The 55,374-nt window shown below is 69.6% G+C and carries 65 protein-coding genes (2 of these 65 running past the window's edge); 58 read left to right on the top strand and 7 right to left on the bottom strand.

What is annotated here, in order from left to right; all coding sequences use genetic code 11:
- From fusA to F9C11_RS03340, 37 genes are all read left to right on the top strand, one after another.
- Window positions 1-410, top strand: the final stretch of a protein-coding gene (gene fusA / locus F9C11_RS03520) for an elongation factor G (RefSeq protein ID WP_101436017.1). It extends 1,690 nt beyond the left edge of the window; the window shows 410 of its 2,100 coding nt (coding positions 1,691-2,100); the start codon falls outside the window, past its left edge; its stop codon occupies window positions 408-410.
- Window positions 411-536: 126 nt separating this feature from the next.
- The gene (gene tuf / locus F9C11_RS03515) at window positions 537-1,730 is read left to right on the top strand and encodes an elongation factor Tu (RefSeq protein ID WP_409183489.1); all 1,194 of its coding nucleotides are present in this window, start codon (window positions 537-539) and stop codon (window positions 1,728-1,730) included.
- A 387-nt stretch (window positions 1,731-2,117) separates the two neighbouring features.
- Entirely contained in the window at window positions 2,118-2,423 is a 306-nt protein-coding gene (gene rpsJ, locus F9C11_RS03510; protein WP_003102098.1) for a 30S ribosomal protein S10, read from the top strand.
- Window positions 2,424-2,453: 30 nt separating this feature from the next.
- Window positions 2,454-3,104: a 50S ribosomal protein L3 gene (gene rplC / locus F9C11_RS03505; RefSeq protein ID WP_409183488.1), complete on the top strand. Its 651-nt coding sequence runs from the start codon at window positions 2,454-2,456 to the stop codon at window positions 3,102-3,104.
- Window positions 3,105-3,106: 2 nt separating this feature from the next.
- Window positions 3,107-3,796, top strand: coding sequence for a 50S ribosomal protein L4 (gene rplD, locus F9C11_RS03500; RefSeq protein WP_409183487.1), 690 nt, complete (start codon window positions 3,107-3,109; stop codon window positions 3,794-3,796).
- Window positions 3,793-4,104 carry a 50S ribosomal protein L23 gene (gene rplW, locus F9C11_RS03495; protein ID WP_009072304.1) on the top strand — a complete coding sequence of 104 codons (312 nt, stop codon included), beginning with the start codon at window positions 3,793-3,795 and terminating at the stop codon, window positions 4,102-4,104. Before rplD ends, rplW begins: the two co-directional genes overlap by 4 nt.
- Window positions 4,105-4,119: 15 nt before the next feature.
- Complete coding sequence (gene rplB, locus F9C11_RS03490; protein WP_009072306.1) at window positions 4,120-4,953, top strand: 50S ribosomal protein L2; 834 nt, start codon at window positions 4,120-4,122, stop codon at window positions 4,951-4,953.
- 18 nt (window positions 4,954-4,971) lie between these two features.
- Window positions 4,972-5,253: a 30S ribosomal protein S19 gene (rpsS, locus tag F9C11_RS03485; protein ID WP_003102083.1), complete on the top strand. Its 282-nt coding sequence runs from the start codon at window positions 4,972-4,974 to the stop codon at window positions 5,251-5,253.
- A 28-nt stretch (window positions 5,254-5,281) separates the two neighbouring features.
- The gene (gene rplV, locus F9C11_RS03480; RefSeq protein ID WP_344270166.1) at window positions 5,282-5,695 is read left to right on the top strand and encodes a 50S ribosomal protein L22; all 414 of its coding nucleotides are present in this window, start codon (window positions 5,282-5,284) and stop codon (window positions 5,693-5,695) included.
- Window positions 5,695-6,543: a 30S ribosomal protein S3 gene (rpsC, locus tag F9C11_RS03475; RefSeq protein WP_409183486.1), complete on the top strand. Its 849-nt coding sequence runs from the start codon at window positions 5,695-5,697 to the stop codon at window positions 6,541-6,543. The genes rplV and rpsC overlap by 1 nt, the downstream gene beginning before the upstream one ends.
- A gap of 3 nt (window positions 6,544-6,546) precedes the next feature.
- Window positions 6,547-6,963 (top strand): 50S ribosomal protein L16, encoded by a 417-nt coding sequence (rplP, locus tag F9C11_RS03470; RefSeq protein WP_009072313.1) that lies wholly within the window; start codon window positions 6,547-6,549, stop codon window positions 6,961-6,963.
- Window positions 6,963-7,208, top strand: coding sequence for a 50S ribosomal protein L29 (rpmC, locus tag F9C11_RS03465; protein WP_009072314.1), 246 nt, complete (start codon window positions 6,963-6,965; stop codon window positions 7,206-7,208). The genes rplP and rpmC overlap by 1 nt, the downstream gene beginning before the upstream one ends.
- On the top strand, window positions 7,205-7,483 hold the full coding sequence (rpsQ, locus tag F9C11_RS03460; RefSeq protein ID WP_009072315.1) for a 30S ribosomal protein S17: 279 nt from the start codon (window positions 7,205-7,207) through the stop codon (window positions 7,481-7,483). Before rpmC ends, rpsQ begins: the two co-directional genes overlap by 4 nt.
- 75 nt (window positions 7,484-7,558) lie before the next feature.
- On the top strand, window positions 7,559-7,927 hold the full coding sequence (rplN, locus tag F9C11_RS03455) for a 50S ribosomal protein L14 (RefSeq protein ID WP_004558867.1): 369 nt from the start codon (window positions 7,559-7,561) through the stop codon (window positions 7,925-7,927).
- The gene (rplX, locus tag F9C11_RS03450) at window positions 7,927-8,241 is read left to right on the top strand and encodes a 50S ribosomal protein L24 (protein ID WP_009072317.1); all 315 of its coding nucleotides are present in this window, start codon (window positions 7,927-7,929) and stop codon (window positions 8,239-8,241) included. The genes rplN and rplX overlap by 1 nt, the downstream gene beginning before the upstream one ends.
- A 1-nt stretch (window position 8,242) precedes the next feature.
- Window positions 8,243-8,806: a 50S ribosomal protein L5 gene (rplE, locus tag F9C11_RS03445; RefSeq protein WP_409183485.1), complete on the top strand. Its 564-nt coding sequence runs from the start codon at window positions 8,243-8,245 to the stop codon at window positions 8,804-8,806.
- 1 nt (window position 8,807) lies between these two features.
- Complete coding sequence (locus F9C11_RS03440; protein WP_009072321.1) at window positions 8,808-8,993, top strand: type Z 30S ribosomal protein S14; 186 nt, start codon at window positions 8,808-8,810, stop codon at window positions 8,991-8,993.
- 106 nt (window positions 8,994-9,099) lie between these two features.
- Window positions 9,100-9,498, top strand: a complete 399-nt coding sequence (gene rpsH, locus F9C11_RS03435) for a 30S ribosomal protein S8 (RefSeq protein ID WP_009072322.1) — start codon at window positions 9,100-9,102, stop codon at window positions 9,496-9,498.
- 16 nt (window positions 9,499-9,514) lie between these two features.
- Window positions 9,515-10,054: a 50S ribosomal protein L6 gene (gene rplF / locus F9C11_RS03430; RefSeq protein ID WP_009072324.1), complete on the top strand. Its 540-nt coding sequence runs from the start codon at window positions 9,515-9,517 to the stop codon at window positions 10,052-10,054.
- The gene (gene rplR, locus F9C11_RS03425; protein WP_409183484.1) at window positions 10,054-10,455 is read left to right on the top strand and encodes a 50S ribosomal protein L18; all 402 of its coding nucleotides are present in this window, start codon (window positions 10,054-10,056) and stop codon (window positions 10,453-10,455) included. Before rplF ends, rplR begins: the two co-directional genes overlap by 1 nt.
- A 31-nt stretch (window positions 10,456-10,486) precedes the next feature.
- On the top strand, window positions 10,487-11,128 hold the full coding sequence (rpsE, locus tag F9C11_RS03420; protein ID WP_009072328.1) for a 30S ribosomal protein S5: 642 nt from the start codon (window positions 10,487-10,489) through the stop codon (window positions 11,126-11,128).
- 1 nt (window position 11,129) lies between these two features.
- Entirely contained in the window at window positions 11,130-11,315 is a 186-nt protein-coding gene (rpmD, locus tag F9C11_RS03415; protein ID WP_004558875.1) for a 50S ribosomal protein L30, read from the top strand.
- Window positions 11,312-11,758: a 50S ribosomal protein L15 gene (gene rplO / locus F9C11_RS03410; protein ID WP_009072329.1), complete on the top strand. Its 447-nt coding sequence runs from the start codon at window positions 11,312-11,314 to the stop codon at window positions 11,756-11,758. Before rpmD ends, rplO begins: the two co-directional genes overlap by 4 nt.
- Before the next feature lie 775 nt (window positions 11,759-12,533).
- Window positions 12,534-13,841, top strand: coding sequence for a preprotein translocase subunit SecY (gene secY, locus F9C11_RS03405; RefSeq protein WP_409183483.1), 1,308 nt, complete (start codon window positions 12,534-12,536; stop codon window positions 13,839-13,841).
- Window positions 13,838-14,392, top strand: a complete 555-nt coding sequence (locus F9C11_RS03400) for an adenylate kinase (protein WP_037712276.1) — start codon at window positions 13,838-13,840, stop codon at window positions 14,390-14,392. Before secY ends, F9C11_RS03400 begins: the two co-directional genes overlap by 4 nt.
- 44 nt (window positions 14,393-14,436) lie before the next feature.
- On the top strand, window positions 14,437-15,213 hold the full coding sequence (gene map, locus F9C11_RS03395) for a type I methionyl aminopeptidase (RefSeq protein WP_409186802.1): 777 nt from the start codon (window positions 14,437-14,439) through the stop codon (window positions 15,211-15,213).
- Between the two features lie 229 nt (window positions 15,214-15,442).
- Window positions 15,443-15,664: a translation initiation factor IF-1 gene (gene infA, locus F9C11_RS03390; RefSeq protein ID WP_004558881.1), complete on the top strand. Its 222-nt coding sequence runs from the start codon at window positions 15,443-15,445 to the stop codon at window positions 15,662-15,664.
- Between the two features lie 37 nt (window positions 15,665-15,701).
- A complete protein-coding gene (gene rpmJ / locus F9C11_RS03385; protein WP_004558882.1) occupies window positions 15,702-15,815 on the top strand; it encodes a 50S ribosomal protein L36 in 114 nt (37 codons plus the stop codon).
- A 198-nt stretch (window positions 15,816-16,013) separates the two neighbouring features.
- Complete coding sequence (gene rpsM, locus F9C11_RS03380; protein ID WP_009072337.1) at window positions 16,014-16,394, top strand: 30S ribosomal protein S13; 381 nt, start codon at window positions 16,014-16,016, stop codon at window positions 16,392-16,394.
- Complete coding sequence (locus F9C11_RS03375) at window positions 16,391-16,576, top strand: hypothetical protein (RefSeq protein ID WP_009072338.1); 186 nt, start codon at window positions 16,391-16,393, stop codon at window positions 16,574-16,576. Before rpsM ends, F9C11_RS03375 begins: the two co-directional genes overlap by 4 nt.
- Window positions 16,577-16,594: 18 nt before the next feature.
- Window positions 16,595-16,999 carry a 30S ribosomal protein S11 gene (gene rpsK / locus F9C11_RS03370; RefSeq protein ID WP_009072340.1) on the top strand — a complete coding sequence of 135 codons (405 nt, stop codon included), beginning with the start codon at window positions 16,595-16,597 and terminating at the stop codon, window positions 16,997-16,999.
- A 23-nt stretch (window positions 17,000-17,022) separates the two neighbouring features.
- Window positions 17,023-17,628, top strand: coding sequence for a 30S ribosomal protein S4 (gene rpsD / locus F9C11_RS03365; protein WP_037368514.1), 606 nt, complete (start codon window positions 17,023-17,025; stop codon window positions 17,626-17,628).
- Between the two features lie 102 nt (window positions 17,629-17,730).
- Entirely contained in the window at window positions 17,731-18,804 is a 1,074-nt protein-coding gene (locus F9C11_RS03360) for a DNA-directed RNA polymerase subunit alpha (RefSeq protein WP_037368516.1), read from the top strand.
- 42 nt (window positions 18,805-18,846) lie between these two features.
- Window positions 18,847-19,392, top strand: a complete 546-nt coding sequence (gene rplQ / locus F9C11_RS03355; protein WP_009072343.1) for a 50S ribosomal protein L17 — start codon at window positions 18,847-18,849, stop codon at window positions 19,390-19,392.
- A 72-nt stretch (window positions 19,393-19,464) separates the two neighbouring features.
- Window positions 19,465-20,301 (top strand): tRNA pseudouridine(38-40) synthase TruA, encoded by an 837-nt coding sequence (gene truA, locus F9C11_RS03350; RefSeq protein ID WP_409183482.1) that lies wholly within the window; start codon window positions 19,465-19,467, stop codon window positions 20,299-20,301.
- Window positions 20,302-20,333: 32 nt separating this feature from the next.
- On the top strand, window positions 20,334-20,531 hold the full coding sequence (locus F9C11_RS03345) for a CopG family transcriptional regulator (protein ID WP_409183481.1): 198 nt from the start codon (window positions 20,334-20,336) through the stop codon (window positions 20,529-20,531).
- Window positions 20,528-20,662: a hypothetical protein gene (locus tag F9C11_RS03340; RefSeq protein WP_409183480.1), complete on the top strand. Its 135-nt coding sequence runs from the start codon at window positions 20,528-20,530 to the stop codon at window positions 20,660-20,662. Before F9C11_RS03345 ends, F9C11_RS03340 begins: the two co-directional genes overlap by 4 nt.
- Window positions 20,663-20,820: 158 nt before the next feature.
- On the opposite strand, the gene F9C11_RS03335 is transcribed toward F9C11_RS03340, so the two are convergent.
- Both F9C11_RS03335 and eccE read right to left on the bottom strand, forming a co-directional pair.
- A complete protein-coding gene (locus tag F9C11_RS03335) occupies window positions 20,821-21,540 on the bottom strand; it encodes a hypothetical protein (RefSeq protein WP_009072347.1) in 720 nt (239 codons plus the stop codon).
- A gap of 82 nt (window positions 21,541-21,622) precedes the next feature.
- Window positions 21,623-22,855, bottom strand: coding sequence for a type VII secretion protein EccE (gene eccE, locus F9C11_RS03330; protein ID WP_409183479.1), 1,233 nt, complete (start codon window positions 22,853-22,855; stop codon window positions 21,623-21,625).
- 795 nt (window positions 22,856-23,650) lie between these two features.
- Here eccE and eccB point away from each other — a divergent pair.
- The 3 genes from eccB (at window position 23,651) to F9C11_RS03315 (ending at window position 26,676) form a co-directional block, all read left to right on the top strand.
- Window positions 23,651-25,282 carry a type VII secretion protein EccB gene (gene eccB / locus F9C11_RS03325; RefSeq protein ID WP_409183478.1) on the top strand — a complete coding sequence of 544 codons (1,632 nt, stop codon included), beginning with the start codon at window positions 23,651-23,653 and terminating at the stop codon, window positions 25,280-25,282.
- 90 nt (window positions 25,283-25,372) lie between these two features.
- Complete coding sequence (locus F9C11_RS03320; RefSeq protein WP_409183477.1) at window positions 25,373-25,675, top strand: hypothetical protein; 303 nt, start codon at window positions 25,373-25,375, stop codon at window positions 25,673-25,675.
- Window positions 25,672-26,676, top strand: a complete 1,005-nt coding sequence (locus F9C11_RS03315) for a WXG100 family type VII secretion target (RefSeq protein WP_409183476.1) — start codon at window positions 25,672-25,674, stop codon at window positions 26,674-26,676. The genes F9C11_RS03320 and F9C11_RS03315 overlap by 4 nt, the downstream gene beginning before the upstream one ends.
- A gap of 316 nt (window positions 26,677-26,992) precedes the next feature.
- Here the strand turns inward: F9C11_RS03315 and F9C11_RS03310 are convergent, their stop codons facing one another.
- Both F9C11_RS03310 and eccD read right to left on the bottom strand, forming a co-directional pair.
- Entirely contained in the window at window positions 26,993-28,651 is a 1,659-nt protein-coding gene (locus tag F9C11_RS03310; RefSeq protein WP_409183475.1) for a S8 family serine peptidase, read from the bottom strand.
- An 8-nt stretch (window positions 28,652-28,659) separates the two neighbouring features.
- Window positions 28,660-30,060, bottom strand: a complete 1,401-nt coding sequence (gene eccD, locus F9C11_RS03305) for a type VII secretion integral membrane protein EccD (RefSeq protein ID WP_409183474.1) — start codon at window positions 30,058-30,060, stop codon at window positions 28,660-28,662.
- Window positions 30,061-30,387: 327 nt separating this feature from the next.
- Here eccD and eccCa point away from each other — a divergent pair, with 327 nt between their 5' ends.
- From eccCa to F9C11_RS03280, 5 genes are all read left to right on the top strand, one after another.
- Window positions 30,388-34,401 (top strand): type VII secretion protein EccCa, encoded by a 4,014-nt coding sequence (gene eccCa / locus F9C11_RS03300; RefSeq protein WP_409183473.1) that lies wholly within the window; start codon window positions 30,388-30,390, stop codon window positions 34,399-34,401.
- A 40-nt stretch (window positions 34,402-34,441) separates the two neighbouring features.
- On the top strand, window positions 34,442-36,457 hold the full coding sequence (locus F9C11_RS03295; RefSeq protein ID WP_409183472.1) for a type VII secretion-associated protein: 2,016 nt from the start codon (window positions 34,442-34,444) through the stop codon (window positions 36,455-36,457).
- 14 nt (window positions 36,458-36,471) lie between these two features.
- A complete protein-coding gene (locus F9C11_RS03290) occupies window positions 36,472-36,831 on the top strand; it encodes a hypothetical protein (protein WP_409183471.1) in 360 nt (119 codons plus the stop codon).
- A gap of 241 nt (window positions 36,832-37,072) precedes the next feature.
- A complete protein-coding gene (locus F9C11_RS03285; RefSeq protein WP_037368543.1) occupies window positions 37,073-37,396 on the top strand; it encodes a WXG100 family type VII secretion target in 324 nt (107 codons plus the stop codon).
- 63 nt (window positions 37,397-37,459) lie between these two features.
- Window positions 37,460-37,750, top strand: coding sequence for a WXG100 family type VII secretion target (locus tag F9C11_RS03280; protein WP_409183470.1), 291 nt, complete (start codon window positions 37,460-37,462; stop codon window positions 37,748-37,750).
- A 148-nt stretch (window positions 37,751-37,898) separates the two neighbouring features.
- On the opposite strand, the gene F9C11_RS03275 is transcribed toward F9C11_RS03280, so the two are convergent.
- Together F9C11_RS03275 and F9C11_RS03270 are read right to left on the bottom strand one after the other, a co-directional pair.
- Entirely contained in the window at window positions 37,899-38,579 is a 681-nt protein-coding gene (locus F9C11_RS03275; protein WP_409183469.1) for a DUF4333 domain-containing protein, read from the bottom strand.
- Between the two features lie 52 nt (window positions 38,580-38,631).
- Window positions 38,632-39,537: a hypothetical protein gene (locus tag F9C11_RS03270; RefSeq protein WP_409183468.1), complete on the bottom strand. Its 906-nt coding sequence runs from the start codon at window positions 39,535-39,537 to the stop codon at window positions 38,632-38,634.
- Window positions 39,538-39,789: 252 nt separating this feature from the next.
- Here F9C11_RS03270 and rplM point away from each other — a divergent pair, with 252 nt between their 5' ends.
- From rplM to F9C11_RS03240, 6 genes are all read left to right on the top strand, one after another.
- Window positions 39,790-40,242 carry a 50S ribosomal protein L13 gene (rplM, locus tag F9C11_RS03265; protein WP_009072361.1) on the top strand — a complete coding sequence of 151 codons (453 nt, stop codon included), beginning with the start codon at window positions 39,790-39,792 and terminating at the stop codon, window positions 40,240-40,242.
- Window positions 40,243-40,253: 11 nt separating this feature from the next.
- Complete coding sequence (rpsI, locus tag F9C11_RS03260) at window positions 40,254-40,742, top strand: 30S ribosomal protein S9 (protein ID WP_009072362.1); 489 nt, start codon at window positions 40,254-40,256, stop codon at window positions 40,740-40,742.
- Between the two features lie 249 nt (window positions 40,743-40,991).
- A complete protein-coding gene (glmM, locus tag F9C11_RS03255; protein WP_409183467.1) occupies window positions 40,992-42,329 on the top strand; it encodes a phosphoglucosamine mutase in 1,338 nt (445 codons plus the stop codon).
- 79 nt (window positions 42,330-42,408) lie between these two features.
- Window positions 42,409-42,855, top strand: a complete 447-nt coding sequence (locus F9C11_RS03250) for a hypothetical protein (RefSeq protein ID WP_409183466.1) — start codon at window positions 42,409-42,411, stop codon at window positions 42,853-42,855.
- A gap of 27 nt (window positions 42,856-42,882) precedes the next feature.
- Entirely contained in the window at window positions 42,883-43,200 is a 318-nt protein-coding gene (locus F9C11_RS03245; protein ID WP_409183465.1) for a hypothetical protein, read from the top strand.
- 2 nt (window positions 43,201-43,202) lie between these two features.
- Window positions 43,203-45,590: a hypothetical protein gene (locus tag F9C11_RS03240; RefSeq protein ID WP_409183464.1), complete on the top strand. Its 2,388-nt coding sequence runs from the start codon at window positions 43,203-43,205 to the stop codon at window positions 45,588-45,590.
- On the opposite strand, the gene F9C11_RS03235 is transcribed toward F9C11_RS03240, so the two are convergent.
- Window positions 45,591-46,427 (bottom strand): chlorophyllase/cutinase-like alpha/beta fold protein, encoded by an 837-nt coding sequence (locus tag F9C11_RS03235; protein ID WP_409183463.1) that lies wholly within the window; start codon window positions 46,425-46,427, stop codon window positions 45,591-45,593.
- Between the two features lie 194 nt (window positions 46,428-46,621).
- Between F9C11_RS03235 and glmS the strand changes: the two genes are divergently transcribed.
- The 7 genes in view from glmS to F9C11_RS03200 are tightly spaced (at most 50 nt apart) and all read left to right on the top strand, a layout consistent with a single transcriptional unit that may run on beyond the window.
- Window positions 46,622-48,484 carry a glutamine--fructose-6-phosphate transaminase (isomerizing) gene (gene glmS / locus F9C11_RS03230; RefSeq protein ID WP_409183462.1) on the top strand — a complete coding sequence of 621 codons (1,863 nt, stop codon included), beginning with the start codon at window positions 46,622-46,624 and terminating at the stop codon, window positions 48,482-48,484.
- A 17-nt stretch (window positions 48,485-48,501) separates the two neighbouring features.
- The gene (locus F9C11_RS03225) at window positions 48,502-49,944 is read left to right on the top strand and encodes an NAD(P)H-hydrate dehydratase (protein WP_409183461.1); all 1,443 of its coding nucleotides are present in this window, start codon (window positions 48,502-48,504) and stop codon (window positions 49,942-49,944) included.
- A gap of 50 nt (window positions 49,945-49,994) precedes the next feature.
- Window positions 49,995-50,819 carry a DeoR/GlpR family DNA-binding transcription regulator gene (locus F9C11_RS03220; protein ID WP_409183460.1) on the top strand — a complete coding sequence of 275 codons (825 nt, stop codon included), beginning with the start codon at window positions 49,995-49,997 and terminating at the stop codon, window positions 50,817-50,819.
- Window positions 50,809-52,242 carry a xylulokinase gene (xylB, locus tag F9C11_RS03215; RefSeq protein ID WP_409183459.1) on the top strand — a complete coding sequence of 478 codons (1,434 nt, stop codon included), beginning with the start codon at window positions 50,809-50,811 and terminating at the stop codon, window positions 52,240-52,242. The genes F9C11_RS03220 and xylB overlap by 11 nt, the downstream gene beginning before the upstream one ends.
- Before the next feature lie 3 nt (window positions 52,243-52,245).
- Window positions 52,246-53,346, top strand: a complete 1,101-nt coding sequence (locus F9C11_RS03210) for an ABC transporter ATP-binding protein (RefSeq protein WP_409183458.1) — start codon at window positions 52,246-52,248, stop codon at window positions 53,344-53,346.
- A 29-nt stretch (window positions 53,347-53,375) separates the two neighbouring features.
- On the top strand, window positions 53,376-54,497 hold the full coding sequence (alr, locus tag F9C11_RS03205) for an alanine racemase (RefSeq protein WP_409183457.1): 1,122 nt from the start codon (window positions 53,376-53,378) through the stop codon (window positions 54,495-54,497).
- Window positions 54,494-55,374: the 5' portion of an alpha/beta fold hydrolase gene (locus tag F9C11_RS03200; RefSeq protein ID WP_409183456.1), read on the top strand. 208 nt of this gene lie beyond the right edge of the window; only the first 881 of its 1,089 coding nucleotides appear in the window; it begins with the start codon at window positions 54,494-54,496; its stop codon lies off the right edge, out of view. The genes alr and F9C11_RS03200 overlap by 4 nt, the downstream gene beginning before the upstream one ends.

Below are 55,374 nucleotides of genomic sequence, written 5' to 3'. Positions count from 1 at the left end.
CGCTCGTCGGGTTGAAGTTCACCTTGTTGGATGGCGCGTACCACGAGGTCGACTCTTCCGAAATGGCGTTCAAGATCGCCGGTTCCATGGCGATGAAGGAAGCCGCGAAGAAGGCCGGCCCGGTCATCCTCGAGCCGATGATGGCCGTCGAGGTCACGACTCCCGAGGACTACATGGGTGACGTGATCGGCGACCTCAACTCCCGCCGTGGCCAGATCCAGGCCATGGAGGAGCGCGCCGGTACCCGTGTCGTGAAGGCACTGGTTCCGCTGTCGGAGATGTTCGGCTACGTCGGCGACCTGCGGTCCCGTACCCAGGGCCGGGCGAACTACTCCATGGTGTTCGACTCCTACGCCGAGGTTCCCGCGAACGTCGCGAAGGAAATCATCGCGAAGGCGACGGGGGAGTAATCCCCTCCGCTCGCGGGCATTAAGGGACTCTCCTGAACGTCCGCAGCAACGACGAAGGAACATTCGCGGGGTGGCAGCCACGCTGCCCCGCGAGCACAAGCAAATCCAGTCCAGGAGGACATTCCAGTGGCGAAGGCGAAGTTCGAGCGGAGCAAGCCGCACGTCAACATCGGCACCATCGGTCACGTCGACCACGGCAAGACCACGCTGACCGCGGCGATCACCAAGGTTCTGCACGACGCGTACCCGGAGCTGAACGAGGCCCGTGCGTTCGACCAGATCGACAACGCGCCGGAAGAGAAGCAGCGCGGTATCACGATCAACATCTCGCACGTCGAGTACCAGACCGAGAAGCGGCACTACGCGCACGTGGACGCCCCCGGTCACGCTGACTACATCAAGAACATGATCACCGGCGCCGCGCAGATGGACGGCGCGATCCTGGTGGTCGCGGCGACCGACGGCCCGATGCCGCAGACCCGCGAGCACGTGCTGCTGGCCCGCCAGGTCGGCGTGCCCTACATCGTGGTGGCGCTGAACAAGGCCGACATGGTCGACGACGAGGAGATCCTCGAGCTCGTCGAGCTGGAGGTCCGCGAGCTGCTGTCCTCGCAGGAGTTCCCGGGCGACGACGCGCCGGTCGTGCGCGTGTCCGGCCTCAAGGCCCTCGAGGGCGACGAGAAGTGGGGCCAGGCGGTCCTCGACCTCATGCACGCCGTCGACGACAACGTCCCGGACCCGGTGCGTGACCTCGAGAAGCCGTTCCTGATGCCGATCGAGGACGTCTTCACCATCACCGGTCGCGGCACCGTCGTGACCGGTCGCGTGGAGCGCGGCCAGGTCAACGTGAACGAAGAGGTCGAGATCGTGGGTATCCGCGAGAAGTCGACCAAGACCACCGTCACCGGTGTCGAGATGTTCCGCAAGCTGCTCGACTCGGGCCAGGCGGGCGACAACGTCGGCCTCCTGCTCCGCGGCATCAAGCGTGAGGACGTCGAGCGCGGCCAGGTCGTCGTGAAGCCGGGCACCACCACCCCGCACACCGAGTTCGAGGGCCGGGTCTACATCCTGTCCAAGGACGAGGGCGGCCGGCACACCCCGTTCTTCAACAACTACCGCCCGCAGTTCTACTTCCGCACCACGGACGTGACCGGCGTCGTGACCCTCCCCGAGGGCACCGAGATGGTCATGCCGGGCGACAACACGGACATCAGCGTCGTGCTGATCCAGCCGGTCGCCATGGACGAGGGTCTGCGCTTCGCCATCCGCGAGGGTGGCCGGACCGTCGGCGCGGGCCAGGTTACCAAGATCATCAAGTGACGTCGGCGCCCTGAATTCGGGTCAATACACCCCCGAGTTCAGGGCGTCAACTCACGTGTGCGACACTATTCAGGTTGCTCGTCCTGGGGCGGCCGAATCCTTACGGGTTCCGGCCGCCCTGGCACGAGCGGCCACGGTCCGTGGAGCTCTTCCTTCGGGTGAGGCTAGCGGGCAAAGGCCAGTAGGGACGACCTTCGCGTCGGCCCGCGGCCTCCTCACGTAGAGGAAGACCAGGCAAGACGACGATCCTTAGGGATCCGTCTGTGCGGCGGGCGCGACACGCCCGACCGCGTGGACCGGGGACAGGGCCGTTGAACTGCTGAAACCCGGGTTCCGGCCCAGGTTGACGAGACAAAGCGGCACGAGACGACAAGGAACGCAGCCACCATGGCGGGACAGAAGATCCGCATCCGGCTCAAGGCCTACGACCACGAGGCGATCGACACCTCGGCGCGCAAGATCGTGGAAACGGTCACGCGCACCGGCGCCCGTGTTGTCGGGCCGGTGCCGCTGCCTACCGAGAAGAACGTTTACTGCGTCATCCGCTCGCCGCACAAGTACAAGGACTCGCGCGAGCACTTCGAGATGCGCACGCACAAGCGTCTGATCGACATCCTCGACCCGACGCCGAAGACGGTGGACGCGCTCATGCGCATCGACCTCCCGGCGAGCGTCGACGTCAACATCCAGTAAGCGTTGGGCGAGCGGCGGAGATAAGAACTCATGTCTGACAGGCAAATGAAGGGCATCCTGGGCACCAAGCTCGGCATGACCCAGGTCTTCGACGAGCAGAACCGGGTCGTCCCGGTCACTGTCGTCAAGGCCGGTCCGAACGTGGTGACCCAGGTCCGGACCACCGACAAAGACGGCTACGCGGCCGTGCAGCTGGCGTTCGGCGCGGTCGACCCGCGCAAGGTGAACAAGCCGCGCACCGGCCACTTCGAGAAGGCGGGCGTGACGCCGCGCCGGCACCTCGCCGAGCTGCGCACCACCGACGCCGAGACCTACGAGGTCGGCCAGGAGATCACCGCTGAGGTGTTCGAGGCAGGCACCACGGTCGACGTGACCGGTACCAGCAAGGGCAAGGGCTACGCCGGTGTCATGAAGCGCCACGGCTTCAAGGGCCAGGGCGCGAGCCACGGTGCGCAGGCCGTGCACCGCAAGCCGGGTTCCATCGGCGGCTGCGCCACGCCGGGCCGCGTGTTCAAGGGCCTGCGGATGGCGGGCCGGATGGGTAGCGACCGGGTCACCACGCAGGGCCTGACCGTGCACGCGGTGCGTGCCGAGGACGGCCTGCTGCTGATCAAGGGCGCGGTGCCCGGTCCCAAGGGCGGCCTGCTGTTCGTGCGCAGCGCCGCGAAGGGTGGTAACTGACGATGACGAGCGTCGAGCTGAAGACCCCGGCCGGTAAAGCCGACGGCACCGTCGAGCTCCCCGGGGAGATCTTCGACGTGCAGGCCAACGTCGCGCTGATGCACCAGGTCGTGGTGGCCCAGCTGGCCGCCGCGCGCCAGGGCACGCACGACACGAAGACCCGCGGTGAGGTCTCCGGTGGCGGCAAGAAGCCGTACCGGCAGAAGGGCACCGGTCGCGCCCGCCAGGGTTCGACCCGCGCGCCGCAGTTCGCCGGCGGTGGCGTCGTGCACGGCCCCACGCCGCGCGACTACACCCAGCGCACCCCGAAGAAGATGAAGGCCGCCGCCCTGCGTGGCGCCCTCTCCGACCGGGCTCGCGCCGGCCAGCTGCACGTCGTGACGGAACTGGTCACCGGCGAGAAGCCGTCGACCAAGTCCGCCAAGGCGGCGATCGCCGCCGCGACCCAGGCCAAGCGCGTTCTCGTGGTCCTGCACCGCGACGAGGAGCTCGCCTGGGTGTCCGCGCGGAACCTGCCGTACGTGCACCTGATCTGGGCTGACCAGCTCAACACCTACGACGTACTGGTCAACGACGACGTCGTGTTCACCAAGGCCGCCTACGACACGTTCGTGGCAGGTCCCGTCCGCGGGAAGGTCGTCAAGGCCCTCGCGCGTTCGAGCGAGGTTTCGGAAGGGAGTGACGAGAAGTGAGCTCGGTCGCCATCCCGGACCCCCGCGACATCCTGCTCGCGCCGGTGATCTCCGAGAAGTCCTACGGGCTGCTCGAGGACCACAAGTACACGTTCATCGTCCGTCCGGACGCCAACAAGACCCAGATCAAGATCGCGGTCGAGAAGGTGTTCGGCGTGAAGGTCGTCAGCGTCAACACGGCCAACCGCCAGGGCAAGCGGAAGCGGACTCGTACCGGCTTCGGCAAGCGCAAGGACACCAAGCGCGCCATCGTGACTCTTTCGCCGGAAAGCAAGGCGATCGAGATCTTCGGCGGACCCACCGCGTAAAGGACTGAGCTGAGTATGGGCATCCGCAAGTACAAGCCGACGACCCCGGGTCGTCGCGGTTCGAGCGTCTCGGACTTCGCCGAGATCACCCGGTCCACGCCGGAGAAGTCGCTGCTGCGTCCGCTGAGCAAGACCGGCGGCCGCAACGCTTCGGGCAAGATCACCACCCGGCACAAGGGCGGTGGCCACAAGCGCGCCTACCGCGTGATCGACTTCCGTCGCCACGACAAGGACGGCGTGCCGGCCAAGGTCGCGCACATCGAGTACGACCCCAACCGCACCGCGCGCATCGCGCTGCTGCACTACGCCGACGGCGAGAAGCGCTACATCATCGCGCCGGACAAGCTGAAGCAGGGCGACACGGTCGAGAACGGCCCGCGCGCCGACATCAAGCCGGGCAACAACCTGCCGCTGCGCAACATCCCGGTCGGCACCGTGATCCACGCGATCGAGCTCCGCCCCGGCGGCGGCGCGAAGATGGCCCGGTCCGCCGGCGCCCGCGTGCAGCTCGTCGCCAAGGACGGTCCTTACGCCCAGCTGCGTCTCCCCTCGGGCGAGATCCGCAACGTGGACGTGCGCAACCGCGCGACCGTCGGCGAGGTCGGCAACTCGGAGCACTCGAACATCAACTGGGGCAAGGCGGGCCGCAACCGCTGGCGCGGCAAGCGCCCGACTGTCCGCGGTGTCGTGATGAACCCGGTCGACCACCCGCACGGCGGTGGCGAGGGCAAGACCTCCGGTGGCCGTCACCCGGTGAACCCGAACGGCAAGCCCGAAGGCCGCACCCGCAAGAGCAAGCCGTCCGACAAACTGATCGTCCGCCGCCGGCGCACCGGCAAGAAGCGCTGAGCAGGGAGGTAGAAGCACATGCCACGCAGCCTTAAGAAGGGCCCGTTCGTGGACGACCACCTGCTCAAGAAGGTGGACGCTCTCAACGAATCGGGCAAGAAGACCGTGATCAAGACTTGGTCGCGGCGCTCCACGATCATCCCCGACTTCCTCGGGCACACGATCGCGGTGCACGACGGCCGCAAGCACGTCCCGGTGTTCGTCACCGAGGCGATGGTGGGTCACAAGCTGGGCGAGTTCGCCCCGACGCGGACCTTCAAGGGCCACATCAAGGACGACCGCAAGTCGCGCCGCCGCTGAGCGGGCCAGAGAAAGTTAAGGGAAGCAGATGAACGCCCAGTCAAACGCCACGGCCACGGCAGAAGAGCTGCCCACGGCCGTCGCGCGGGCTCGTTTCGTCCGGGACGCGCCGATGAAGGTGCGCCGGGTGATCGAGCTCGTCAAGGGTCGTAGCGTCAGCGAGGCCTTGGCCGTGCTCCGGTTCGCGCCGCAGGCTGCCAGCACGCAGCTCGCGAAGGTCATCGCCAGCGCGGCGGCCAACGCCGAGAACAACCTCCAGCTGGACCCGGAGACGCTCTGGATCAAGTCCGCGACCGCCGACGAGGGCCCGACCCTCAAGCGCATCCGTCCGCGGGCCCAGGGCCGTGCGTACCGGATCCGCAAGCGCACCAGCCACATCACCGTGGTGGTCGAGTCGCGGCCTGCGGAGAAGAAGAGCAACAAGAAGGCAGGTGGCCGGTAGTGGGCCAGAAGATCAACCCGCACGGCTTCCGCCTGGGTATCACCACTGACTGGAAGTCGCGCTGGTACGCCGACAAGCAGTACGCGGAGTACGTGGCCGAGGACGTCAAGATCCGCAAGCTGCTCTCCACCGGCATGGAGCGCGCCGGCATCTCCAAGGTCGAGATCGAGCGCACCCGTGACCGCGTCCGCGTCGACATCCACACCGCCCGGCCGGGCATCGTCATCGGCCGCCGCGGCGCGGAGGCCGACCGGATCCGCGGCGCGCTGGAGAAGCTGACCAAGAAGCAGGTCCAGCTGAACATCCTCGAGGTGAAGAACCCCGAGGCCGACGCGCAGCTGGTCGCCCAGGGCGTCGCGGAGCAGCTGAGCAACCGCGTGGCGTTCCGCCGCGCGATGCGCAAGGCGATCCAGACCTCCATGCGCTCGCCGCAGGTCAAGGGCATCCGCGTGCAGTGCGGCGGTCGTCTCGGCGGTGCCGAGATGTCCCGTTCCGAGCACTACCGCGACGGCCGGGTCCCGCTGCACACGCTGCGCGCTGACATCGACTACGGCTTCTTCGAGGCCAAGACGACGTTCGGCCGCATCGGCGTGAAGGTGTGGATCTACAAGGGCGAGCTCGTCGGCGGGCTGAAGGCGCGCGCCGAGCGCGACGCCGCCGCGTCGGCAGCGGACCGCGCGCCGCGCCGCGACCGCGGCGACCGGCCGTCCCGGCCGCGTCGTTCCGGTTCGTCGGGCACGACCCCGACCTCCACCGAGGCCGGCCGCGCCGCCGCGGCCGCGAAGAGCGACACCGCTACTGAGGCGGCGGCCCCGGCCACCGAGACCGCAGAAAAGACGGAGGGCTGAGACGTGCTCATCCCGCGCAGGGTCAAGCACCGCAAGCAGCACTCCCCGAAGCGCCACGGTGCCGCCAAGGGCGGTACCAAGGTCAACTTCGGCGAGTACGGCATCCAGGCGCTTGAGCACAGCTACGTGACGAACCGGCAGATCGAGTCCGCTCGTATCGCCATGACCCGTCACATCAAGCGTGGCGGCAAGGTGTGGACGACGATCTACCCGGACCGCCCGCTGACCAAGAAGCCGGCGGAAACCCGCATGGGTTCCGGCAAGGGTTCGCCCGAGTGGTGGATCGCCAACGTGAAGCCGGGCCGCGTGATGTTCGAGATCAGCTTCCCGAACGAGGAGACCGCCCGCGAGGCGCTCCGCCGCGCGATCCACAAGCTGCCCATGAAGTGCCGCATCGTGACCCGGGAAGGTGAGTTCTGATGGCTAACGGAGCCGCACAGGCATCCGAGCTGCGTGAGCTCACCGCCGAAGAGCTCGTGCTGCGTCTGAAGGAATACAAGGAGGAGCTCTTCAACCTCCGCTTCCAGATGGCGACCGGGCAGCTGGACAACAACCGTCGGCTGCGCACCGTCCGCACGGACATCGCGCGGATCTACACGGTCATGCGCGAGCGCGAGCTCGGCCTGTCCGTGGCTCCCGACGCCGAAAGTGAAGGTGCCGCATGAGCGAGGCTGCCACCGAGAAGACCGTCCGCAACTACCGCAAGGTCCGCGAGGGTTACGTCGTCTCGGACAAGATGGACAAGACGATCGTGGTCGAGCTCGAAGACCGCAAGAAGCACCCGCGCTACTCGAAGGTCGTCCGCACCACCTCCAAGGTGAAGGTGCACGACGAGAACAACGAGGCGGGCGTGGGCGACCGGGTCACCCTGATGGAGACCCGGCCGCTGTCGGCCACCAAGCGCTGGCGTCTGGTGCAGGTCGTGGAGAAGGCCAAGTAAGCAGGGCTCTTCGGAGTCCTTGGTTCCGCAAGGCTCGCCGACAGGCGAGAACCAGCGCGACATACAGGAGTTGACGTGATCCAGCAGGAGTCGCGGCTTCGGGTTGCCGACAACACCGGTGCTAAGGAAATCCTTTGCATCCGCGTGCTCGGCGGCTCCGGGCGGCGCTACGCCGGCATCGGCGACATCATCGTCGCCACCGTGAAGGACGCCATCCCGGCCGCCGGGGTGAAGAAGGGCGATGTCGTCAAGGCAGTCATCGTCCGCACGGTGAAGGAGCGCCGTCGTCCGGACGGTTCCTACATCCGGTTCGACGAGAACGCCGCCGTGCTCATCAAGAACGACAACGAGCCCCGGGGCACCCGCATCTTCGGCCCGGTGGGCCGCGAGCTGCGCGACCGAAAGTTCATGAAGATCATTTCGCTCGCGCCGGAGGTGCTGTGATGAAGGTGAAGAAGGGCGACACGGTCGTCGTTATCGCCGGCAAGGACAAGGGCGCCAAGGGCAAGGTCATCCAGGCCTACCCGGACCGCGAGCGCGTGCTGGTCGAGGGTGTCAACCGGATCAAGAAGCACACCCGGATCACCCAGACCCAGCGCGGCGCGCAGTCCGGCGGCATCGTGACCCAGGAAGCGCCCATCCACGTCTCGAACGTGATGGTCGTGGACTCGGACGGCAAGCCGACCCGGGTGGGCTACCGCATCGGCGAGGACGGCAAGAAGGTCCGGGTCTCGCGCCGGAACGGCAAGGACATCTGACATGACCACCGCAGAGAAGATCGTGCCGCGTCTCAAGACCCGGTACCGCGAAGAGATCAAGGGCGAGCTCCAGAAGGAGTTCTCCATCCCCAACGTGCACCAGATTCCCGGCGTCACCAAGATCGTCGTGAACATGGGTGTCGGGGACGCCGCCCGGGACAGCAAGCTGATCGACGGCGCGGTCCGCGACCTCGCCCTGATCACCGGGCAGAAGCCGGAGATCCGCAAGGCCCGCAAGTCCATCGCGCAGTTCAAGCTGCGCGAGGGCCAGCCGATCGGCGCGCGCGTCACGCTGCGCGGCGACCGGATGTGGGAGTTCCTCGACCGGCTGCTGACCATCGCGCTGCCCCGTATCCGCGACTTCCGCGGTCTTTCGGCCAAGCAGTTCGACGGCAACGGCAACTACACGTTCGGTCTCAACGAGCAGTCGATGTTCCACGAGATCAACCCGGACGACATCGACCGCCCCCGTGGCATGGACGTCACCGTCGTCACCACCGCCACCACCGACGACGAGGGCCGGGCGCTGCTGCGCAAGCTCGGTTTCCCGTTCAAGGAGAACTGAGATGGCCAAGAAAGCGCTGATCAGCAAGGCCTCGAAGAAGCCGAAGTTCGCGGTGCGCGCCTACACCCGTTGCAACCGGTGCGGGCGTCCGCACTCGGTCTACCGCAAGTTCGGCCTGTGCCGGATCTGCCTCCGGGAAATGGCGCACGCAGGTGAACTGCCCGGCGTTCACAAGTCCAGCTGGTAAGGCTCGAAACTCTATTCCCAGTTCGCCACAGGCCCCGCCGACCCGGCCGGACACCGTTCCGGCCGGGCGAGGCGGGGAACCAGGCGAGAAAGGTTGACAGGTCACCATGACGATGACCGACCCGATCGCAGACTTCTTGACCCGTCTGCGCAACGCGAACTCGGCGTACCACGACGAGGTCGTGCTTCCGCACTCGAAGATCAAGGCGAACATCGCCGAGATCCTCAAGCGCGAGGGCTACATCGCGAGCTACCGCGACGAGCCGGGCGAGAAGCACAAGAACCTGGTCGTCGAGCTGAAGTACGGCCCCAACCGCGAGCGGAGCATCGCCGGCCTTCGCCGCGTCTCCAAGCCGGGTCTGCGGGTCTACGCAAAATCGACCGAACTGCCGTCCGTGCTCGGCGGCCTCGGCGTCGCGATCATCTCGACGTCCGCGGGTCTGCAGACCGACCGGCAGGCCAAGCGCAACAACGTGGGCGGCGAAGTCCTCGCCTACGTCTGGTAAGGAAGGGGGCACAGACATGTCACGCATCGGAAAGCTGCCGGTCTCCGTCCCCTCCGGGGTCGAGGTGACCATCGACGGCCAGAACGTCAAGGTCAAGGGGCCGAAGGGCACCTTGGAGCACACTGTCGCCGAGCCGATCACCGTCGAGCGCGGCGAGGACGGCGCGCTGCTGGTGAAGCGCCCGGACGACGAGCGCACGAGCCGCGCCCTGCACGGCCTCACCCGCACGCTGGTGAACAACCTCGTGGTGGGCGTGACCGAGGGCTACGAGAAGAAGCTGGAAATCCACGGCGTCGGTTACCGGGTGCAGGCCAAGGGCTCGGACCTCGAGTTCGCTCTCGGCTACAGCCACCCGGTGAAGATCGAGGCTCCGGAAGGCATCACCTTCAAGGTGGAGTCGCCCACCCGGTTCTCGGTGTCCGGCATCGACAAGCAGAAGGTCGGCCAGACCGCCGCGGTCATCCGCAAGCTGCGCCGCCCGGACCCGTACAAGGGCAAGGGCCTGCGCTACGAGGGTGAGAAGATCCGCCGCAAGGTCGGAAAGACGGGTAAGTGATGAGCGACACGACTACCACGAAGCGCAAGCCGGTCGGCAAGGACATCTCGACCCGCCGCCGCGTCGCCAAGGCCCGTCGGCACTTCCGCCTCCGCAAGAAGATCAGCGGCACGCCGGTGCGTCCGCGCATGGTCGTCAAGCGGTCCTCGCGGCACATCACCGTGCAGGTGATCGACGACCTCGCCGGTCACACGCTGGCGTCGGCGTCCACCCTCGAGTCGGACCTGCGGTCCTTCGAGGGCGACAAGAAGGCCAAGGCGGCCAAGGTCGGCGAACTGGTCGCTTCGCGCGCCAAGAACGCCGGCATCGAAGCCGTGGTGTTCGACCGTGGCGGCAACGCCTACCACGGCCGCATCGCCGCGCTCGCCGACGCCGCCCGCGAGGCGGGGTTGAAGTTCTGATGCACATGCTCGTGAATGGAAGGAAAGCCTGATGCCGGGACGTACACGGCAATTCGGCGGCGGCCAGGGCGGACCGGGTCAGGGCGGCAACGACCGCGGTGACCGTCGGGACCGTCGCGACCGGCGCGACGGCGGCCGTGGCGGGGCGGCCCAGGACAAGACCCCGCACCTTGAGAAGGTCGTGACGATCAACCGCGTCGCCAAGGTCGTCAAGGGCGGTCGTCGCTTCAGCTTCACCGCTCTGGTGGTCGTCGGCGACGGCGACGGCCAGGTCGGCGTCGGCTACGGCAAGGCCAAGGAAGTTCCCGCGGCCATCGCCAAGGGCGTCGAGGAAGCGAAGAAGAACTTCTTCCGCGTTCCGCGCGTCGCCGGCACCATTCCGCACCCGATCCAGGGTGAGGAAGCCGCCGGGGTCGTGCTGCTCCGTCCCGCCTCCGCTGGTACCGGTGTGATCGCCGGCGGCCCGGTGCGCGCGGTGCTGGAGTGCGCGGGCGTCCACGACGTGCTGTCGAAGTCGCTCGGCTCCGACAACGCCATCAACATCGTGCACGCGACGGTGGCGGCCTTGAAGGGCCTGCAGCGTCCGGAGGAGGTGGCCGCTCGCCGCGGTCTGCCGCTCGAGGACGTCGCCCCGGCCCGGATGCTGCGCCAGCGTGCCGGCCAGGGGGTCTGACATGGCTCAGCTCAAGGTCACTCAGGTCAAGAGCAAGATCGGCACGAAGCACGCTCACCGCGAGTCGCTGCGCACCCTCGGGCTGCGCAAGATCCGCCAGAGCGTCGTGCGTGAGGACACCCCCCAGGTGCGCGGCCTGATCCACACCGTCCGCCACCTGGTGGAGGTCGAGGAGGTCCAGGCATGACCGCCATCAAGATCCACCACCTTCGTCCGGCTCCTGGCGCCAAGCGCGACAAGATCCGCGTCGGCCGTGGTGAGGGCTCGAAGGGCAAGACGGCGGGCCGCGGCACGAAGGGCACCAAGGCCCGGAAGAACGTGCCCGCCGGGTTCGAGGGTGGGCAGATGCCCATCCACATGCGGCTGCCGAAGCTGCGTGGGTTCAAGAACCGGTTCCGCACCGAGTACCAGCCGGTGAACGTGGGCGACATCGCTCGCGTGTTCGCCGACGGGGGCAAGGTCGGGCCGGAGGAGCTGGCTGCGAACGGGCTTGTGCGCAAGGGCAAGCTGGTTAAGGTGCTCGGGAACGGGGACCTTAACGGGGTCAAGCTTGAGCTGACCGCGCATGCTTTCTCTGGTTCTGCCAAGGAGAAGATCGAGGCTGCTGGTGGTTCGGCCACCGTTAGCTGATCTGGCTTCGGTTTAGAGCGGGCCCGTCCGGGATTTCCGGGCGGGTCCGTTTTTTTATCGGCTCGTCGCCCTGGGGGGCGACATTGCCGTCGTCTTGGGTTGCGTGGGGCACCCCGAAGCCCAATTGTGCTGACGGTTCGGGGGTGCTTGTCAAGGCGGGAAAGATGCCTTGACAAGCACCCCCGAACCGCAGGGAGGCTTTGTATCGGGGTGCGGGGGAGGGGCTGGGTGCCTCGCTCGTTGGGTGCGCTGGCTGCGGTTGGGGCTGAGTGCCTCGCTCGTTGGGTGCAGCGGTGGCGGTTTAGGGCCGGGGGCTCGCGCCCCTATGTCGCGTTGGGGTGCATCGCGGCGGTGGGTGTGGGTCGTGAGGGGATCAGGGGCTGTGAAGGGTGGCCCTCGCGGACCTCGGCTGGTCGTGAGGGGAGCCTGAGGGACGCCGGGGGCGTGAGGGTTCTCCTCGCGGGCTTGCCTCGGGTGCGTTTTCCGTGCTGTTGCGCGGAATCCCGTCTAACGGCGCGGGCCGAACAGGTGATCATCTGTGCTCCGACCGGCCTCACCTGCGGCTCTTGGTTGCTTGATCGGCTCGTGGTGAGACGTAAAACGCACACGCGCTGCAGGTGGCCCATGCGAAGCTGTTAGAGTCGGCGGCACGCTTCCGGGCCTGTTTGCCCTGAAGCGTTCCTGGCTTGCCAGTGAGTCAGACATCCCGCCGGTCTCGTACCGGCCAAGCCGATCGTCGGTTGGGACGACCGACGACGCCGAGGAGGTCCCCCGCGTGCTCAGCGCATTCCGCTCGGCTCTCGCGACGCCGGATCTACGCAAGAAGATCCTGTTCACGCTAGCCATCGTCGCGGTTTACCGGATCGGTGCAACCATCCCGGCTCCGGGGGTCTCGTTCGCCGCCGTGCAGGCCTGTACCGCACAGGCCGACCAGCAGGGCGTGTACCAGCTGCTCAACCTCTTCAGCGGCGGCGCTCTGCTGCAGCTGTCGCTGTTCGCGACGGGCATCATGCCCTACATCACCGCGAGCATCATCATTCAGCTGCTCACCGTGGTCATCCCGCGGTTCGAGGAGCTGAAGAAGGAAGGCCAAGCCGGCCAGAACAAGCTGACCCAGTACACCCGGTACCTCACGATCGCGCTCGCGATCCTGCAGGCCACCGGCGTGGTCGCGCTGGCCGACCGCGGAACCCTGTTCCAGGGCTGCTCGCAGCCGATCATCCCGGACAACAGCATCTACTCGCTGACGCTGATCGTGGTCACCATGACCGCGGGCACCGCGGTGATGATGTGGCTGGGCGAGCTCATCACCGAGCGCGGCGTCGGCAACGGCATGTCGGTGCTGATCTTCCTGAACATCGCGGCCCGCATCCCGGCCGAGGGCGCCAACATCATCAGCAACGGCGGCGGCGTCGCGCTGGCCGTGGTGTGCGCGTTCGGCCTGGTGATCATCGCCAGCGTCATCTTCGTCGAGCAGGGCCAGCGCCGGATCCCGGTGCAGTACGCCAAGCGCATGGTCGGCCGCCGGATGTACGGCGGCACCTCGACCTACCTGCCGATCAAGGTGAACCAGGCCGGTGTCATCCCGGTCATCTTCGCCTCGTCGCTGCTGTACCTGCCGCAGCTGCTCAGCCAGCTGATCGGCGACCCGCAGAGCAACTCGGGCTGGCAGTCCTTCATCCAGAACTACCTGGTCAACCAGAGCAGCTGGGTGCACATCCTGCTCTACTTCCTGTTGATCATCTTCTTCACCTACTTCTACATCACGATCACGTTCAACGTGGACGAGCGTGCGGAAGAGATGAAGAAGTTCGGCGGCTTCATCCCGGGCATCCGGCCCGGCCGTCCCACCGCCGAGTACCTCAGCTTCGTGCTGGGCCGGATCACTCTTCCCGGCTCGCTGTACCTGGGCATCATCGCGATCCTCCCGAACTTCTTCCTGTCCCTCACCGGCAGCGGGAACAACCAGAACTTCCCGTTCGGTGGCACGGCTGTGCTGATCATGGTCGGCGTCGGGCTCGACACCGTGAAGCAGATCGAAAGCCAGCTGATGCAGCGCAACTACGAAGGGTTCTTGAAGTGACGCGACTGGTTCTCGTCGGACCGCCCGGCGCGGGCAAAGGCACGCAGGCGGTTGCCCTGTCCGAGCAGCTGCGGATCCCGCACATCTCGACCGGCGACCTCTTCCGGGCGCACGTCGGCCAGGAGACCCCGCTCGGCCAGGAGGCCAAGCGGTACCTGGACTCCGGCGAACTGGTCCCGGACTCGGTGACCAACGAGATGGTCCGCGAGCGGCTGGCCGAACCGGACGCGAAGGCGGGCTTCCTGCTCGACGGGTTCCCGCGCAACACCAAGCAGGCCGAGGTCCTCGGCGAGATGCTGAGCGAGGCCGACACCAAGCTCGACGCGGTCATCCAGCTCGACGTGGCCGAGGACGTCGTCGTCAGCCGCCTCATGTCGCGCGGCCGTTCGGACGACACCGAAGACGTCATCCGCCGTCGCCAGCAGGTGTACGTGTCGGAAACCGCGCCGCTGCTCGAGTACTACGCCGACATCCTGGTGAAGGTCGACGGCGTCGGCGAGGTGCAGGAGATCTCGGACCGCGTGCTGAAAGCGCTGCGCGACCGCACGTGAATCTCGGAGGATTGCGTGTTCTGCAAGTGCTCCGCCGCGGGCGCATGATCGAGATCAAGACCCGCGGCGAGCTGGAGGCCATGCGGGCGGCCGGTCTCGTCGTCGCCCGCACCCTCGCAGCCGTGCGCGAACTCGCCCGGCCCGGCGTCAGCACGGCCGAGCTCGACCAGCTGGCCGAGCAGACGATCCGCGACGCCGGCGCGGTGCCCTCGTTCAAGGGCTACCACGGATTCCCGGCGTCGATCTGCGCGTCGGTGAACGAGCAGATCGTGCACGGCATCCCCTCGGACAAGCAGGTGCTCGCCGAGGGCGACCTGATCTCGGTCGACTGCGGCGCGATCCTCGACGGCTGGCACGGCGACTCCGCGGTGACCCTGGAGATCGGCGAGGTCAGCGAAAAGGACCGGCAGCTCTCCGAAGCGACCAAGCGCGCCATGTGGGCCGGCATCGAGGCCGTCCGCGCGGGCTCCCGGCTCACCGACATCTCGTTCGCCGTGCAGACCGCCGCCCGCCAGGCCGGCGAGGACGACGGCCGCGAGTACGGCGAGATCCTCGAGTACGGCGGCCACGGCATCGGCAGGCAGATGCACATGGAGCCGTTCCTGCCGAACGTCGGCAAACCCGGCAAGGGCCCGCGGCTCAAGCCCGGCATGGCGCTCGCGGTCGAGCCCATGCTGACCGGCGGCAGCGGCGAAACCCTCGAACTGGACGACGGCTGGACGGTCGTCACCGTCGACGGCTCGCGCGCCGCGCACTGGGAGCACACCGTCGCCATCACCGAGGACGGTCCCTGGGTGCTCACCCTGCCCGAAGAGTCCTGAGCGGCCACTCACACGGGTCTACTTGCCCCCCGGTCGACGGGGTACTGCACGGGTTGCGTACACTGTCAAGTCGGCGCGCTCATGCGCCGGTTCCAGCATGCTCGTGAATTCTCGCGAACCACATGGACCCGGGGCCGAGTGTGGCCGAGCACCACCCAGTAAGCAAGGACTCGAGCTCAAAGCCGATCACGCTGTGCACATCAAGCGTGCATCAGGGATTGCGGAGGACATGGCTAAGAAAGACGGGGCCATCGAGGTCGAAGGCCGCGTGGTCGAGCCGCTCCCCAACGCGATGTTCCGCGTCGAGTTGGAGAACGGCCACAAGGTCCTGGCACACATCAGCGGCAAGATGCGGCAGCACTACATCCGCATCCTGCCCGAAGACAGGGTTGTCGTGGAGCTGTCGCCCTACGACCTCTCCCGTGGTCGCATCGTCTACCGCTACAAGTGATCACGCCAGAGCTGAGCAGAGCAGGAAGCAGGAAGACGTGAAGGTCCAGCCGAGCGTCAAGAAGATCTGCGACAAGTGCAAGGTGATCCGCCGTCACGGCCGGATCATGGTGATCTGCGAGAACCTGCGTCACAAGCAGCGTCAGGGCTGAGAACCGCACTGCAGCAGGCCGCTTGACGGCTAACCCACCCTCCCCGTACCTGCCGGGCCGCGAAAGCGGTCCGGCGCACCCCCGGACTTCAGGCCGGGGCCGGGACACCCGGGGCGCAAGCCACGGGCACGACAGGCGAGTCGGTTCCGGAACCGGACGGGGAGCAGACCTGAAGACAAACTCGATAAAGGAGCACCAGTGGCACGACTCGCTGGCGTCGACCTTCCCCGCGAGAAGCGGTTGGAGATCGCGCTGACTTACATCTACGGGATCGGCCGTACCCGCTCGAAGCAGATGATCGCTGCTGCCGAGCTGAACGCCGACACCCGCGTCAAGGACCTCAGCGACGAGGATCTCGTCAAGCTGAAGGACTACATCGACGAAAACTTCAAGGTCGAGGGTGACCTTCGCCGTGAGGTGAACGCCGACATCCGGCGCAAGATCGAGATCGGGACCTACCAGGGTCTGCGCTGGCGTCGCGGTCTGCCGGTGCGCGGACAGCGCACCAAGACCAACGCCCGCACCCGCAAGGGCCCGAAGAAGACGGTCGCCGGCAAGAAGAAGGCTGGCAAGAAGTGAGCACCCAGGGCAAGAAGGTCGTTCGCATGGGCGGTTCCGTCCGTCGCTCCACGGCTTGTGTCTCGCCCAAGGCGCTCTACGCCCGCCCGATGGCGCTGCGGAACCTCTACACCGACGCCGGATCCATCATCCGCCGCGGGCAGCAGGAAGCCGTCGCCGCTCACCAAGAGAACGCGCGTTAACAGGAGAACCCTCAGACAATGCCACCCAAGAGCCGCACTGCGGGGGCCAAGAAGGTCCGCCGCAAGGAAAAGAAGAATGTCGCGCACGGTCACGCGCACATCAAGAGCACCTTCAACAACACCATCGTCTCCATCACGGACCCGACCGGCGCCGTGATCGCGTGGGCCTCCAGCGGCCACGTGGGCTTCAAGGGCTCGCGCAAGTCGACCCCGTTCGCCGCGCAGATGGCCGCCGAGAACGCCGCCCGCAAGGCGGCCGAGCACGGCATGAAGAAGGTCGACGTTTTCGTGAAGGGCCCGGGTTCGGGCCGCGAGACGGCGATCCGCTCGCTGCAGGCGGCCGGCCTCGAGGTCGGCACCATCCAGGACGTGACCCCGCAGCCTCACAACGGCTGCCGCCCGCCCAAGCGGCGCCGGGTCTGAGGAACGGGGAGGAGTACTAAGAAATGGCTCGTTACACCGGCCCCGCGACGCGTATTTCGCGTCGCCTCAAGGTTGACCTCATCGGCGGCGACCAGGCGTTCGAACGTCGCCCCTACCCGCCGGGCCAGCACGGCCGCGGGCGCATCAAGGAGTCCGAGTACCTCCTGCAGTCGCAGGAGAAGCAGAAGGCTCGCTACACCTACGGCGTTCTCGAGCGCCAGTTCGTCCGGTACTACAAGGAAGCCGTCCGGCGTCCGGGCAAGACCGGTGAGAACCTGCTGCAGATCCTCGAGTCCCGGCTGGACAACGTGATCTACCGCGCCGGCATCGCCCGCACCCGCCGTCAGGCGCGGCAGCTGGTGAGCCACGGCCACTTCCTGGTCAACGGCGTCAAGGTCAACGTGCCGTCCTACCAGGTGACCAAGTGGGACATCATCGACGTGCGGCCGAAGTCGATGGGCATGCTGCCCTTCGTCGCGGCCAAGGAGTCCTTCGGCGAGCGTCCGGTTCCGGCGTGGCTGCAGGTCGTCCCGTCGAACCTCCGCGTGCTGGTCCACCAGCTGCCGGAGCGCGCGCAGATCGACGTTCCGGTCCAGGAACAGCTGATCGTCGAGCTTTACTCGAAGTAACCGGTCTCTGCGACTGGTTACGGGCGGCGGCGTCCAGTGCGCCGCCGCCACGCCATCCCTTCGACGTCATATGGCGGGCGTCGTCTGGAAAGGAATTAAGGAATGCTGATTTCCCAGCGGCCGGCTCTCAGCGAAGAGACGGTCAACGAGACCCGCTCCCGGTTCACCATCGAACCGCTGGAGCCCGGCTTCGGCTACACGCTCGGCAACTCGCTGCGGCGCACGCTGCTGTCGTCCATCCCGGGCGCGGCCGTGACGAGCATCCGCATCGACGGCGTGCTGCACGAATTCACCACCGTTCCCGGGGTGAAGGAAGACGTCACCGACATCATCCTGAACCTGAAGGAACTGGTCGTGTCCTCGGAAGAGGACGAGCCGGTCACCATGTACCTGCGCAAGCAGGGCCCGGGTGAGGTCACGGCCGCCGACATCGTGCCGCCCGCGGGCGTCACCGTGCACAACCCGGATCTGCACATCGCGTCGCTGAACGGCAAGGGCAAGCTCGAGATCGAGCTGGTCGTCGAGCGCGGCCGCGGTTACGTTCCGGCCCTGCAGAACAAGCAGGCGGGCGCGGAGATCGGCCGGATCCCGGTCGACTCGATCTACTCGCCGGTGCTGAAGGTGACGTACAAGGTCGAGGCGACCCGTGTCGAGCAGCGCACCGACTTCGACAAGCTGATCCTGGACGTCGAGACCAAGCCGTCGATCACCGCGCGCGACGCGGTGGCCTCGGCGGGCAAGACGCTGGTGGAGCTGTTCGGTCTCGCCCGCGAGCTGAACGTCGACGCCGAGGGCATCGAGATCGGCCCGTCGCCGCAGGAGGCGGACACCATCGCCGCCTACGCGATGCCGATCGAGGACCTGGACCTCACCGTCCGGTCGTACAACTGCCTGAAGCGCGAAGGCATCCACACGGTGGGCGAGCTGGTCTCGCGCAGCGAGGCGGACCTTCTCGACATCCGCAACTTCGGCGCCAAGTCGATCGACGAGGTCAAGCTGAAGCTCGTCGGCCTCGGCCTCGCGCTGAAGGACAGCCCGCCCGGGTTCGACCCGTCCGCGGCTGCCACCAGCTACGACGGCGAGGGCTGGTCGGAAGGGGTCGCCGGCATCGGCGGCGGGATTTCGGACGACGGCCACGACGATGGCCAGGACTACGCAGAGACCGAGCAGCTCTGAGGCCTCGTGCCCGGACGCTGTGAGCTGAACTAGGAGAAAGTCATGCCCACCCCTACCAAGGGAGCCCGGCTCGGCGGGTCCGCCGCGCACGAGCGGCTGATCCTGGCCAACCTGGCCACTCAGCTGTTCGAGCACGGCAAGATCACGACGACCGAGGCGAAGGCCAAGCGGGTCCGCCCGCTGGCTGAGAAGCTGATCACCAAGGCGAAGCGGGGCGACCTGCACAACCGTCGCCTGGTGCAGAAGGTCGTCCGGGACAAGGACGTCGTGCACAAGCTGTTCGCCGAGATCGGTCCGCACTTCGCGGAGCGCGCCGGCGGGTACACCCGCATCACCAAGACGATGCCGCGCAAGGGCGACAACGCCGCCATGGCCGTCATCGAACTGGTCGCGGAGAAGACCGTGACGTCCGAGGCCGAGCGGGCCCGCAAGACCAAGTTCGCCAAGGACGAGGTCGCCGCCGCTCCGGTCGCCGAGGAAGCCGCTGAGGCTCCCGCCGCGACCGAAGAGGCCCCGGCTGCCGAAGAGGCTCCGGCCGCTGACGAGGCCGCTGCCTCCGAGGGCGACGCCGACGCCAAGAAGGACTGAGTCCTGCCGGCACTGTCTGAACCGGACGAGCCCGCCGCTCCCCACGGGGAGGGCGGGCTCGTTCGTCTGCGCTTGGACGTGAGCTACGACGGCACGGATTTCTCCGGCTGGGCCCGCCAGCCCGGCCGGCGCACCGTGCAGGCCGAGCTGGAACAGGCCCTGCACCGCCAGCCGCCGGGGGAGTCGGTGCCGAAGTCCGTGGTCGTCGCGGGCCGCACGGACGCCGGGGTGCACGCGACCGGTCAGGTCGTGCACGTCGACGTCGTCCCGTTCGCGCCTGGCGCGCCGGGCCGGATTCCCGTTGACGGGCAAGGAATCCCGGACCTGACGCGCATGCGCGGCCGGTGGAACAGACTTCTGCCCGCCGACGTGCGGGTGCTGAACGCGCGCGTGGCCCCGGCGGGTTTCGACGCCCGCTTCTCGGCGATCCGGCGGCACTACCGGTACCGCGTCTCAGACGCTCCGTGGGGCGTCGATCCGTTGCGCCGCAACGACACTCTGGCTTGGGGCCGTCCACTGTCGACAGAGCGGATGAACGCCGCCGCTGAGGCTTTGCTGGGCCTGCAGGACTTCGCGGCGTACTGCAAACAGCGCGAGGGCGGCACGACGATCCGCGAGCTGCAGCGTCTGGAGTGGACGCGGATCGACGAGCACCTGCTGGAAGTCCGGGTCAGCGCGGACGCGTTCTGTCATTCGATGGTCCGCAGCCTGGTCGGCGTCCTGCTGCTCGTGGGGGACGGGCGGCGCGGAACCGATTGGCCCGGCGAGGTTTTGGCGAGCGGGACGCGGGACAGCGCGGTCGCCCCGGCGCACGGGCTGACGTTGACGGCGGTGGATTATCCGCCGGACGAGCTGCTGGCCGCGCGGGCGGAGCAGACCCGGAACGTGCGGTCGTCGACTGAGCTTTAAGCCGGATCGGGCGGAAAAGAGCAGGCCAGGTGATGACTTTGCGGTCGAACGACGAGATGGAGCGTGCGCTCGCGTTGCTTGACGAGGCAGACGGGGTGAGCAAGCACGAAGCGGTGGTGCGAGCGATCGCGGACGCCGCGGCCCGCCGGGTCCGGGACGATCAGGTGCGCGAACTTTCCAGCGAAGGCCGCTCCCGCTACGCCGCCCTGCTTGATCGCCTGGCACAGTGAACATCGTGTACCTGACGCAGGACGCCTATCCGGGCGTGCCCGAGAAAGCCGCGGCGCTGCTGGAATCAGCCGCTGATCGACGGGAACAAGCGGCTCGGCTGGATGTCGGTGTACGTCTTCTACGGGGCTGAGCGGTTCCGGCATGGACGCGCCGGACGACGACGCGTACGACCTGATGATCGCGACGGCGACCGGGACCCTGCCCTATCAGTCGGTGGCCGAACGCCGGAAATGATAAAAGGCCTCCTCGCGGAATCCCGCAAGGAGGCCTTCACCGTTCTGCCCGCTTTCAGTCGCCTCGGCGAACCGGGCCGAGCAGCTGCTGTTCCTTCTGCGTCGTGACCAGCCGCAGTGGACGCCACAGGTTCGTGCCCAGCGCGACGACCTGGTCGTCCTTCAGCGTGGTCAGCTGGCGCATCATCTGCGGCGGCAACCGCCAGATCCGGGCCGCCAGTTCGGCCTGTCCGGCGGGCAGCCGCTGCATCAGCACGAGGTCCGCGGCGTTCGCCGTCGTGCCCGCCTGCGGGTGCAGGTACGGCAGCACGTACACCGTGGTCTGCCACGGCGACCGGGGCGGGAACAGGTCCTGCGGGGTCGGTCCGCCGTCGGTCACCACGAGCAGCGGGGCGTCCTCGGACGGGCGCGGCAGTTCGACCGGCGAGAGGCGACGGATCTGCACCAGCGGAGACGGGCGTCCGTCGCGGCTTCCGGCGGCCTGCTGCAGCACCTGCCACGCCGCGGGACGGCCGGTGGCCACTACGACCCACGCACCGGTCGCCATGGCGCGCAGCGCGACCTGGCGGGCCAGGTAGAGGCCGCCGACGAGCACGATGCGGGTCGGCTGCGAGCGCAGCGCGGAAACCGTCAGCGGCTCGCCCTTGAGGCCGGAACCGAGGACGACGCCGCCGCGGTCGCCGGACGGGCTGATCGCGTCGAGCATGGCCGGGTCGACGGTGAACTCCGGGGCGAGACCGGTGTTCTGCCCGGCGTCGCGAACTCGAGTGCTCATGCCGCCGCCTCCTTGAGGAGTTTCACGCTGGTTGCCGAGGAGACGACGGCATCAATAACGATGATTCGCTGGCAAGCGGCGCTCATGCGGTCCCTCCGATCGGCAGCGTCGCGGAGAACGCCGAGATCTGCATGCCCTTCATCGGCGTCAGGTCGACGTCCAGCCGTTCCGCGATGCTCTGCAGCCGCTGGTCGGCGGCGTCCAGCTCGCGCGGGTTGCGGGCGCTGAGCCGCACCACGCCGCGCAGGCCGATGCGGCCCTCGTCCGCCGACGGCGAGATCGCCATGGCGACCGTCGCGGACAGCGCGCGCACACTGGTCAGCCCGTTGAGGCTGCCGCTGATCTTGCCCTTGGGCCAGCCGGTGATCGCGTAACTGGAGTGCCCGATGCCGGCCGCGGTGACGCCGGTCCAGCTCTCCTGCAGGCTGACCTTCTCGTTCGAACCGGCGACCGCGGTGAGCTCGGCCGCCGAGATGCTGGCGCGCAGCAGTTCGTCCGGGTCGAGCGGCCGGGTCGGCACGCCCTGGGACTCCAGCGCGTTGCGCACCCGCGACAGGGCGCCGATCATCGCGCGGTGCGCGCCGACGACGCCGCCGCCGCGTTCCCGGATCGCCTCCGGGCAGCGCCGCGGGTCGAGCCGGACCGCGATCCACGTGGTCCGCCGGGCCGCCGCGGGCAGCGGGCCGAGCACCTCGAGGTAGGAACTGAGCGCCGGGGCGTCCGCGGGCATCGCGGCCGAACCCGGGTAGCTGTGCCAGATCATCTGGATGGAGTCCAGCAGCACGCCGCGGTCTTCCAGGCACGGGGCGAGCGCGGACAGCGGAAGGCTGGGCGCGCCGCCGGCCTGGGAGATCATCGCCGGCATCGGCTCGACGAGCAGGACCGCGGTCCAGGTGCCGTCGTTCCAGGCGATGCCGACTTCCTGCCGTTCGTGGTCGACCGCGTGCGCCACCACGAGGTCCGGCACGGCCAGCCGCAGCAGGCTGACCCGCGCGTCCTCCGGGCCGGTGACAGCGCTTTCCTCGGCGAGTTCCTCGATGCTGGTCGGCGGCGGAGGGGTCGCCACGCGGCCGTGCGAGCGGAACCGGTACCGCAGCGTCAGGGAGAGCCACTGGGTGAACCAGCGGCCGCCCACGCGCAGGAAAGCGAGGATCAGGCCGAGCGCGGCGACGCCGATCGCGACGTACTTGAGCTGCATGTTGATCGCGAGCAGCACGAGTCCGATCGCGACGCCGACTTCCAGCACGACGAGGTTGACCACCGGCAGCGGGCCGAGCGAGATCCCGCCCGAACGCCGCCGCGAGGGCGGGGCCATCCGGAGCGCGGTCGCGGCGCCGCCGGTCGGCGCGGGTTCGCTGCCTTCCGCGCCGCCGCCGCTGTTCGGGCCACCGGGGCCGCCGGGACCACCTGGTCCGCCGCCGCCGGGACCGCCCGGTCCGCCGGGACCGCCCGGACCACCCGGTCCGCCGGGACCGTTGCCGCCGGGACCGCCCGGGCGAGGAGCGTTAGGCCCGCCGCCGCCAGGACGTCCGGTCCGCGGGCCGGGAGGACCGGCAGGACCCGCGGGCCCGCCGGGACCGCCCGGGCCGCCGGGTTTGGGGCCGCCGGGACCAGGCTTGGGTCCGCCGGGACCACCGGGTCCGCCAGGCTTGGGACCGCCCGGCCCGGGAGCGCCGGGAGCCGCCGGAACGCCGGGACCAGGACCTCCGGGACCAGGACCGCCGGGCTTGGGAACGCCGGGTCCGGGAGTGACCGGTCCGCCGGGACGACCGGGACCGCCCGGTCCGCCGGGGACGCCCGGAGGGGGAGTGCGAGGGGGCAGGCCGGGTCCGCCGGGAGCCGCGCCGGGTCCGCCGGTTCTTCCGGGCCGCTGCGGCGGACCCGGGGGACGTCCCCCGGGAGGCGGTGGCGGCCCCTGCGGACCAGGCGGACGTGGAGGCGTGCTGACGGACATCCGCGCGTTCTCTTCCCCTCGTGAGTGCTGCGTACCCGGAAAGCCGGTCCCGGGATGCCTGACCCTAACCGGAGTTGGTAGAAACCCCACACCAGACGGTCCCCGTACGGCTATCCTGCGGAACCGTACCGCGACGGGGAGGACTGTAGGTCGAGAATGCCATCAACACCCACGACTAAGTCTCAGGTTCAGGCATACAAGTTCGTCCTGCGCCGGATGCAGTCCGCGCTGGTCCGCCGCGACGCCGTGATGTTGCACGACCCGATGCGCTCCCACGGGCGCGCGACCGCGGTCGGCGTGATCCTCGGCGTGCTCGGCGCCGTCGTCTTCGTGCTGTGGGGCCTGTTGAGCCCCGCGCCGTCGGTGCCGTCGTCGGACAACATCGTGATCGGCGAGCAGTCCGGCACCGTGTATGTCGTCACCGGGAATCCGGCGCGGCTGATCCCCACGTTCAACCTCGCGTCGGCGCGGCTGATCCTGATGGCCCAGAAACAGCAGGGCGGGCAGGGGCAGCAGGGCGGCCAAGGCGGCCAGCAGCAGGCGGCGGAGGTGAAGAACCCGACTGTCGTCTCGGATGAACAGCTGAAGAACATGCCGCGCGAGAAGCTCACCGGCATCCCGGACGGCCCGCAGCTGATCCCGTCGGCGGACCAGCGGATCTCCCCCAACTGGGCGGTGTGCGACGAGGTGGTGCTCGACCCGTCGCTGCCGCAGCCGGACTCGGTCAACAAGACCAACACGGACGTGATCGCCGGCATCGACAAGCTCGGCGGCGAACTGCAGGAGAACCAGGCGCTGCTCGGCGACGCGGGCAACGGCAAGACCTACCTCATCTACCGGCTGCCCGCGACGCAGAGCCGGCCGAACGCGAACACCGTGCGCGCCGAGGTGCCGTCCGGTTCCAACGACCCGGTGCGGTCCGCGCTGCATCTGCCGGCGAAGGCGCGCAAGGTGTCGCAGGCCTTCCTCAACGCCATCCCCGAGGTCACCAAGCTGGTCCCGCCGCCGGTGGCGGGCGAGAACACGACGCCGTCGAGCAGCTTCGACGGCCTGACCGTCGGCAACGTCTTCTCGACCCAGCCGACCGGCGGGGCGCAGGAGTTCTGGCTCATCGCCAAGAGCGGCATCCAGAAGGTGTCGCCCGCGGTCGCGGACATCGTCCGCACGGCCAAGAGCGGCGGCACGGCCACCACTCCGACGCTGGGCCTCGACAAGATCAACAACGTCAAGGTGCTGCAGCCGGGCGATCCCGACTACGTCAGGGTCGACGACTACCCGAAGGTCGTCCCGACCGTTCTCGAGGCCACCCAGGGCTCCCCGGTGGCGTGCCTCGGCTGGTCGCTCAACGCCGACCACACCCAGGCGCACACCTCGGTCTACATCAACAAGCAGATCCCGGTCGAGAAGAACGCCGACGGCACCTCGAAGATCCTCAGCGTCAGCAACACCGGCCCGAACGGCGTGCCGATCACCGGTTTCTACATGCCGACCGGGTACGGCGCGGTGGTGCAGTCGGCCACCGAATCGGACAAGACCTTCGGCAAGGGCCCGATCCAGCTGATCTCCGACCGCGGCATCCGCTACGGCGTGCCGGACGCGGCGACCGCGGAGGAACTAGGGCTGAACAACCGGCTGCCCGCGCCGGAGTCGATCATCGGGCTCCTGCCGACCGGGGCGTCGCTGAACGTGCAGAACGTGATGAAGCAGTTCGATTCGGTGCCGATCGACCCGAACGCCGGCTCGTACAAATCGCAGGCGGCCGGACAGCAGCAACCGGCCGGGAACTGACGGCGGGTCCCGTCCGTCACACTCGGACATAGCCGGGTGAGCGGAGGGACGAACGTGGCAGCGCCGGGAAGCAGTCCGGGAACAAGCGCCGTGCGGATCGACGGCGCGATCGTCGGCGGCTACGCGGCGAAAGTCGCGCGGGCGGCCGACGAACTGGAAACCGCCGCGGGCGAGGTGGGCGCGACCACTGCCGAGGCCTACGGCGAGCTGGCCGCGCGGCTGGGCGTGCCGGAGTCGTACGCGCAGGCCTCGCAAGCGTTGCGCGGCCAGCTCACCGCCGGGGTGGCCGCGCTGCGGTCGGTCACCGCGGCGCTGGAGCAGCTCACCACCGGCCACACTGAACGGGACGCCGACGCGGCCGAGCGGATCGAGCGCGCCGGGAGGATCTCGTGACGGAACCGTCTTTGGCGTACGTGACCGAGCTGGCCCGCGAACTGGGCGTGACCGATCCGGTCGCCGCCTACTACCGGCCGCTCACCGGTCGCTGGGAGGAACTGGACGCGGAGGCCGAAAGCCTGCGCGGCGCGGCCCGCACGGCGGCCCGGGTCTCCACGGATCTCGCGGAGGATCTCGGCCGGATCGACGCGTCGTGGTCCGGCCCCGACGCGGACGCGTTTGTCGCGTACCTCGGGGAAATCCGCGCCGCGAGCGAGGGAGCGGAGGACGCGCTCGACGCACTCGCCGACTCGATTGATCAGCTCACCGAATCGCTGCGCAAGATCGCGGGCGCGGCGGAAGAGGTGCTGGTCGACGCTGCGGATCTGCTCTCCGAATCGGCGATGCTGCCCAGCGGCGGCGCGTCCCGGGCGCGGTCGCAGCTGCGGGAAACCGAACAGTCGCTGAAGTCGTTGCACGAAGCCGCCGAGGACGTGCTGCGGGAGTTCGGCCGGTTGTGTGCGGGGGTGGACGCACCGGCCGGGAGCCCCTCGAGCATCGAACTGCGGCACCACTATCCGGCGCAGCAGTTCCGGCTGCACGACGCGGACGCCCCCGCGGCCGCTGCCGGAGAGTCCACTGCGGCCTCCTCGGCGTCCACTTCGGACGATTCGGTGACCCCGTCGGCGGCGGAGAATCCCCATCAGGGCAAGGAAACCGCCGCCGATCCGCGGTTGGAACAAGGCCAAGCGGGCATTCCGCCAGTCGAACCGGCCGCCCCGGCCGCGCAGCCCGCGGGGAACCAGGGTTCCGGTACGTCGATGATGCCGATGATGGGCTTCGCCGGAATGGGCGGCGGAGGCGGTGGCAGTTCGCAACACAAGCCGAGGCAGCGCACACCGGCGAAGACGTCCGAGATCTTCGGCGAGCCCGCGCAGGTGACCCCGCCGGTGATCGGCCAGGACCCGCCCGCCCGGCGGCCGGAGAAGGACGGGAAGCCGCCGAAACCCGGAAAGTGACCCCGGAGGGCCGCTGTCGCGATATTCGTGGCGAGCGGCCTTTTCCGTGCCCGGCAAGGGGATCGGACGAAAGAGGGCCGCTCTTCGCGGTGGTTGCGGAGAGCGGCCCTTTTCGGTGCCGGAGTTCTCGCGCCGGATCGGTTTCGCCGGATCGTGTGCACCACGGACAGGGTGATCAGCAGTGCCGCCGGTTCCGGAGGGCCGCCGCCGCGACATCCGCAGTGAGCGGCCTTTTCCGTGCCCGGCAAGGGGATCGGATGAAAGAGGGCCGCTCCCCGCAGCGTTCGCGGAGAGCGGCCCTTTTCGGTGCCGGAAGTTATCGCGCCGGGGGAGACGAGCCGGATCGGTTTCGCCGGATCGTGTGCACCACGAACAGCGTGATCAGCAGTGCCGCCACGCCGCCGCCGGTGCCGGCGAGTGCGACGATCATCGGGGTCGAGCTGATGCCGTCGGCGGGCGGCAGCTTGGCCTCCTGCACCACCGGCTTCGGCAGCGTCAGGTTGCCGGTGTCGCCGGGCAGGTTCGCGGTGAGCGCGGCGACCGGGTCGATCACGCCGTAGCCGACGAAGTTGTCGCGTCCGCCCGGCGCGGCCGGGTGCTGTGCGGTCGCCTTGAGCCGCTTGACCACGTCGCGGGCGCTCAGGTTCGGGTACATCGAGCGGACCAGCGCGGCGACGCCCGCCACGTACGGCGCGGCGAAGCTGGTGCCCTGGATCGGCGACGGGTTGCCGTTCGCGATGGTCAGGTTCGCGAGCCCGGTCGAATGTTCCGCCGGGTCGAGCGACACGATCTTGGTGCCCGGCGCGGCGACGCCGACCCACGGGCCGTGCACGCTGAACGGCGCGACGCCGCCGTCCTCCTGGATGGCCCCGACGGACAGCACGTCGTCGGAGAACCACGGCGGCGTGACGATCGACTTCGGCTTGTTCGGGTCGGCCTGGTCGTTCTGCGGGCAGTTCTCCGAGACGTTGCCCGCGGCCGCGACGACCACGATGTTGCGCTCGGCCGCGTAGTGCACCGCGGCCTGGACCTTGCGCTCGCCTTCCTGGATGTCGCCGGGCGCGGTGCCCGCGCGGCAGTGGTCGACCGACATGTTGATCACGCCGGCCTTGCCGCTGTCGGCGATGCCGCGGATGATCTGCGCGAGCGTGTTCAGCGTGCCCGCGGTGCCTTCCTTGGCCAGCTGCCGGTTGTCGCCCTTGTTGTCCTGCTGGGGCGCGGTGCCGCTGCCGGTGCCGCCGCCCGAGGACGGAGGCAGCTGGCTGTTGCTGCTGCCGCCCGTCGGAGGCTTGTTGTCTCCGCTCGCGGGCGGCTGGCCGGTTCCTCCCGACGGGGGAGCCGAGGGCTGCTGCGGCGGAGGGCTGTCGTCCTTGGCGTAGTTCTCGCTCAGCTGCCGGTAGGACACGATGCGCGCGTCCGGGGCGACGCCGATGAAGCCGACCTTCGGGTCCTGCGGATTGCCCGCGATGATCCCGGCGACCTCGGTGCCGTGGCCGTCGCAGTCCTGCAGGCCCGGCTCCGCGCCGTTGTCCGGGGTGGCGACGTAGTCCCCGCCGCTTTCCACCCGGCCCTGGAACCACGGATGCGGCGTGACGCCGGTGTCGATCACGGCGACCTTCTGGTTGCCGCCGACCGATCCGGTCGCCGCGCGGACGATTTCCTGCGCCTTCTGCAGCTGCAGGTAGTCCTGGCCCCACGGGCGGAAGTTGATCTCGACGTTCTGCCCGAGACTGCGCTGCACGCAGTCGTTTTTCTTCTTGTACGTGGTGTCCGGGCGGCCGCTGTCGGCGGGCGGCGCGTCGCCGGGACCCAGCGGCGGGGGAGTGGCCCAGGTGCCCGCGGGCGCGTCCGCCGTCTGTGCCGAGGCCGGAGCGGCGGCGAACGGCGACGCCAGCCCGAGCCCGGCCGCGAACAGCGCCACCCCGGCCCGGCCCGGAAGGCCGAGCCTGCGGGGGAAGGAACGTCGGGAGCCCATCGCGGCGCTCACTTGAGGTTGAGGTGGCGCAGCGTCGAGTAGAGGTCCATCACGCCGAGGGCGAGCGGGAGCACTACCGCGATGCAGATCGCCTCGATGATCTCCACGGTGCGCCGCAGCGGCGGCGAGAAGCGCTGGTCCGGGAAGACGACGCCGACCACGAGGGCGGCCGCGGCGATCAGGATCAGCGCGCCGAAGACGTACAGCAGCCGCTGCTCCGCGGTGGCGGAGAAGAACAGCCAGCCGAGCAGGATGCCCGCCGCGGCGACCATGCCGGTGGTGAGCAGCGCGATGGCCTGCGCGCCGTTGGCGTAGGCGCGGGCGCGCAGCAGCAGGACCAGCGTGGCGACGACGCCGAGGATGATGCCGAAGACGTTCGGCGCGGTGGCCGCGAGAACCGCCGCGACGGCCGTGGTCGCGCCGCAGCCGATCATCAGGCCGGTCATGTAGTCGTGCGCGACCGCGGTGCGCTGCTCGATCGCCTGGTAGTCCGGGAAGCCGGAGTCTTCCTTGAGTTCCTCGGCGGTGCTCGGCACGTACGGCAGCGGCAGCTTGGCGAGCCAGATGGTGGCGCGCGGCAGGAAGGAGATGCAGCCCAGCGCGACGGCGACCGTGCCCGCCGCGACCGACGCGGTGTCGGCGCTGGTCACGAGCGTCGCGACGAGGAAGGCGAGTGCGCCGAACACGCCGGCGGTGGCGGTGGCGATGAACACCCGGATGCCCGCGCCGACCACGAGGATGCAGACCGACGAGACGATCAGCACCAGCACCGCGCCGAGCAGCAGGTTCGCCCGCACCGACAGTCCGGGCACGATGTAGAACCCGCTCACGAACGCCAGCGGGAGGCCGCCCGCGGAGGCGATCAGCACGCCGGTGGCTTCGGCCTGGTAGGCCTTGGCGAGGGTGGCGCCGACCGCGACGCAGGCGATCGCGCCGAGGCCGCCGGCGATCGCCGGGCCGAGCGCGGAACCGCCGTAGAGGGAGCCGCTGAAGAACAGTGCCAGCGCGGCGAAGAACAGCGCGAGACCGCCCGCGGCGTGGCCGAACCGGCGCGCGGTTTCCTTCGTCCACGGACGGAAGGTGTCCGGGTCGGCCTCCGCGATGGCGTCGACCACGTCGTCGTACATCGGCGGCGGCGGGTTCTCGTTCCGCTTGCGCAGCTGCAGCAGCTCGCCGTCGACCACGCCGAGGGACGCGAGCGTCCGGCTGGGGTCGAGCGGGGCGTCGCCGAGCTTGGCCAGCGCCCACCCGCCGTGCCGGGCCCCGCCGTCCGGAGTGACCTCCTTGGCCATCTCCAGAAGCATGGGCAGCAGGTCGGCCACCGCCACGTCGGCCGGAAGCGCGACGTCGATGCGCGTCGTCGGTGCGACCACCGTGACCCTGCTGAATACCGTCGTGCCCGTTGCCACTAGATCCCCCGCTCTGAAGAGTCAGCTCCCGGGGAACTTATACCGAACCTGGGGACAGGTTTCAGCGCGTCTCCGCAAATCATCGGCGAAACTACCCGTCCAGGCCGGGCTGGGCCAGATCGACCAGCGGATTCGTCCGCCTGGTCCGATAACTGTCGGTGGCGGTCCTTACACTCGGGCGCACTGGGAGGACAGGTCCCGCCGGGGCCTGAGGAGGGGGTGCGAGGTGCCGATCCTGGAGTTGGCCGGATTTCCGGGACGACGTTCGATAGGTTGTCCCGCGCACCCGGGTGCAGGCGTCGAGCAGGAATAGAGGGGTCCTTCGAGATGAGCACGCTGCAGTTCAAGAAGTCGCCGCGGCTGGCCGCGCCGCGCCCGCCGGGCGGCGAGGTGCATCTCGAGCCGCCGCCCGAGGTGCCCCGCACGATCCCGGGAAACATCGTCGCCAAGGCGATTCCGGGCGTGATGATCTTCGCGTCGCTCGGGATGATGGTCTTCATGTTCACGGCGGGCGGCAAAAACCCGACCACGATCATGATGAGCGGCATGATGCTGATGGGCACTGTCGGCATGCTCGCCGGAGGCGGCGGCAAGGGCGGTGGCCAGAAGAAGGCCGAGATGGACGAGGACCGCAAGGACTACCTGCGGTACCTGGGCCAGATGCGCGACCGCGCCCGCGAGGCGATGGTCGACCAGCGGGCCGCTCTCGAATGGGTGCACCCGGACCCGCAGTCGCTGTGGTCGCTCGCGGCGAGCCGCCGGATGTGGGAGCGCAGGCAGAACGACCAGGACTTCCTGCACCTGCGCGTCGGCCGCAGCTCGCACCGCCTCGCCACCCGGCTGGTCCCGCCCCAGACCGGCCCGGTGGACGAACTGGAGCCGATCGCCACCCTCGCGCTGCGCCGGTTCGTGCGCGCGCACTCGATCGTGCCGGACCTGCCCACCCAGATCACCCTCCGCGGTTTCGCGGCGGTCAGCATGCAGGGCGAGCGGCACCGCACCCGCGCGCTGACCCGCGCGATGCTGGCCCAGCTGGTCACCTTCCACAGCCCGGACGACGTGATGATCGCGGTCGCCACCGCGGGCCGGGCGAAGCAGGAGTGGGAGTGGGCGAAGTGGCTCCCGCACGCCCAGCACCCGACGCTGTCGGACGGCATCGGCCAGCTGCGGATGATGGCGGGCTCGCTCAAGCAGATCGAAGACTGGCTGGACGAGGAGCTGCGCGACCGGCAGCGGTTCTCCCGCAACGCGACGCCTGCCCCGGACCAGCCGCACATCGTGATCGTCATCGACGACGCCGAGGTGACCCGCGAGGAGCAGATCATCCTCGAGGAGGGCCTGGTCGGCGTCACCCTGGTCGACCTGTCCGATTCGATCGGCAACCTCGCCGCCCGGCGCGGCCTGCGGCTCGTGGTCGAGGAGGAGCGGCTGGGCGCGCGCAGCGCGGGCGGCGTCGAATGGTTCGGCCGTCCGGACAAGCTGAGCGTGGTCGAGGTCGAGGCGCTGGCCCGGCTGATCGCGCCGTACCGCGTCGGCGGGGGCGGCGGAACGGACGTCAGCGAGGAAGAGCCGCTGCTGTCCAACCCGTCGCTGCTGGAGCTGCTCGGGATTCCGGGCGACCCGATGACGTTCGACGTGCAGCAGGCGTGGCGGCCCCGGCCGATCCGCGACCGCTACCGCGTCCCGTTCGGGGTCGGCGAGTACGGCCAGCCGGTGGAGCTGGACATCAAGGAGGCCGCGGCGGAGGGCATGGGCCCGCACGGCCTGTGCATCGGCGCGACCGGTTCCGGCAAGTCGGAGTTCCTCCGCACGCTGGTGCTGGGCATGCTGGCCACGCATTCGTCCAGCACGCTGAACTTCGTCCTCGTCGACTTCAAGGGCGGCGCGACGTTCCTCGGCCTGGACAAGGCCCCGCACGTGTCCGCGGTCATCACCAACCTCGCGGACGAGGTGACGCTGGTCGACCGTATGAAGGACGCGCTGGCCGGCGAGATGAACCGCCGCCAGGAAGCGCTGAAGAACGGCGGCAACTTCAAGAACGTCTGGGAGTACGAGAAGGCCCGCGAGAACGGAGCCGACCTCGACCCGCTGCCCGCGCTGTTCATCGTCTGCGACGAGTTCTCCGAGCTGCTGGCGGCGAAGCCGGACTTCATCGACCTGTTCGTCGCCATCGGCCGGCTGGGCCGGTCGCTGCAGATGCACATGCTTCTCGCGTCGCAGCGGCTGGAAGAGGGCAAGCTGCGCGGTCTCGACTCGCACCTGTCCTACCGGATCGGCCTGAAGACGTTCTCCGCGGCGGAATCCCGCGCGGCGATCGGCGTGCCGGACGCGTTCGAACTGCCGTCGGTCCCCGGTGGCGGTTACCTGAAGTACGACACCTCGACCCTGGTGCGGTTCAAGGCTGCCTACGTGTCGGGCCCGTACCGGCCCGCCGGCATCAAGGCGGCCGGTCCGGCCGCGACGGTGGTGCGCGCGGACAAGCGGCCGCAGCTGTTCGTGCCGGACTTCGTGGAGCTGCCGAAGGAACCCGAGCCGGAACCGGTCGTCGAGGAAGAGGCTCCGAAGCAGCAGGAGTCCGAAGAGGCGGTCGAGCCCAGCGAGCTGGACGTGATCGTCAGCCGCCTGGTCGGGCAGGGCCCGCCGGCGCACGAGGTGTGGCTGCCGCCGTTGAACGAGCCGAACTCGCTCGACACGATGCTGCCGAACCTGAACCCCACCGACGACCGCGGGCTGTCCCCGGTCGGGTTCTTCGGCAACGGCAGGCTGCAGGTGCCGCTGGGCATCGTCGACCGGCCGTACGAGCAGCGGCGCGACCTGCTGTGGGCGGACTTCTCCGGTGCGCAGGGCCACGGCGTCATCGCCGGCGGTCCGCAGTCGGGCAAGTCGACCATGCTGCGGACGCTGATCATGTCGATGGCGCTCACCCACACCCCCGAGGAAGCGCAGTTCTACTGCCTCGACCTCGGCGGCGGCACCCTCGCCGGCCTCGCGGACCTTCCGCACGTCGGCGGGGTCGCGGTGGCCCGGCGCGAGCCGGACAAGGCGCGCCGGATCGTGGCCGAGCTGACCACGCTGCTGACCGAGCGCGAAGGCCGGTTCGGGGCGCTGGGCGTCGACTCGATGACGGAGTTCCGCAACCGGAAGCGCCGCGGCGAGATCACGCCGGAGCAGGACCCGTTCGGCGACGCGTTCCTGATCGTGGACAACTGGCGGGCGCTGCGCGACGACTTCGAGGAGCTGGAGACGTCGATCACGCGGCTGGCCACGCAGGGTCTCGCGTACGGCGTGCACGTGATCATCTCGGCCAACCGGTGGGCCGACCTGCGGCCGGCGATCAAGGACATGCTCGGCACGCGGTTCGAGCTGCGCCTCGGCGACCCGACGGAGTCCGAAATGGACCGCCGGATCGCGGTCAACGTCCCGGCCGGGCGGCCGGGCCGCGGCCTGACCCGCGACAAGCTGCACCTGCTGACCGGGCTGCCGCGGATCGACGGGTCGAGCGATCCGGAGACGGTCGCGGCGGGCGTGGCGGACGCGGTCGCGAAGATCCGCGGCGCATGGCGCGGCCGGGTGGCCCCGCAGGTGCGCCTGCTGCCGGAGATGGTCACCTACGACGAGGTGCTGGCGATCGACCAGAAGCGGGACACCAAGCTCATCCCGATCGGGGTGAACGAGGAAGACCTGCAGCCGATCTACCTCGACTTCGACGCGGATCCGCACTTCTTCGCGTTCGCCGACGGCGAGTCCGGCAAGACCAACCTGCTGCGGCAGATCGCGCGCGGCATCGCCGACCGCTACACGCCGCAGGAGGCCGTGATCCTGCTGGTCGACTACCGGCGCACGATGCTCGGGTTCCTCGAGGGCGATTCGCTGCTCGGCTACGCGGTGTCGTCGGCCCAGCTGGACAGCATGGTCCAGGACGTGCACGGGTCGATGACGCGGCGGCTGCCGGGTCCGGACGTCACCCAGGAGCAGCTGAAGACCCGGTCCTGGTGGACCGGTCCGGAGCTGTTCATCCTGGTCGACGACTACGACCTGGTGGCCACGCAGTCCACCAACCCGCTCAAGCCGCTGTCGGAGTTCCTCGCCCAGGCGAAGGACGTCGGCCTGCACTTGATCGTGGTCCGGCGCACCGGTGGTGCGTCGCGGGCGGCCTACGACCCGATCATCGGCAAGCTCAAGGAGCTGGCGGCCACCGGCATGGTGATGAACGGTTCGCGCGACGAGGGCGTGCTGATCGGCAACATCCGGCCGAGCGCCATGCCGCCGGGCCGGGGCAACTTGCTGAGCCGCAAGAACGGGAAGCAGCTCGTGCAGGTGTCGTGGATCCAGCCCGACTGACCGACTGGGGAGCCGTCGCGGTTGACGGAAGGGGCGCCCGGTGACGGTGCGGGTCGCGGTCGACTTCGGGACCTCGAGCACCTGTGTCGTCGTGTCGGTCAACGGCCGCGAGCCGCAGGTCGTGGTGATCGACGGGCAGCCGCTGATGTCGTCGGCGGTGTACGCGGCGTCCGACGGCACCCTGTTCGTCGGCCAGGAGGCCGAGCGGCAGGCGGCCGTCGACCCGTCGCGGTACGAGCCGAATCCGAAGCGGCGGATCGACGAGGGCGATCTGCTGCTCGGCGATTCGGTGCTGCGGGTCATCGACGTGGTGCACGCGGTGCTGGACCGGGCGGTCGCGGAGGCGCGGCGCGTCGCGGGCGACGTCGAGGTGGATCTGCTGGTGCTCACCCACCCGGCGGACTGGGGCGCGATCCGCACCCGGCTGCTGCGCCAGGCCGCGGGCCGGCTGGCGCGCGAGGTGGCGCTGGTGCCGGAACCGGTGGCCGCGGCGGTGTACCACGCGGCCACCTTCGCCCCAGAGGCCTCGCCGGGCGGGCGGACGGTCGAGTTCTCCGGACGTCCTGGCGACGCGCTGGCGGTGCTCGACCTCGGCGGCGGCACGGTCGACGTGAGCGTCGTCCAGCGGTCGCCGGAGGCCGCACGCGCGGCCCGGGCGCCGGGCGCGCCGCCGCAGCGGGGCGGGTTCCAGGTGCTGGCCACGCGAGGAGACCCGAGTTTCGGCGGGGCGGACATCGACCAGGCGTTGCTGGAGCACGTCGGGTCGCTGGTGTCCGGTACGGATCCGCAGGCGTGGCAGCACCTGGTCGAGGGCCGGGAGCTGGCTGAGCGGCGGCGGCGCCGGGTGCTGCGCCAGGACGTCCGCGGCGCCAAGGAGACGTTGTCGCGGCACACGTACACCGATGTGCCGTTGCCGCCGCCGTTCGCGGACGCGCACGTGACCCGGGCGGACCTGGAGCGGCTGATCGGGCCTCAGCTCGGCCGGGTGGTCGAGCTGACCAGCGCCGCGATCGCCGACTCCGGCCTGCGCCCGAAGCAGCTCGCGGCGATCTTCCTCGTCGGCGGTTCGAGCCGGATCCCGATGATTTCCCGGCTGGTGCACGAGCGCACCGGCGTGGTGCCGACGAGCCTGGACCAGCCGGAGACCGTCGTGGCGCGCGGCGCGCTCCGTGCGGTGCTGCTGGAACCGGACCGCACCGGCGCGCTGCCCGGTTCGTCGATCCCGGGGCAAGCCGACCACCGCACCGAGATCGTCCGCGGGGACGCGCCGGTCCGGCGGGGTCCGGTGCCGAACGCGCCGCCGCGGAGCGCTCCGCAGCCATTGCCGCCGCGCGGCTTCCCGCCCGCGGACCCGGCAAGGGGACCGCAAAGCGTGCCGTTCGGTGCGGTAGCGCCCGCCGGCCCGAGTCCACTGCAGACTGGACCGGGCAAAAACGCGTTGGGGCAGAACGGTTCTGCGAACGGAGCGTTCGCCGTTCCCAGCGCGGACGCGCCGGGCGGCTCCGCGGGCAAGGCGAAGAAACGCCGCCGGCTGTGGCTGATCACCGCGGCGGTGGCCGTCGTGGCGTTGCTCGCGGGCGGAGTCGTTTACTTCGTCAGTCGCGGGGACGACTCGGATCAAGGCCGTTCGTTCTCCCAATACGACTTCAGCCTCGTCGCGCCGAGCGACTGGATCCAGACCACCGACGAGGTCGCGGACCGGCAGGTCATCCTGCACCCGCAGGACGCGGCCAACGGCAACGATCTCGTGCTCGCGCAGGAGTTCGTGATGGACTACGACGCGACGGCCGACCGGCAGAAACTTGTCGAGGCTTTGCGGTCCGGGGTCAGCGGAAACGCGAACTACACTGCGTTCCGCCCCGATCTGACTTACGGTGGCCGGACCGTGATCGGCTATGTCGAGAACAAACCGGAACGGATTACCGTCCGCTGGTACGTGCTCGTGCAGGGCCGGATCCGGGTGCACGTCGGCTGCCAGTACCAATCGCCCGCGGTACAGCAGCGCGTCGACGCCGCGTGCGAGCAAGTGGTGCGCACGTTGAAGATCACCAGCTGAAGGAGCGAGCGCCTGTGCCGTCCGAACCGGAATCCGCGCCGGCGGCATTCACCCGAGCGGGACAGGACGCCGTCACCTTCTCGCGCCGCGTCGCGAGCACCGCGCTCGCGCGCAGCGAACGCCACCGCGGCGAAAACCGGGAATTGCTCAAGGAGTTCGGCAGGCGCCGCCTTTCCGGCGCCGCGGAACCCGCGCCGTCCGCGTTGCGCGGGGCCGCCCGCCGGTTCCGCGCGGCCCGCGGATTGCCGATGCCCGCCGAGCCCGTGGCGCCCGAGCCGGTTCCCGTTCGTCCCAAGATTTCGCCCGAACAGACCCGGACGAGTGAAGAGGACGAGGACTTTTCGCAGTCGCGAATCATGAGCCGGGACTCCTGAAACTGTCCGGGAACCGGCTGTGCGTGTGCTAACCACGCTGGTGGACAAGCTTTTTTCGGCAGCTCCGGCACGCCGTTCACCCGGCCGTTGCCAGTCGGTTCCCTTGTCCCGCGTTCACGCAAGCAACTACTTGCGAAGAAGTCGCGACAAGTGTGAACCGAACTGGCAATGTCTTCGTCGTAGGTGCAGTGCCGGAAACACCAGCCGGCACGCACAACCACTGACGAAGGGGGTAGCTCCCATGGCTGCTGGCGGTTTCACTGGGGATCCGAAGGAATTCACCGCGGCGGAAGGTCGCGTCGTCGACGCGACCAGCCGGATGAACAAGAACCTGAGCGACCTGCGCTCGAACATCGAGGCGACCCGCGCGGGCTGGGAAGGCGACGCGCAGCGTGCCTTCGACAACGTCATGCGCCGCTTCGACGACGCCGGCCGCGGCCTGAACGACGCGCTGCACCGCATCGGTGAGCTGCTCCAGGAAGCGGGTTCCACCTACGCCAAGAGCGAGGCTGCGCAGCACGAGCACATCAACTCGCTGAACAAGGGCTTCGGCGTTCTCGGCTGATCCAGATCTTTCCGTTCCAGATTCGCCTTCATCTTCCATTCTTTCTTCTGACAGGAGTTCGACATGCCTGACGGCCGCATTGTTGTTGATCCGGGTACCATCCACCGCGCCGCGGAGGACTGCACCGCCACCGGTGGCGAGCTGAAGACGCTCTTCGACAACCTGAAGAGCGACCTCAACCCGCTGACCCACAGCTGGACCGGTGAAGCGAAGGACCAGTACATCCAGGCCCAGAACGAGTGGGACCAGAAGTTCGACGAGCTGACCCAGCTCCTCGCGCAGATCGCCGCCGTGCTGCCGCAGATCGCCGACGGCTACCAGGCGACGGACCGCTCGGTGCAGAACCTGTTCTGAGCCAAGCTCCGAAACCACGGCGGGCCGGGCGCCTTCGGGTGCCGGCCCGCCGTTTTCGTGTGCCGGAAACGCGTTTCGCCGCTTAACGCGGGCGTCGACGGAATATTCTGTCTTGGAGTTGAGCCGCCGCCCGGTCAGTTTCCGCCGCTCAGTGCGGTGCCCCGACAGAATATTCCGGCTTGTCGTTGAGCACCCGCACCGTCACCTTCTTCGGCTGCCCGCCGACCTGCACCGTGCAGTCGAACGTGGTGCCGTTCTCGATCGGCTGCCCGGACGGGCACGCGACGTTCTTCACGTCCGGCTCGCCGTAGTTCTCGTTCAGCACCCGGGAAACGCCCTCCTGCAGCGACTTCTGGTCAAGGGTGTCCCCGCTGAACACCCCGGCCGCCCACGAGATCCCGGCCGCGGCGGCGAGCACCACCACGACCGCCCCGGCGATCAGGAACGGTTTCTTCGACCGCGGTTTTCCGGGCGTGGCCGAGGAAAACGCGCCGAGCCCGCCGTACTCGGACGGCTGGAACCCGCCGCCGTAAGGGTTTCCGGGCGGCTGCGGCCCTGGCTGGACCGGGGTCGGCTGGCTGGGCGCCTGGCCGGGCCCGCCGTACGGCGCGGGCGCCGGCTGGCTCTGCGGCTGACCGTAGGGCTGCGCCGGATAACCCTGCTGCGGATACTGCGCCTGCGGAAACTGGTGAGGTTGCGCCCACTGGCCGCCCGGCTGGCCGGAGCTGTCCACTTCGGACGGATAACCCGGCTGCCGCGGCGGCGTGTTCGTGCCCGGCTGCCACCATTGCGGCTGCCCCTGCGGGTGCTGGTCGGGTGGCTGGGTCATCGGTGGTCACCTCGGGGATCGGTCGGCGCGGGGATCGGCGAACGGGCGCGCATCAGCGGCCCTGCAGTTCGCCGAGCCTGCGGTAGAAGTCCTGTTTGGCCGCGTCGTCCGCGAGGACGGTGACCTGGGAGGCGTCCGGCACCGTGGGCAGGTCCGAGGAGGTGGCCTCGCCGGTGAACTTGAACTCGTAGCGCAGTTCGACCTTGTGCCCGTCGCCCTCGAACTTGGCCGCCATGGTGAACGCGGCGAGCGAGCCGTCCGGCTTCAGCGTGATGGTGCTCGGCACGACCGCCTTGCGCAGTTCCGGCCCGACCTGGTTGAGGAGCTTGTCCGGAAGCAGTTCGACGCGCCGGTCGAGGAAGATCGGGAACGGCACGTTCACGCTCAGCTGCTCGGTGCCGTCCGCGGAGCTCTTCGCGCCGCGCAGCGCTTTCTTGTCCGCCTTGTACGCGCTGTCGACCGCGTCGCCCATCTTGCACGCGATCTGCACCCCGCCCCACGCGCACGGCTGGACGAGCCCGGCCTCCGGCTTGGGCATCGACACCCACGGCGTCGGCGCGAGCGACTTGTAGGCCGGGCCGAGGTAGAGGTACTCGACGGCGCCGTCGGCCGGGGTGAACGAGTCGAGGAACTCGTTGGGGTTCTTCTGCGACCGGTTGTGCACGATGCGGCTCTCCGGGCTGCCGGTGCGCGCCGAGGTGACGATGTTGTGCAGGTACTTGTCGTCGAACTTGAAGTACCGGTCCGCGGAGTTGGTCACATTGCGCGGCTCGACGATCGTGTCCGCGAGCTTCGACATGGCCTTCTCGAACTTCGCGCCGACGTACGCGGCGGCCTGGTCGCCGTCGGGCAGCGCGGTGCCGGCGCGGGCCTGCCCGCACGCCGTCGCGAGTGCCAGCACGGCGGCGACGGCTCCCGCCGTCCGGGCGGCTCGGGTCGTCCTCGCTCGTGTCTTCAACTGCTGTCCCCAGGTGCTCGTCGTGCTGGCGCGGCTGCGCGCCCGAATCGTCTCATCCTGGTCCGACCCGCGCGGCGGCGTGGTGGTTCCGGGAGCTGGTCGGGTAAGCTGCGACCGGCCGACGAGGCGCCTTCGCACCCCCCGCTGCACAGCAATGGGACCACAGGGGTATCTTCATATGTCGTTGTGCGTTGCGGCGCGTCAGCGCTCGGCCCGCACATTACCCACACGCAATGACGACGAGGTAGACCCTTGCCCACGTACAGCCCCAAGCCCGGCGACGTCACTCGTGCCTGGCACGTGATCGACGCCGAGGATGTCGTGCTCGGACGGCTCGCGACCGAGGTCGCCACGCTGCTGCGCGGCAAGCACAAGCCGACCTACGCCCCGCACGTGGACACCGGTGACTTCGTCATCATCGTCAACGCCGAGAAGGTCGCTCTCACCGGTAACAAGCGCGAGCAGAAGTTCGCGTACCGGCACAGCGGTTACCCCGGCGGTCTGCGGAAGCGCTCCTTCGGCGAGCTGCTCGACACCAAGCCCGAGCACCTCGTGGAGAAGGTGGTCAAGGGCATGCTGCCGAAGAACAAGCTCGGCCGCGCCATGGCCAAGAAGCTGAAGGTGTACGCCGGCCCGCAGCACCCGCACGCCGCGCAGCAGCCGCAGGCGCGCGAGATCACCAAGATCGCGCAGGTCGCGCAGTGAGTGAGGAACAGTTGACCAGCACCGAGACCGAGGTCGTCGCTTCGACCGAGACCCCCGCCGAGGCCGTGGCGACCAGCGAGTCCGCCGCCGCTCCGCGCCCGTCGCGTGCCGCCGGTGGCAACGCGCAGACGGTCGGCCGCCGCAAGGAGGCCGTGGTCCGCGTCCGCGTCGTGCCGGGTACCGGTGAGTTCAAGCTCAACGGCAAGTCGCTCGAGCAGTACTTCCCGAACAAGGTGCACCAGCAGCTCATCCGCGAGCCGCTCGTGACCGTCGAGAAGCCGGACTCCTTCGACATCTTCGCCAACCTCAAGGGCGGCGGGATCTCGGGCCAGGCGGGCGCGCTGCGTCTCGCCATCGCCCGTGCGCTGGTCGAGGTGGACGCCGACGACCGCCCGGCCCTGAAGAAGGCCGGCTTCCTGACCCGTGACGCGCGCGCCACGGAGCGGAAGAAGTACGGCCTCAAGAAGGCCCGCAAGGCCCCGCAGTACTCCAAGCGCTGATGCTTCGTTCGTGGGCGAACCCTGCTCGCGCCTGACGGCGCTTCGCCGGGCTCACTCCGCGATCACATTGGGGGTCGAACCCCCAAGCCCCCGCCAGGGGCAAGCCCCTGGACCCCGGCGGCGTACGTAGGTCTCACCTTCGTGCGCCGCCGGTTGCGTTTTGCGGCCCCGATAGCCCCCCTGCCCTTCGGCTGGGCGGCTGCGTCGAGGGCTAGACTTTCGGTCTTGCAGTTCGAGGAGAGGGATCAGATGGCTCGACTGTTCGGCACCGACGGGGTACGCGGTCTGGCCAATGCCGACCTGTCCCCGGAGCTGGCCCTGTCGGTCGCGGCGAGCGCCGCCCGGGTGCTGGCGGCTCACGACCGTTCGCACCGTCCGGTGGCCGTGGTCGGCCGCGATCCGCGGGCGAGCGGCGAGATGCTGGAGGCCGCCGTGGTGGCGGGCCTCGCGTCGGCCGGTGCGGACGTCCTGCGGCTCGGCGTGCTGCCGACCCCCGCCGTCGCGTACCTCGTCGGTGCGCTGGAGGCGGACCTCGGCGTGATGATCTCCGCCTCGCACAACCCCATGCCGGACAACGGCATCAAGCTCTTCGCCGCCGGCGGGCACAAACTGCCGGACAGCATCGAGGACGAGATCGAAGCCGGGCTCGGCGCGACCGGCGTCACCCGCCCGACCGGCGACGGGGTCGGCCGCGTGACCGACGTCCCGGACGCGCTCGACAAGTACATCGAGCACCTGGTCGCCGCGACGCCGCACCCGCTGACCGGCCTGAAGGTCGTGGTGGACTGCGCGAACGGCGCGTCGTCCGCGGCCGCCCCGGAGGCGTACCGCCGGGCAGGCGCCGAGGTCGTGGCCCTGCACGCGGAGCCGGACGGCATCAACATCAACGACAGCTGTGGCTCGAACCACCCGGACCTGCTGCGCGCGGCAGTCGTCGAACACGGCGCCGACCTCGGCATCGGCCACGACGGAGACGCCGACCGCTGCGTGGCCGTCGACGCCGCAGGCGAACTCGTGGACGGCGACCAGATCATGGCGGTCCTGGCGCTGGCGCTGGCCGAAGAAGGCGCGCTGGTCAAGGACACCCTGGTCGCGACCGTGATGAGCAACCTCGGCCTGCACCTGGCGATGAAGGCGCACGGCATCACGGTCGTCACGACCGCGGTGGGCGACCGCTACGTGCTGGAGGAACTGCGCGCCTCGGGCCTGGCCCTCGGCGGCGAACAGTCCGGCCACGTGGTCCTCCCGGCCCACGCCACCACCGGCGACGGCCTCCTGACCGCGATGCGCCTGATGGCCCGGATGGCCGCGACGGGCAAACCGCTGGCCGAACTGGCCGCGGTGATGAACCGGCTGCCGCAGGTGCTGGTCAACGTCCCGGTAGCGGACAAGGCAGCGGTCGCCGATTCCGCCGAGGTCCGCGACGCGGTCGGCGAGGTAGAAGCCGAACTCGGCGAGGAAGGCCGGGTCCTGCTGCGGCCGTCGGGAACCGAACAGCTGGTGCGGGTGATGGTGGAAGCCCCGGCCCACGCCACGGCCCAGGCAGCGGCGGACCGGCTGGCTGGGGTCGTGTCCGCGGTCTCCTGACCGAAATATGGTGAATACTCTGCGCCACCAGTGATCCGGCAGGTACATTCCGCAATGCGGGACTGACCGGGGAGGGGCGATGTACCACCAGAGTGAGGTGCCTCCGCATTTCGCCAGAAGCCTGGCGGCGATGGAGGAGGTGCGCGCACAGTACAGCGCTGACCACGAGCGCGCGATCGCCGACGACGAGGCCCGGCAGGCCGCGTTCGCGAAGCTGGTCGAGGAACACCGCGCTCAGGACGCACAGTCGCAAGCCGACCGCGAAGCCGCGCTCGCTGCTGCCGCCGAGGGAACCGAGGAAGACCGGGCCGCGTCGGAACAGGCAGAACGGACCGCCCAGCGGGTTGCCAAGCAGGTTGCCGAGGACGACGCGGCCGCCGCGATGTTCCGGGTCGAGGACGACACCGAACCGGTCGCGCCGGCAGCCGCTCCGCCGTCGGCGTCTCCTCCGCCCGCTTCGGCGGCCCGGCACCGGGCATGGGAGGACGACGACTTCTCGGCCACCAACTGGATTGACGCAGAGTAGCCGCGGGCGCGAGGGGAGAGGGCGACGATGGCGAAATTCCACATTGAGCCGGACCAGGTCAAAAAGGTGGCGAACGACGTCTCGACGATGAGCACCTCGTTCAAGGAAATCAAGACTTACACCGCGCAGTCCCAGCTGGCGCCCGCGCATTTCGGGAAGATCCCGGGCCTGTCCGAGGCGGCCGGAGCCTATGTGGCGAAGATGCAGGCGCTCGGCGACTCCGCCGCGAAGGGCAGTGCTTTTCTCGGCGGTTTCGCGGAGCGGCTCAACACCTCGGTGACCTTGCACAGCGAGAACGAGCAAGAGAACGCCTGGGGCGTCACGAACGCCGGCAAGGGAGCCTGACTGTGACTCCGCCACCGGACCAGGGCTCCGGTCGTCTCGGCGACACGATCATCGCCCCGCTGCAGCCTCCCGCGGACGTCCATCTCGACGACACGTCCGACAACATTCTCAAGCCGCTGGCCGGTTTCCGGGAAAAGATGACCGGCAAGCTCGTGCAGCCGTACACGCGGTGGATCCAGCATCCGTCGCGGAACCTCGGGCTGCGGTTCTCCCCGCCGTACGGACAGGGGGACGAAGAGAACCGGATGCTGAACGAACTCGGCGGGTTCGGGTTCGGCTATCTCTGGGGCGCACAGGGGCGCGCGGCCAACCTGGGCAAGGCGGCGAAAGCCGCGCAGGACGACACCGCTCAGGTCAAGCAAGGCCTGACCGCCGCCTGGCAGGGCAAGGCCGCCGATTCGGCAGCCGAAAAGCTGGACGATTTCAGCAAGGCCTCCGGCGAGTACCTCGGCACGGTCAACGGGTTCAGCCAGCTGCTTCAGCAGTTGTGGCAGACGGTCCGCAAGCCGATCGTCGATTTGGGACAGCTGCCCGAAAACGGCGGACAGGCGCCCAAGAAGTTCCTGGACGCGCACAAGCCCGAGGACACCGACGGGCTGCTGATGTTCATGGACCGGCTCGACGACGCGATCAAGTGGGGTCGCCAGAACGGCAACGCTCAAGGGGACATCGAAGTCATCTGGGGCGATGCGCGGAGCAAGTCCGAGGTGGCTCGCAGCCAGGAGGACGGCACCGGGCCGATCAATCCGCAGGACATTCGCAATATGTCGGTGGATCTGGACGTCCACTTCAACTCCAAGTGGTCCGACATGTTCTGCCGTCAGATGGACGAGTACTGCCAGCAGTACTCGGACGCGATGGATTGCTTCCGGCAGTACATCCGCAACGCCCACACGGCGGCGACGAACGCGTTGCGGGCGTTCTCCGACGGCCTGAACGTGCCGACCGATCCGTTCGGCCGCCTGCAACTCGGCGCGGACAGCGGCAGCGGCGGCCACGACACCGGCAAGGGCCGGAACGACGGCGGTGGCGGGGACACCAAGCCGCGCTCGTCCGGTGGCGGAGGCGACACGAAACCGCAGGAGGCCACGGTTCCGCCGCAGGTCGGTCCGACCCCAGCCCCGCCGCAGACTCCGCCCGCGCAGCCGGATCCGAACCAGAATCCGGTCACGCACAAGCCGCTCGAGGTGGATCCGTCGACCGGGCAGCCGTATCCGATCGACCCGCGGACCGGGGAAGCGGTCAAGACCGAGCACGAAGCGCCGGACACCGTGACGGTTCAGCACGGTGACCACAAGATCACCATGTCGGAGCCGGACTCCCACGGGAAGATGGCGGTCTCGATCGGCGACGGGACCGGGCACGACAAGGCGTATCAGCTCGATTTCGGCGACCCGGCCGCCAAAACCCCGGGAACCGGTGCTGACGCGGCGCAAGGGGATCCGGCAGCTCGTCCTCACGACGCTTCGGCACCGCCCGCGCACGACGCTCCCGGCGGCCCGGTCCACAAACAGCCGGACGGCACCGCGCCGACGGCTGACCCGAACCAGGTGCACCGCCCTGGCCCGGACGGAAAGATCCACATCGAGGACGGCAACCTCAAGATCACCGCCGAGCGCCCGAACGGGCCGGACGGGCCGACCGTCGTGACGGTGGACGACGGGTCCGGCGAGCCGACGAAATACACCCTCGACGAGCACGGAAAGATCGATCCGGCTACCGGACGGCCAGTCGACGGCCTGACCGCTCAGCAGCACGGCGGCGGTGCCACGAGCCCGGCCGCGCCTGCCAACGAACTGCCCGCGGAGCACGTTCGCGAAGGCCAGCGGGTCGTAGCTGACGCTGGCGCGGCTGCCGGACCTGCCCAGGCCGTGGCCGAGCACGCTGCCGCGAGGTACGAGCACGCGACGACCGGGCAGGCAGCGGACGGGCACGACCAGGCAGCCGGAGAGCAGACCGGACGGCACCACGCGCAGCCCGTCGCCGCGCAGGCAGCCGCGACCCCGGCCTACGGGACTCCGGTGGCCAGCGGCCCGGATGAGTCCACTACGGCGCAGTCGGTGCTGGACCCGTTCAGCAGCGACCCGGGGCTGGGCCACGTCCCGTCCGACCCCGGTCTCGGGGATTCGGCGGTTCCGGCCGGCTGGGAGCAGGGCGGAGCGGATCACCCGGCCGAACTCGGCACCGCGCCGACCACCACGGATCAGCAGCAAGGCCAGTCGATGGGCATGATGGGCAGCCCGATGATGGGCGGCGGAGGGCAAGGCAACTCCGCCGATCAGGAACGCGGGACCAGCGGTTACCGGGTCGACGGCGGCCTGTTCGGCACCGCGCCGGGCGGCAGCCGGATCAGCGGGTCGCTCGCCGAGGAGGACGAAGGACGGCGCTGATCAGGCAGCCGGTTCCTCGTCCTCCGGAACCTCGATCGGCGCCCGCTTCACATCCGCGTCCAGCAGCGGCAAGTACTTCTCCGTACCCGTCAAATGCGTGAGAAAGAACGCAGTGAACAGCGCCTTCACCAGTTGCTGAGTCGCCCGCTGCGGTTTGCCCTGCAGGAACAGCTGGCTCCAGTGCCTGCCTTCGGTCACCGCCAGGTGGGAGGACTTCGCCAGGGTTCGCAGCTGCACCGGGCCGGCCCACGACTGGGCGATGGCGTCCGCGTGGCCTACTGCCGGGGCGACCAGGTCGCCGTCCACGGCCAGGTGCAGGCCGGGGGCGTTGACGACCTTCGCGGCGTCCGTCGCGGACGGGAAGGTCTGTGCCGCGGCCACCGTCGCTACCGCGCGGACCTTCGGGCGGGCGTCGTCGCCTGCCGCGGCGGACTGGGCGGCTGCCAGTACTGCCGAGCCGGCGCCGGTGGAGTGGCCGGCCAGGCCCAGTTTGTCCGGGTCGACGCTGATGCCGTCCGGGCCGAGGCGGACCGTGGTGATGACGTCGAGCGTCGTCAGCAGGTCGCCGGCCAGCAGGCGGTGCGACGGGAGCGGGCCGAGCTGGGTCGCGGGGGCCGCGGCGACCACGCCCCAGCTCGCGAGGTGGTGCAGCAGCTGCCGGTAGCGCGTGGCGGGCTGCAGCCAGCCGTGCCCGAACGCGATGGCCGGGAGGCCGAGGCCTTGGCGCGGGGTGAACACGACGCCGGGCAGTCCGACCAGGGCGAGGTTGCCGCGCAAAACCTCGTGCGGACCTGGGTGGGACAGCTCCGTGAGCAGCTGCTTGGGCTTGCTGGCCATGCGCGTGACCTTACTGCCCGTGCCCGGTCCCGGCCCGGTGCGCCACCCCGATCGGTTTAGGGGTCCGCCGCCGCACTGCGCGCCGACCCGGTCAACGGTTGTCCGGAGGACGGCTCGCCCAGCTCAGCGGCACTGAAAACCCCGCTCTAGGGACCGGAGTAGGGGACTGGACTTGTCTCGTTACGCTAGTTCGCGTGTGTGGAATCGTGGGATACGTCGGACACCGCCCGGCTCTGGACGTCGTGCTCGGTGGGCTCCGCCGCATGGAATACCGGGGCTACGACTCGGCGGGCGTGGCGGTGCTGGACGGCGCCGGCGCGCTGACCGTCGAGCGCAAGGCCGGCCGGCTGGCCAACCTGGAGGCCCGGCTCGACGAGGTCGGCCGCGACGCGTTCGCGGGCACCGCGGGCATGGGCCACACCCGCTGGGCCACGCACGGGGCCCCGATCGACCGCAACTCGCATCCGCACCGGGACACCACCGGTCGCGTCGCGGTGGTGCACAACGGGATCATCGAGAACTTCGCCGCGTTGCGCGCCGAACTCGAGGCCGACGGCATCGAGATGGCCAGCGACACCGACACCGAAACTGCCGCCCACCTGGTCGCCCGCGCCTACACCGAGGGCGACACCAAGGGCGACCTCGCGGCCAGCGTCGGCGCGGTATGCCGCCGGCTCGAGGGCGCGTTCACGCTCGTCGTGACGCACGCCGACGAGCCGGACACGATCGTCGCCGCGCGCCGGTCGTCGCCGCTGGTGGTCGGGGTCGGCGAGGGCGAGCACTTCGTCGCCTCCGACGTCGCGGCGTTCATCGAGCACACCCGCGAGGCCGTCGAGCTGGGCCAGGACCAACTGGTCGTCATCACCCGCGACGGTTACCAGGTCACCGACTTCCACGGCGACGCCGCGCAGGCCAAGCCGTTCACCGTCGACTGGGACCTGTCGGCCGCCGAGAAGGGCGGCCACGAATACTTCATGCTCAAGGAGATCGAGGAGCAGCCGGAGGCGCTGGCGAACACGCTGCGCGGGCACTTCGAGGCCGGCCGGATCATCCTCGACGAGCAGCGCATTTCCGACCAGGACCTGCGCGACGTCGACAAGGTCTTCGTCGTCGCCTGCGGTTCGGCGTATCACTCCGGTCTCGTCGCCAAGTACGCCATCGAGCACTGGTGCCGGCTGCCGGTCGAGGTGGAGCTGGCCTCGGAGTTCCGCTACCGCGACCCGGTGCTCGACCGCGACACGCTCGTCGTCGCCGTCTCGCAGTCCGGCGAGACCGCGGACACCCTCGAAGCCGTGCGGCACGCGCGTGAGCAGAAGGCCCGCGTGCTGGCGGTCTGCAACACCAACGGCGCGCAGATCCCGCGCGAGTCCGACGCGGTGCTGTACACGCACGCCGGGCCGGAGATCGGCGTTGCGTCGACCAAGGCGTTCCTCGCGCAGATCGCCGCGAACTACCTCGTCGGCCTCGCGCTGGCGCAGGCGCGCGGCACGAAGTACCCGGACGAGGTCGCCCGCGAATTCGCCGAGCTGGAAGCCATGCCGGCCGCGGTGCAGAAGGTGCTGTCCACTGTGGACCAGACGCGTGAGATCGCGCGGCGGATCTCCGACTCGCGCGCGGTGCTGTTCCTCGGCCGGCACGTCGGGTTCCCGGTGGCGCTGGAAGGCGCGCTGAAGCTGAAGGAACTCGCGTACATGCACGCGGAGGGCTTCGCGGCGGGCGAGCTGAAGCACGGTCCGATCGCGCTGATCGAAGAGGGCCTTCCGGTCGTCGTCGTGATGCCGTCGCCGAAGGGCCGCGCGGTGCTGCACTCGAAGCTGGTGTCGAACATCAGCGAGATCCAGGCGCGGGGCGCGCGCACGATCGTGATCGCCGAGGAGGGCGACGAGACCGTGCGCCCGTTCGCCGACGAGCTGATCGAGGTGCCCGCGGTGCCGACGCTGTTGCAGCCGCTGGTTTCCACCGTGCCGCTGCAGGTCCTGGCCGCGGAGATCGCGAGTTCGCGCGGGTACGACATCGACAAGCCGCGTAACCTGGCGAAGTCCGTCACCGTCGAGTAAGACCGGGAGCCGCCGCCGTGCAAGGAATCTGGACGACAGAACGGATTCGCGCGGCGGAGGACCTGCTGCTCGCCCGCACCCCGGACGGCGAGCTGATGCGCCGGGCCTCCTTCGGCCTCGCCGCCGAGGTGGCTGGGCTGCTGGCCGAGGACACCGGCGGCGTGTCCGGCCGTCGGGTCGTGCTGCTGGTCGGCTCGGGCAACAACGGCGGCGATGCGTTGTGGGCTGGCGCTTTCCTGCGTCGGCGCGGGGTCGCGGTGGCCGCGGTATTGCTGAAGCCGGAGAAAGCGCACCCGGCCGGATTGGCCGCGCTGCGGCGCTCCGGTGGTCGCGTGGTGTCCATTGCGGACAGTCCACAGTGGATTAAACGGGCGGATGTCGTCGTGGACGGCATCGTTGGTATCTCAGCTCGCGGCCCGCTGCGTCCGGAAGCGGCTGAACTGGTCGCGCAGATCGAAGCGCCGGTGGTGGCGGTTGATTTGCCGAGCGGCGTCGACCCGGACACCGGCGTGGTCGACGGCCCGCACGTCACCGCCGCGCGCACGGTCACCTTCGGTGGACTGAAACCCGTACATGTGCTGGCTCCGCAGGAATGCGGCGAGGTCGTGCTGGTCGACATCGGCCTGCGGCCTTGGCTGGGCGAGCCGGATCTGCGGCGGCTGGACCTGTCCGACGTCGCCGAGGTGTGGCCGATTCCCGGTCCGGAGGACGACAAATACACCCAGGGCGTCGTCGGCATCGCGGCCGGATCGGCGACGTATCCGGGAGCTGCGGTGCTCGCGTCCGGTTCCGCGGTCCGCGCGACGGCGGGCATGGTCCGCTACGCCGGACACGCCGCGGACGTCGTGCGCTCGCGCTGGCCGGAGATCGTCGCGACCGGCTCGGTCACCGATGCGGGCCGGGTGCAGGCGTGGGTGGTCGGCCCCGGCATCGGCACCGGCGGGGAAGGCCGGGAAATCCTGCGGCACATCCTCGGCCAGGGCGTCCCGGTGTGCGCGGACGCCGACGCCACCACGATCATCGCGAACACCCCCGAAGTCCTCGACGCTCGCGATCCGGACACGCCGCTTGTGCTCACCCCGCACGCGGGCGAGTACGAACGCCTGATGGGCCGCCGTCCGGGCGCGGACCGAGTCGCAGCGGCACGCGAAGCGGCGAAGAAGTACGACGCTGTCGTGCTGCTGAAAGGCCACTGCACTGTTGTCGCGGCCCCGGACGGCCGCGTCGCGGTGAACACCCCGCATGGTTCGTGGCTGGCCACTGCTGGTTCCGGTGACGTCCTGACCGGCCTGGTCGGCTCGCTGCTCGCCGCCGGGCTGGACCCGTGGCTGGCCGCCTCGGCCGCCGCGCAGGTGCATTCGCTGGCGGGTGCGCTCGCCGCGGAGGACGTGCCGACGTCGGCGTCCGGTCTGGTCGACGCGATCCCGGCCGCGCTGCGGTTGGTCCGCGCGACCGCATAGTTATCGAGTTACGTGTTAACTCGGCTCGCGATATCTGGTAAGAACGAGATGTGAGTCGAGACACGCCAGGACGGCCGAAGACGCGCCCGTCCGACGCCGCGGTGGAGCAGCGGCGTCAGGAGATCCTCGACTACGTCATCGACCAGGGCGAAGTCCGGATCGACGACCTCACCGCCCGGTTCGGCGTCAGCCTCATGACGATGCACCGCGACCTGGACGACCTCGCCGACAAGCGGCTGCTGCGGAAGCTGCGCGGCAAGGTCGAGGCGTACCCGGCGCTCACCATGGAGACCGCGAGCCGGTTCACGCTGCACTCGGCGGAGAAGGAAGCCCTCGCCGACCTCGCGATCCAGCAGGTCGAGCCGGGCCAGGCGGTGTTCGTTGACGACTCCACCACGTTGTTCCCGCTGGTCGAACGGCTGGCCAAGGTCGAGCGCCTCACCGTCATCACCAACTCGCTGCAGGCCGCGCGCCTGCTGGGCGCCGGCGTCGACGTGCTCCTCGCCGGCGGCCGCTACGACCCCGAGTACGACTCCTGCTCCGGCCCCGACGTGCTCGCGCTGCTCGAGCGGATTCGCGTGGACATCGCGTTCGTCTCGGTGAGCGCGGTCGCGGTGGGCAGGCTGTTCCACCCGGTCCGCGACTACGCCGAGCTGAAGAAAGCCGTGCTGCGCGCCGCGAACCGCAACGTGCTGGTGCTCGACCATTCGAAGTTCGGCCGCACCGCGACGTACGCGCACGGCACCGTCGGCGATTACGACCTCCTGATCACCAGCGAAGCCACTCCGACCGAGGAGATCGAGGCGGCGCTGAACGCGGGAACGGCGGTCGAGGCCGCGGAGTACGTCGAGGAGGGGCAGCTTTATGACAGCTGAGCTGGTGGCCGGGGTCGATTCGTCGACCCAGTCGACCAAGGTCGTGGTCTGCGACGCGCGCACGGGCGAGGTCGTGCGGACCGGCCGGGCGCCGCACCCGGACGGGACCGAGGTCGACCCCGCAGCGTGGGCGCAAGCGTTTGCGGACGCCACTCGCGACGTTCTCGACGGGGTCAAGGCCATCGGCGTCGGCGGTCAGCAGCACGGCATGGTCACCCTCGACGAGGCCGGCGAGGTGGTCCGGCCCGCGTTGCTGTGGAACGACACCCGCTCCGCGCAGGCGGCCAAGGACCTCACCGACGAGCTGGGCGGGCCCGGCGTGTGGGCGAAGTCGGTCGGGCTGGTGCCGGTCGCCAGCTTCACCGTCACCAAGCTCCGCTGGCTCGCCGAGCACGAACCGGAAAACGCCGACCGCGTCGCCCGCGTTCTGCTGCCGCACGACTGGCTCACCTGGCGGCTGCTCGGCCGTCCGGAAACCGCGGTGACCGACCGCGGCGACGCCTCCGGCACCGGCTATTTCTCCCCAACCGACAACACTTATCGCCAGGACGTCCTCGCGCACGCGTTCGGCGGCCGCACCCCGGAACTGCCGACCGTGCTCGGCCCGTCCGACGTCGCCGGACACACCAGCGACGGCATGCTCGTCTCCGCGGGCACCGGCGACAACATGGCCGCCGCCCTCGCGCTCGAACTCGCCCCGGGCGACGCGGTGATCTCGATCGGCACCAGCGGCACGGTCTTCGGCGTCACCGAGACCGGCGCGGCCGACGCGAGCGGCCTCGTCGCCGGATTCGCCGACGCCACCGGCCGGTTCCTCCCGCTGACCGCTGCCCTCAACGCCGCGCGTGTGCTCACCGCGGGCGCGGCGATGCTCGGAGTCGACCTGGCCGAATTCGACCGGCTCGCACTGGCCGCCGAACCCGGCGCGGGCGGCCTCACGCTGCTGCCGTACCTCGACGGCGAGCGCACCCCGAACCTGCCCGGCGCGACCGGTTCGCTGCACGGGCTGACCAGGGCGAACATGACACCGGAGAACGTCGCGCGGGCGACCGTCGAGGGCATGGTCTGCGGGTTGGCCGCCGGGCTCGACGCGGTGCGCGCGCAGGGCATGGAGGTGAAGCGCGTGCTGCTCATCGGCGGCGGCGCGCAGTCCGCCGCGGTGCGCGCGATCGCGCCGATCGTGCTCGGCCTGCCCGTCGTGATTCCCGAGGTCGGCGAGTACGTCGCGCTGGGGGCCGCCCGGCAGGCCGCCTGGGCGCTCGCGGGCACCGCCGAACCGCCCGCGTGGACCGGAACCAAGAACCAGCTCGTGTTGGACGGGCCGACCGGGGCGCTGCGCGCCGCGGGCATCGAGATCCAGCAACGCCACCTCGAGGCGCGCGAGGCCGCGCACGGGGTTTCCGCGAAATTGGGAGAGGACTGACCGATGGCCAGCATCACCTACGACAAGGCGACCCGGCGCTATTCCGGGACCGAGCGTCCCGCTGTCGACGCGCTGGACCTGGAAATCGCCGACGGCGAGTTCCTCGTGCTGGTCGGCCCGTCGGGTTCGGGCAAGTCCACCGCGCTGCGGATGCTCGCCGGGCTGGAGGACATCGACGAGGGCGCGGTCTGGATCGGCGACCGCGACGTCACCCAGCTGCCGCCGCGTTCGCGCGACATCGCGATGGTGTTCCAGAACTACGCGCTGTATCCGCACATGACGGTCGCGCAGAACATGGGCTTCGCGCTGAAGATCGCCGGGCGGCCGGCGTCGGAGATCAAGCAGAAGGTGCTTGACGCGGCGAAGCTGCTGGACATCGAGCAGTACCTGGACCGCAAGCCGAAGGCGCTGTCCGGTGGTCAGCGGCAGCGGGTCGCGATGGGCCGCGCGATCGTGCGCGAGCCGCAGGTCTTCCTGATGGACGAGCCGCTGTCGAACCTGGACGCGAAGCTGCGCGTCTCGACCCGTACGCAGATCGCCGCGCTGCAGCGCCGGCTCGGCGTCACCACCGTTTACGTGACCCACGACCAGGTCGAGGCCATGACGATGGGTGACCGGGTCGCGGTGCTGTCGGACGGTCTGCTGCAGCAGTGCGACACCCCGCGCGCGCTGTACGACCGGCCCGCAAACGTTTTCGTCGCGGGCTTCATCGGCTCCCCGGCGATGAACCTGGTCGCCGCGAAGCTGACCGCGGACGGTGCCGAGGTCGGCGGCGTGCAGGTGCCGCTCAAGCCCGAGGTCCGGTCCGCGGCCGACGGCGACACGGTCACCATCGGTTTCCGCCCGGAGTCGCTGGAGGTCACCACCGACACCGCCGGCGCGCTGCCGATCAAGGTCGAGCTGGTCGAAGAGCTGGGCTCGGACGCTTACGTCTACGGCAAGCTCGGCGCGGGCGTCGCGGAAAGCGCCGAGGGATCGTCACGCAACGTGGTCGCCCGCGTCGACCCGCGTACGCCGCCGGCCATGGGCGACACCCTGCACCTGCGGATCCGTCCGGACGAGCTGCACGTGTTCTCCGGCACGTCCGGCCAGCGTCTCTCCTGAGCCGATAGCGTGGGAAACTGGCAGTCGTTATGACTGCCAGTTCTCCGCACGCCGAGACGGTGATCGATCTCGGCGCACTGCGGCACAACGTTTCTTTGCTGGCCGCCCGGGCCCCCGGTGCGGCCGTGATGTGCGTGGTCAAGGGCGACGGGTACGGCCACGGCGCGGTCCCCGTCGGCCGCGCCGCGGTCGAGGCTGGCGCGAGCTGGCTCGGCACCTGCTCGCTGCAGGAAGCCCTTGACCTGCGGGCCGCGGGCTTGTCGGTGCGGCTGTTCAGCTGGCTGGACGTGCCGGAGCTGGATTTCACCCCCGGCATCGAGGCGGACGTCGACCTCGGCGTCAGCTCTCTCAGCGAGCTGGCCCGGGTCGACGCCGCGGCGGAACGCGCCGGAAAGCGCGCCCGCGTGCACCTGAAAATCGACACCGGGCTGTCCCGCAACGGCTGCCCGCCAGCCGACTGGCCAGCGCTGGCCGAGGCGGCGGCCAACGCGCGCGGCGTCGAGGTCGTGGCCATCTGGTCGCACCTGGCCTGCGCCGACGAACTGGGGCACGCGTCGATCGACGCGCAGGCGAAGCTGTTCGCCGAGGCCTACGACGCGGCTCGCGCGGCCGGTCTCGACCCGATCCGGCACCTGGCCAATTCCGCGGCCACGCTCACCCGGCCCGACCTGCACTTCGACCTGGTCCGCCCGGGCATCGCGATGTACGGCCTCAACCCGGTGCCCACCGACGACGACCTGCGGCCGGTGATGACGTTCCGGTCGACCGTGGTGCTCACCAAGCCGCTGGCGGCCGGTGACTCGGTCTCCTACGGGCACACCTGGACCGCGCCGGAGGACACCACGCTCGCGCTCGTGCCCGTCGGATACGCCGACGGGGTGCCGCGCACGCTGTCCGGGCGGATGGACGTCTGGCTGGGCGGGAAACGGCGGCCGGTCGTCGGGCGGATCTGCATGGACCAGCTCGTGGTCAACGTCGGCAACGAGGACGTGCCCCGGATCGGGGACGAGGTCGTGCTGTTCGGGGCCGGTCGCTCCGGCGAGCCGACCGCACGCGAATGGGCGGACAAACTCGGCACCATCGACTACGAGATCGTCACCTCGATGTACCGGCCGCGCGTACGCCGCCGGTATGTGGGGGAGCGGGCGTGACTCCGTCGACGCGGCTGTGGGCGATCGTCGGCGGAGTCGGAGCGGTAGTGACGGGTGCGGCAGCGGCAGTTGTCGCGTCGCAGCAACGCAAACCGACCGAGGACCCGTTCGCCGACGAACCGCTGGGCGAGCTGAAGCCGGACCGTACGTCCACTGTCGCAGCTGAAGACGGTACGCCGCTGTCGGTCGAAGAGATCGATCCTGAAGACGGCGAGAAGCCGGAGCTGACTCTCGTCGGCGTACACGGCTTCGCACTTTCGCGGCTCTCATGGCACTTCCAGCGTCGCGACTTCGCTTCGCTGCGGCTGCCCCGCGTACGGCAGGTCTACTTCGACCATCGCGGACACGGCCTGTCCGGAGAAGCGTCCACGGAGACGTCGACGATCGAACAGCTCGCGCACGACCTCGACAGCGTGCTGCGCGCGATAGTGCCCGAAGGACCGATTGTCCTCATGGGACATTCCATGGGCGGCATGGTGATCATGGAGCTGGCCGCGCAACGGCCAGACCTCTTCGAGGACCGCGTCTGCGGCGTCGCCTTCATCGCGACCGCGGCCGGCGAGGTCGGCGCACGCGGGTTGCCGAGGCCGTTGCTGTCCAAGTACAACCCGCTCACGCGCGGCGTCGGCGAGCTGGCTGGGTGGCAACCCGGGTTGGTGGAGTTCGTGCGCGCGGCCGGCGGTCAGCTGACCCGGCAGGCAGTGCGCCGGCTCGCGTTCGGCAGCCGCGACGTCTCGCCGCGTTTGGTCGACTTCATGCTGGAAATGCTCGCTGTCACGCCGGTGCGCGGGCTGATCAACTTCGTGGACACCCTCGGCAGCCACAATCGCTACGCTGTGCTGGCCGGGCTGAAACACGCGCAGGTGCTGGTCATCGG

The sequence above is a fragment of the Amycolatopsis sp. VS8301801F10 genome, assembly GCF_046195355.1.
Classification (GTDB): Bacteria; Actinomycetota; Actinomycetes; order Mycobacteriales; family Pseudonocardiaceae; genus Amycolatopsis.
The sequence above is the reverse complement of the archived record's forward strand: the minus strand, read 5'-3'. Positions and strand labels throughout refer to the sequence as shown.

Bases quoted from the DNA above. Each gene is read 5' to 3' on its own strand.
- rpsJ (WP_003102098.1), top strand. From the start codon at position 2,118: ATGGCGGGACAGAAGATCCGCATCCGGCTCAAGGCCTACGACCACGAG.
- rplC (WP_409183488.1), top strand. From the start codon at position 2,454: ATGTCTGACAGGCAAATGAAGGGCATCCTGGGCACCAAGCTCGGCATG.
- rplD (WP_409183487.1), top strand. From the start codon at position 3,107: ATGACGAGCGTCGAGCTGAAGACCCCGGCCGGTAAAGCCGACGGCACC.
- rplB (WP_009072306.1), top strand. From the start codon at position 4,120: ATGGGCATCCGCAAGTACAAGCCGACGACCCCGGGTCGTCGCGGTTCG.
- rpsS (WP_003102083.1), top strand. From the start codon at position 4,972: ATGCCACGCAGCCTTAAGAAGGGCCCGTTCGTGGACGACCACCTGCTC.
- rplV (WP_344270166.1), top strand. From the start codon at position 5,282: ATGAACGCCCAGTCAAACGCCACGGCCACGGCAGAAGAGCTGCCCACG.
- rpmC (WP_009072314.1), top strand. From the start codon at position 6,963: ATGGCTAACGGAGCCGCACAGGCATCCGAGCTGCGTGAGCTCACCGCC.
- rpsQ (WP_009072315.1), top strand. From the start codon at position 7,205: ATGAGCGAGGCTGCCACCGAGAAGACCGTCCGCAACTACCGCAAGGTC.
- rplX (WP_009072317.1), top strand. From the start codon at position 7,927: ATGAAGGTGAAGAAGGGCGACACGGTCGTCGTTATCGCCGGCAAGGAC.
- rplE (WP_409183485.1), top strand. From the start codon at position 8,243: ATGACCACCGCAGAGAAGATCGTGCCGCGTCTCAAGACCCGGTACCGC.
- F9C11_RS03440 (WP_009072321.1), top strand. From the start codon at position 8,808: ATGGCCAAGAAAGCGCTGATCAGCAAGGCCTCGAAGAAGCCGAAGTTC.
- rpsH (WP_009072322.1), top strand. From the start codon at position 9,100: ATGACGATGACCGACCCGATCGCAGACTTCTTGACCCGTCTGCGCAAC.
- rplF (WP_009072324.1), top strand. From the start codon at position 9,515: ATGTCACGCATCGGAAAGCTGCCGGTCTCCGTCCCCTCCGGGGTCGAG.
- rplR (WP_409183484.1), top strand. From the start codon at position 10,054: ATGAGCGACACGACTACCACGAAGCGCAAGCCGGTCGGCAAGGACATC.
- rpsE (WP_009072328.1), top strand. From the start codon at position 10,487: ATGCCGGGACGTACACGGCAATTCGGCGGCGGCCAGGGCGGACCGGGT.
- rpmD (WP_004558875.1), top strand. From the start codon at position 11,130: ATGGCTCAGCTCAAGGTCACTCAGGTCAAGAGCAAGATCGGCACGAAG.
- rplO (WP_009072329.1), top strand. From the start codon at position 11,312: ATGACCGCCATCAAGATCCACCACCTTCGTCCGGCTCCTGGCGCCAAG.
- map (WP_409186802.1), top strand. From the start codon at position 14,437: ATGATCGAGATCAAGACCCGCGGCGAGCTGGAGGCCATGCGGGCGGCC.
- infA (WP_004558881.1), top strand. From the start codon at position 15,443: ATGGCTAAGAAAGACGGGGCCATCGAGGTCGAAGGCCGCGTGGTCGAG.
- rpsK (WP_009072340.1), top strand. From the start codon at position 16,595: ATGCCACCCAAGAGCCGCACTGCGGGGGCCAAGAAGGTCCGCCGCAAG.
- rpsD (WP_037368514.1), top strand. From the start codon at position 17,023: ATGGCTCGTTACACCGGCCCCGCGACGCGTATTTCGCGTCGCCTCAAG.
- F9C11_RS03360 (WP_037368516.1), top strand. From the start codon at position 17,731: ATGCTGATTTCCCAGCGGCCGGCTCTCAGCGAAGAGACGGTCAACGAG.
- rplQ (WP_009072343.1), top strand. From the start codon at position 18,847: ATGCCCACCCCTACCAAGGGAGCCCGGCTCGGCGGGTCCGCCGCGCAC.
- F9C11_RS03345 (WP_409183481.1), top strand. From the start codon at position 20,334: ATGACTTTGCGGTCGAACGACGAGATGGAGCGTGCGCTCGCGTTGCTT.
- F9C11_RS03335 (WP_009072347.1), bottom strand. From the start codon at position 21,540: ATGAGCACTCGAGTTCGCGACGCCGGGCAGAACACCGGTCTCGCCCCG.
- eccE (WP_409183479.1), bottom strand. From the start codon at position 22,855: ATGGCCCCGCCCTCGCGGCGGCGTTCGGGCGGGATCTCGCTCGGCCCG.
- eccB (WP_409183478.1), top strand. From the start codon at position 23,651: ATGCCATCAACACCCACGACTAAGTCTCAGGTTCAGGCATACAAGTTC.
- F9C11_RS03310 (WP_409183475.1), bottom strand. From the start codon at position 28,651: ATGGGCTCCCGACGTTCCTTCCCCCGCAGGCTCGGCCTTCCGGGCCGG.
- eccCa (WP_409183473.1), top strand. From the start codon at position 30,388: ATGAGCACGCTGCAGTTCAAGAAGTCGCCGCGGCTGGCCGCGCCGCGC.
- F9C11_RS03285 (WP_037368543.1), top strand. From the start codon at position 37,073: ATGGCTGCTGGCGGTTTCACTGGGGATCCGAAGGAATTCACCGCGGCG.
- F9C11_RS03280 (WP_409183470.1), top strand. From the start codon at position 37,460: ATGCCTGACGGCCGCATTGTTGTTGATCCGGGTACCATCCACCGCGCC.
- F9C11_RS03275 (WP_409183469.1), bottom strand. From the start codon at position 38,579: ATGACCCAGCCACCCGACCAGCACCCGCAGGGGCAGCCGCAATGGTGG.
- glmM (WP_409183467.1), top strand. From the start codon at position 40,992: ATGGCTCGACTGTTCGGCACCGACGGGGTACGCGGTCTGGCCAATGCC.
- F9C11_RS03250 (WP_409183466.1), top strand. From the start codon at position 42,409: ATGTACCACCAGAGTGAGGTGCCTCCGCATTTCGCCAGAAGCCTGGCG.
- F9C11_RS03245 (WP_409183465.1), top strand. From the start codon at position 42,883: ATGGCGAAATTCCACATTGAGCCGGACCAGGTCAAAAAGGTGGCGAAC.
- F9C11_RS03235 (WP_409183463.1), bottom strand. From the start codon at position 46,427: ATGGCCAGCAAGCCCAAGCAGCTGCTCACGGAGCTGTCCCACCCAGGT.
- xylB (WP_409183459.1), top strand. From the start codon at position 50,809: ATGACAGCTGAGCTGGTGGCCGGGGTCGATTCGTCGACCCAGTCGACC.
- F9C11_RS03210 (WP_409183458.1), top strand. From the start codon at position 52,246: ATGGCCAGCATCACCTACGACAAGGCGACCCGGCGCTATTCCGGGACC.
- alr (WP_409183457.1), top strand. From the start codon at position 53,376: ATGACTGCCAGTTCTCCGCACGCCGAGACGGTGATCGATCTCGGCGCA.